At 31.1% G+C, this 57,671-nt stretch carries 54 protein-coding genes and 3 tRNA genes (2 of these 57 cut by a window edge); 34 read left to right on the forward strand and 23 right to left on the reverse strand.

The window, feature by feature from the left end; all coding sequences use genetic code 11:
* Positions 1 to 165, forward strand: partial view of a 3-deoxy-7-phosphoheptulonate synthase gene (locus tag HUW60_RS01420; protein WP_190600666.1) — the final stretch only. It extends 903 nt beyond the left edge of the window; 165 of the gene's 1,068 nt are visible here — the last part of the coding sequence; its start codon lies beyond the left edge, outside the window; it ends in the stop codon at positions 163 to 165.
* Positions 166 to 274: 109 nt separating this feature from the next.
* Entirely contained in the window at positions 275 to 2,860 is a 2,586-nt protein-coding gene (gyrA, locus tag HUW60_RS01425; protein WP_190600667.1) for a DNA gyrase subunit A, read from the forward strand.
* A gap of 176 nt (positions 2,861 to 3,036) precedes the next feature.
* On the opposite strand, the gene HUW60_RS01430 is transcribed toward gyrA, so the two are convergent.
* The 4 genes from HUW60_RS01430 to HUW60_RS05050 all read right to left on the reverse strand — a co-directional run bounded on the left by HUW60_RS01430 (position 3,037) and on the right by HUW60_RS05050 (position 6,544).
* The gene (locus tag HUW60_RS01430; protein WP_190600668.1) at positions 3,037 to 4,608 is read right to left on the reverse strand and encodes a peptide chain release factor 3; all 1,572 of its coding nucleotides are present in this window, start codon (positions 4,606 to 4,608) and stop codon (positions 3,037 to 3,039) included.
* Complete coding sequence (locus HUW60_RS01435) at positions 4,605 to 5,051, reverse strand: deoxycytidylate deaminase (RefSeq protein WP_190600669.1); 447 nt, start codon at positions 5,049 to 5,051, stop codon at positions 4,605 to 4,607. Before HUW60_RS01435 ends, HUW60_RS01430 begins: the two co-directional genes overlap by 4 nt.
* 2 nt (positions 5,052 to 5,053) lie before the next feature.
* Entirely contained in the window at positions 5,054 to 6,139 is a 1,086-nt protein-coding gene (gene mraY / locus HUW60_RS01440) for a phospho-N-acetylmuramoyl-pentapeptide-transferase (RefSeq protein ID WP_190600670.1), read from the reverse strand.
* Positions 6,140 to 6,406: 267 nt separating this feature from the next.
* Complete coding sequence (locus tag HUW60_RS05050) at positions 6,407 to 6,544, reverse strand: hypothetical protein (RefSeq protein WP_370545349.1); 138 nt, start codon at positions 6,542 to 6,544, stop codon at positions 6,407 to 6,409.
* Between the two features lie 360 nt (positions 6,545 to 6,904).
* Here HUW60_RS05050 and HUW60_RS01450 point away from each other — a divergent pair, with 360 nt between their 5' ends.
* Positions 6,905 to 7,138 carry a YfhL family 4Fe-4S dicluster ferredoxin gene (locus HUW60_RS01450; RefSeq protein ID WP_190600672.1) on the forward strand — a complete coding sequence of 78 codons (234 nt, stop codon included), beginning with the start codon at positions 6,905 to 6,907 and terminating at the stop codon, positions 7,136 to 7,138.
* A gap of 292 nt (positions 7,139 to 7,430) precedes the next feature.
* On the opposite strand, the gene HUW60_RS01455 is transcribed toward HUW60_RS01450, so the two are convergent.
* The gene (locus HUW60_RS01455; protein ID WP_190600673.1) at positions 7,431 to 8,540 is read right to left on the reverse strand and encodes a pyridoxal-phosphate-dependent aminotransferase family protein; all 1,110 of its coding nucleotides are present in this window, start codon (positions 8,538 to 8,540) and stop codon (positions 7,431 to 7,433) included.
* Positions 8,541 to 8,591: 51 nt separating this feature from the next.
* Here HUW60_RS01455 and HUW60_RS01460 point away from each other — a divergent pair, with 51 nt between their 5' ends.
* The 5 genes from HUW60_RS01460 to HUW60_RS01480 all read left to right on the forward strand — a co-directional run bounded on the left by HUW60_RS01460 (position 8,592) and on the right by HUW60_RS01480 (position 14,788).
* Complete coding sequence (locus HUW60_RS01460) at positions 8,592 to 10,022, forward strand: FAD-linked oxidase C-terminal domain-containing protein (protein ID WP_190600674.1); 1,431 nt, start codon at positions 8,592 to 8,594, stop codon at positions 10,020 to 10,022.
* Positions 10,022 to 10,555 (forward strand): FAD-binding protein, encoded by a 534-nt coding sequence (locus tag HUW60_RS01465; RefSeq protein ID WP_190600675.1) that lies wholly within the window; start codon positions 10,022 to 10,024, stop codon positions 10,553 to 10,555. Before HUW60_RS01460 ends, HUW60_RS01465 begins: the two co-directional genes overlap by 1 nt.
* Complete coding sequence (glcF, locus tag HUW60_RS01470; protein ID WP_190600676.1) at positions 10,555 to 11,679, forward strand: glycolate oxidase subunit GlcF; 1,125 nt, start codon at positions 10,555 to 10,557, stop codon at positions 11,677 to 11,679. The genes HUW60_RS01465 and glcF overlap by 1 nt, the downstream gene beginning before the upstream one ends.
* A gap of 25 nt (positions 11,680 to 11,704) precedes the next feature.
* Positions 11,705 to 13,024, forward strand: coding sequence for a 23S rRNA (uracil(1939)-C(5))-methyltransferase RlmD (rlmD, locus tag HUW60_RS01475; RefSeq protein WP_190600677.1), 1,320 nt, complete (start codon positions 11,705 to 11,707; stop codon positions 13,022 to 13,024).
* 1,482 nt (positions 13,025 to 14,506) lie between these two features.
* Positions 14,507 to 14,788 carry a hypothetical protein gene (locus HUW60_RS01480; protein WP_190600678.1) on the forward strand — a complete coding sequence of 94 codons (282 nt, stop codon included), beginning with the start codon at positions 14,507 to 14,509 and terminating at the stop codon, positions 14,786 to 14,788.
* 318 nt (positions 14,789 to 15,106) lie between these two features.
* Here HUW60_RS01480 and HUW60_RS01485 read toward each other — a convergent pair whose 3' ends face one another.
* Positions 15,107 to 17,257 carry a UvrD-helicase domain-containing protein gene (locus HUW60_RS01485; protein ID WP_190600679.1) on the reverse strand — a complete coding sequence of 717 codons (2,151 nt, stop codon included), beginning with the start codon at positions 17,255 to 17,257 and terminating at the stop codon, positions 15,107 to 15,109.
* A 119-nt stretch (positions 17,258 to 17,376) separates the two neighbouring features.
* Between HUW60_RS01485 and HUW60_RS01490 the strand changes: the two genes are divergently transcribed.
* Both HUW60_RS01490 and HUW60_RS01495 read left to right on the forward strand, forming a co-directional pair.
* Positions 17,377 to 17,562 carry an Alvin_2107 family globule sulfur oxidation protein gene (locus tag HUW60_RS01490; RefSeq protein WP_011929699.1) on the forward strand — a complete coding sequence of 62 codons (186 nt, stop codon included), beginning with the start codon at positions 17,377 to 17,379 and terminating at the stop codon, positions 17,560 to 17,562.
* Between the two features lie 4 nt (positions 17,563 to 17,566).
* Positions 17,567 to 18,511: a KamA family radical SAM protein gene (locus tag HUW60_RS01495; protein WP_190600680.1), complete on the forward strand. Its 945-nt coding sequence runs from the start codon at positions 17,567 to 17,569 to the stop codon at positions 18,509 to 18,511.
* On the opposite strand, the gene HUW60_RS01500 is transcribed toward HUW60_RS01495, so the two are convergent.
* A complete protein-coding gene (locus HUW60_RS01500; protein WP_190600681.1) occupies positions 18,503 to 19,078 on the reverse strand; it encodes a TlpA family protein disulfide reductase in 576 nt (191 codons plus the stop codon). The two genes, HUW60_RS01495 and HUW60_RS01500, sit on opposite strands and share 9 nt — an antisense overlap.
* A gap of 13 nt (positions 19,079 to 19,091) precedes the next feature.
* Between HUW60_RS01500 and arsC the strand changes: the two genes are divergently transcribed.
* Complete coding sequence (gene arsC, locus HUW60_RS01505) at positions 19,092 to 19,439, forward strand: arsenate reductase (glutaredoxin) (RefSeq protein WP_190600682.1); 348 nt, start codon at positions 19,092 to 19,094, stop codon at positions 19,437 to 19,439.
* Between the two features lie 29 nt (positions 19,440 to 19,468).
* Here the strand turns inward: arsC and HUW60_RS01510 are convergent, their stop codons facing one another.
* The 5 genes from HUW60_RS01510 to HUW60_RS01530 are packed head-to-tail and all read right to left on the reverse strand — an operon-like array spanning position 19,469 to position 22,073.
* Positions 19,469 to 20,128 carry a glutathione S-transferase family protein gene (locus HUW60_RS01510; protein WP_190600683.1) on the reverse strand — a complete coding sequence of 220 codons (660 nt, stop codon included), beginning with the start codon at positions 20,126 to 20,128 and terminating at the stop codon, positions 19,469 to 19,471.
* Positions 20,129 to 20,153: 25 nt separating this feature from the next.
* Entirely contained in the window at positions 20,154 to 20,384 is a 231-nt protein-coding gene (locus tag HUW60_RS01515; protein ID WP_190600684.1) for a hypothetical protein, read from the reverse strand.
* 1 nt (position 20,385) lies between these two features.
* Positions 20,386 to 20,718, reverse strand: a complete 333-nt coding sequence (rsfS, locus tag HUW60_RS01520; protein WP_190600685.1) for a ribosome silencing factor — start codon at positions 20,716 to 20,718, stop codon at positions 20,386 to 20,388.
* Complete coding sequence (nadD, locus tag HUW60_RS01525; protein WP_190600686.1) at positions 20,715 to 21,347, reverse strand: nicotinate (nicotinamide) nucleotide adenylyltransferase; 633 nt, start codon at positions 21,345 to 21,347, stop codon at positions 20,715 to 20,717. Before nadD ends, rsfS begins: the two co-directional genes overlap by 4 nt.
* A 3-nt stretch (positions 21,348 to 21,350) precedes the next feature.
* Positions 21,351 to 22,073, reverse strand: coding sequence for an MBL fold metallo-hydrolase (locus tag HUW60_RS01530; protein WP_190600687.1), 723 nt, complete (start codon positions 22,071 to 22,073; stop codon positions 21,351 to 21,353).
* Between the two features lie 95 nt (positions 22,074 to 22,168).
* Here HUW60_RS01530 and HUW60_RS01535 point away from each other — a divergent pair.
* Both HUW60_RS01535 and HUW60_RS01540 read left to right on the forward strand, forming a co-directional pair.
* Positions 22,169 to 22,244, forward strand: a tRNA-Ala gene (locus HUW60_RS01535).
* Positions 22,245 to 22,260: 16 nt separating this feature from the next.
* Positions 22,261 to 22,335 (forward strand) — tRNA-Glu (locus HUW60_RS01540).
* A 644-nt stretch (positions 22,336 to 22,979) separates the two neighbouring features.
* Here the strand turns inward: HUW60_RS01540 and HUW60_RS01545 are convergent.
* Complete coding sequence (locus HUW60_RS01545; protein WP_190600688.1) at positions 22,980 to 23,309, reverse strand: hypothetical protein; 330 nt, start codon at positions 23,307 to 23,309, stop codon at positions 22,980 to 22,982.
* 581 nt (positions 23,310 to 23,890) lie between these two features.
* Here HUW60_RS01545 and HUW60_RS01550 point away from each other — a divergent pair.
* Both HUW60_RS01550 and rluD read left to right on the forward strand, forming a co-directional pair.
* Positions 23,891 to 23,968: transfer RNA gene (locus tag HUW60_RS01550), tRNA-Glu, on the forward strand.
* A gap of 29 nt (positions 23,969 to 23,997) precedes the next feature.
* On the forward strand, positions 23,998 to 24,942 hold the full coding sequence (rluD, locus tag HUW60_RS01555) for a 23S rRNA pseudouridine(1911/1915/1917) synthase RluD (protein WP_190600689.1): 945 nt from the start codon (positions 23,998 to 24,000) through the stop codon (positions 24,940 to 24,942).
* 58 nt (positions 24,943 to 25,000) lie between these two features.
* Here the strand turns inward: rluD and HUW60_RS01560 are convergent, their stop codons facing one another.
* Both HUW60_RS01560 and mutM read right to left on the reverse strand, forming a co-directional pair.
* Complete coding sequence (locus HUW60_RS01560; protein WP_190600690.1) at positions 25,001 to 25,417, reverse strand: S24 family peptidase; 417 nt, start codon at positions 25,415 to 25,417, stop codon at positions 25,001 to 25,003.
* Positions 25,405 to 26,214 (reverse strand): bifunctional DNA-formamidopyrimidine glycosylase/DNA-(apurinic or apyrimidinic site) lyase, encoded by an 810-nt coding sequence (mutM, locus tag HUW60_RS01565; RefSeq protein WP_190600691.1) that lies wholly within the window; start codon positions 26,212 to 26,214, stop codon positions 25,405 to 25,407. The genes HUW60_RS01560 and mutM overlap by 13 nt, the downstream gene beginning before the upstream one ends.
* A 67-nt stretch (positions 26,215 to 26,281) precedes the next feature.
* Here mutM and HUW60_RS01570 point away from each other — a divergent pair, with 67 nt between their 5' ends.
* The 13 genes from HUW60_RS01570 to gatB all read left to right on the forward strand — a co-directional run bounded on the left by HUW60_RS01570 (position 26,282) and on the right by gatB (position 40,923).
* Complete coding sequence (locus HUW60_RS01570) at positions 26,282 to 26,866, forward strand: urate hydroxylase PuuD (RefSeq protein ID WP_238924507.1); 585 nt, start codon at positions 26,282 to 26,284, stop codon at positions 26,864 to 26,866.
* Positions 26,867 to 27,161: 295 nt separating this feature from the next.
* On the forward strand, positions 27,162 to 28,214 hold the full coding sequence (locus HUW60_RS01575) for a hypothetical protein (RefSeq protein WP_190600693.1): 1,053 nt from the start codon (positions 27,162 to 27,164) through the stop codon (positions 28,212 to 28,214).
* Between the two features lie 177 nt (positions 28,215 to 28,391).
* Complete coding sequence (locus HUW60_RS01580; protein ID WP_190600694.1) at positions 28,392 to 29,063, forward strand: CAF17-like 4Fe-4S cluster assembly/insertion protein YgfZ; 672 nt, start codon at positions 28,392 to 28,394, stop codon at positions 29,061 to 29,063.
* A gap of 19 nt (positions 29,064 to 29,082) precedes the next feature.
* Positions 29,083 to 30,426, forward strand: a complete 1,344-nt coding sequence (gene nhaD, locus HUW60_RS01585; protein WP_370545350.1) for a sodium:proton antiporter NhaD — start codon at positions 29,083 to 29,085, stop codon at positions 30,424 to 30,426.
* Entirely contained in the window at positions 30,398 to 31,117 is a 720-nt protein-coding gene (locus HUW60_RS01590; protein WP_190600696.1) for a type III pantothenate kinase, read from the forward strand. Before nhaD ends, HUW60_RS01590 begins: the two co-directional genes overlap by 29 nt.
* A 31-nt stretch (positions 31,118 to 31,148) precedes the next feature.
* Positions 31,149 to 32,345 carry a tryptophan--tRNA ligase gene (locus tag HUW60_RS01595; protein ID WP_190600697.1) on the forward strand — a complete coding sequence of 399 codons (1,197 nt, stop codon included), beginning with the start codon at positions 31,149 to 31,151 and terminating at the stop codon, positions 32,343 to 32,345.
* 2 nt (positions 32,346 to 32,347) lie between these two features.
* A complete protein-coding gene (locus tag HUW60_RS01600; protein ID WP_190600698.1) occupies positions 32,348 to 33,073 on the forward strand; it encodes a pseudouridine synthase in 726 nt (241 codons plus the stop codon).
* 154 nt (positions 33,074 to 33,227) lie between these two features.
* Entirely contained in the window at positions 33,228 to 36,077 is a 2,850-nt protein-coding gene (gene ileS, locus HUW60_RS01605) for an isoleucine--tRNA ligase (protein WP_190600699.1), read from the forward strand.
* The gene (gene aroB, locus HUW60_RS01610; protein WP_190600700.1) at positions 36,078 to 37,160 is read left to right on the forward strand and encodes a 3-dehydroquinate synthase; all 1,083 of its coding nucleotides are present in this window, start codon (positions 36,078 to 36,080) and stop codon (positions 37,158 to 37,160) included.
* A gap of 9 nt (positions 37,161 to 37,169) precedes the next feature.
* Entirely contained in the window at positions 37,170 to 37,757 is a 588-nt protein-coding gene (locus tag HUW60_RS01615; protein WP_238924509.1) for a hypothetical protein, read from the forward strand.
* Positions 37,758 to 37,759: 2 nt separating this feature from the next.
* Positions 37,760 to 38,047 carry an Asp-tRNA(Asn)/Glu-tRNA(Gln) amidotransferase subunit GatC gene (gene gatC / locus HUW60_RS01620; protein ID WP_190600702.1) on the forward strand — a complete coding sequence of 96 codons (288 nt, stop codon included), beginning with the start codon at positions 37,760 to 37,762 and terminating at the stop codon, positions 38,045 to 38,047.
* 1 nt (position 38,048) lies between these two features.
* Positions 38,049 to 39,491 carry an Asp-tRNA(Asn)/Glu-tRNA(Gln) amidotransferase subunit GatA gene (gene gatA / locus HUW60_RS01625; protein ID WP_190600703.1) on the forward strand — a complete coding sequence of 481 codons (1,443 nt, stop codon included), beginning with the start codon at positions 38,049 to 38,051 and terminating at the stop codon, positions 39,489 to 39,491.
* A gap of 1 nt (position 39,492) precedes the next feature.
* Positions 39,493 to 40,923 carry an Asp-tRNA(Asn)/Glu-tRNA(Gln) amidotransferase subunit GatB gene (gatB, locus tag HUW60_RS01630; RefSeq protein WP_190600704.1) on the forward strand — a complete coding sequence of 477 codons (1,431 nt, stop codon included), beginning with the start codon at positions 39,493 to 39,495 and terminating at the stop codon, positions 40,921 to 40,923.
* A 464-nt stretch (positions 40,924 to 41,387) separates the two neighbouring features.
* On the opposite strand, the gene HUW60_RS01635 is transcribed toward gatB, so the two are convergent.
* The gene (locus HUW60_RS01635; RefSeq protein ID WP_190600705.1) at positions 41,388 to 42,017 is read right to left on the reverse strand and encodes a site-2 protease family protein; all 630 of its coding nucleotides are present in this window, start codon (positions 42,015 to 42,017) and stop codon (positions 41,388 to 41,390) included.
* Between the two features lie 33 nt (positions 42,018 to 42,050).
* Between HUW60_RS01635 and HUW60_RS01640 the strand changes: the two genes are divergently transcribed.
* Together HUW60_RS01640 and asd are read left to right on the forward strand one after the other, a co-directional pair.
* Positions 42,051 to 43,733 (forward strand): proline--tRNA ligase, encoded by a 1,683-nt coding sequence (locus HUW60_RS01640; RefSeq protein WP_190600706.1) that lies wholly within the window; start codon positions 42,051 to 42,053, stop codon positions 43,731 to 43,733.
* A 5-nt stretch (positions 43,734 to 43,738) separates the two neighbouring features.
* Positions 43,739 to 44,551, forward strand: coding sequence for an archaetidylserine decarboxylase (asd, locus tag HUW60_RS01645; protein WP_190600707.1), 813 nt, complete (start codon positions 43,739 to 43,741; stop codon positions 44,549 to 44,551).
* On the opposite strand, the gene HUW60_RS01650 is transcribed toward asd, so the two are convergent.
* From HUW60_RS01650 to ppa, 7 genes are all read right to left on the reverse strand, one after another.
* Positions 44,526 to 45,785: an HlyC/CorC family transporter gene (locus tag HUW60_RS01650; RefSeq protein WP_190600708.1), complete on the reverse strand. Its 1,260-nt coding sequence runs from the start codon at positions 45,783 to 45,785 to the stop codon at positions 44,526 to 44,528. The two genes, asd and HUW60_RS01650, sit on opposite strands and share 26 nt — an antisense overlap.
* Before the next feature lie 37 nt (positions 45,786 to 45,822).
* Positions 45,823 to 47,109 carry a phosphopyruvate hydratase gene (gene eno, locus HUW60_RS01655; RefSeq protein ID WP_190600709.1) on the reverse strand — a complete coding sequence of 429 codons (1,287 nt, stop codon included), beginning with the start codon at positions 47,107 to 47,109 and terminating at the stop codon, positions 45,823 to 45,825.
* A 702-nt stretch (positions 47,110 to 47,811) separates the two neighbouring features.
* On the reverse strand, positions 47,812 to 48,909 hold the full coding sequence (gene dnaJ, locus HUW60_RS01660) for a molecular chaperone DnaJ (RefSeq protein WP_190600710.1): 1,098 nt from the start codon (positions 48,907 to 48,909) through the stop codon (positions 47,812 to 47,814).
* 71 nt (positions 48,910 to 48,980) lie between these two features.
* Positions 48,981 to 50,885: a molecular chaperone DnaK gene (gene dnaK / locus HUW60_RS01665; protein WP_190600711.1), complete on the reverse strand. Its 1,905-nt coding sequence runs from the start codon at positions 50,883 to 50,885 to the stop codon at positions 48,981 to 48,983.
* Positions 50,886 to 50,961: 76 nt separating this feature from the next.
* Positions 50,962 to 51,438, reverse strand: coding sequence for a pantetheine-phosphate adenylyltransferase (gene coaD, locus HUW60_RS01670; RefSeq protein ID WP_190600712.1), 477 nt, complete (start codon positions 51,436 to 51,438; stop codon positions 50,962 to 50,964).
* A gap of 24 nt (positions 51,439 to 51,462) precedes the next feature.
* Positions 51,463 to 52,089, reverse strand: a complete 627-nt coding sequence (rsmD, locus tag HUW60_RS01675) for a 16S rRNA (guanine(966)-N(2))-methyltransferase RsmD (RefSeq protein ID WP_238924511.1) — start codon at positions 52,087 to 52,089, stop codon at positions 51,463 to 51,465.
* Positions 52,022 to 52,552 carry an inorganic diphosphatase gene (gene ppa, locus HUW60_RS01680; protein WP_190600714.1) on the reverse strand — a complete coding sequence of 177 codons (531 nt, stop codon included), beginning with the start codon at positions 52,550 to 52,552 and terminating at the stop codon, positions 52,022 to 52,024. The genes rsmD and ppa overlap by 68 nt, the downstream gene beginning before the upstream one ends.
* Positions 52,553 to 53,125: 573 nt before the next feature.
* On the opposite strand from ppa, the gene HUW60_RS01685 reads away from it, so the two are divergent.
* The 4 genes in view from HUW60_RS01685 to HUW60_RS01700 are tightly spaced (at most 16 nt apart) and all read left to right on the forward strand, a layout consistent with a single transcriptional unit that may run on beyond the window.
* Positions 53,126 to 55,288 (forward strand): sensor histidine kinase, encoded by a 2,163-nt coding sequence (locus tag HUW60_RS01685; RefSeq protein WP_190600715.1) that lies wholly within the window; start codon positions 53,126 to 53,128, stop codon positions 55,286 to 55,288.
* Between the two features lie 16 nt (positions 55,289 to 55,304).
* Positions 55,305 to 55,880, forward strand: coding sequence for a response regulator (locus tag HUW60_RS01690; RefSeq protein WP_190600716.1), 576 nt, complete (start codon positions 55,305 to 55,307; stop codon positions 55,878 to 55,880).
* A gap of 6 nt (positions 55,881 to 55,886) precedes the next feature.
* Entirely contained in the window at positions 55,887 to 57,260 is a 1,374-nt protein-coding gene (trkA, locus tag HUW60_RS01695) for a Trk system potassium transporter TrkA (RefSeq protein WP_190600717.1), read from the forward strand.
* 12 nt (positions 57,261 to 57,272) lie between these two features.
* On the forward strand, positions 57,273 to 57,671 hold the 5' portion of the coding sequence (locus HUW60_RS01700; RefSeq protein ID WP_190600718.1) for a TrkH family potassium uptake protein. 1,050 nt of this gene lie beyond the right edge of the window; only the first 399 of its 1,449 coding nucleotides appear in the window; it begins with the start codon at positions 57,273 to 57,275; its stop codon lies off the right edge, out of view.

Consider the following 57,671-nt stretch of genomic DNA (forward strand, 5'->3'; position numbering starts at 1 on the left):
TTTGGTGTGATGATTGAGTCTAATATTAATGAAGGTGCTCAAGCAGTAGGTGAGTTGAATTCGTTAGAATATGGTATTAGTATTACTGATAGTTGTCTTGGATGGCAAGATACTGAAAAACTTCTTAAAATATTATCGTCATCAGTTCAAGCAAGAAATACGTAGTTTTAAGTTATGATATCTTATTTTTTTTGATAGAAAGTTTTGTGTAATAAAATCAATATTTGTATTCAAATTTGTTAAAATATAGGAAATAAAAGAAGGTCTTTTTGTTATGTCTAAGTATACTGAGAATGCCACTAATTTTGAGTCAAATTTCCCAATAGTTACTATTGAGAGCGAGATGCGTAACTCTTATCTGGAATACGCAATGAGTGTTATTATTGGGCGTGCATTACCTGACGTTCGAGATGGACTTAAACCGGTTCATCGTCGTGTACTTTATGCTATGGATGTATTGGGTAATGACTATAATAAATCTTATAAGAAATCAGCTCGTATTGTTGGTGATGTAATTGGTAAGTATCATCCACATGGTGATACTGCTGTATATGATACTATTGTACGTATGGCGCAATCATTCTCAATGCGTAATATTTTAATTGATGGTCAGGGTAACTTTGGATCAGTTGATGGTGATTCAGCTGCTGCTATGCGTTATACAGAAATTCGTATGGCTAAACTTTCTCATGAGTTATTGCAAGATTTAGAAAAAGATACGGTTGATTTTATTGATAATTATGATGGGTCAGAGTCAGAGCCTTCAGTACTACCAGCACGTGTACCTAACCTTTTGGCTAATGGCTCATCAGGTATTGCAGTAGGGATGGCAACTAATATACCGCCCCATAATCTAAATGAAGTGATTGAAGCTTGTTTAAAAACTATTGACAATAAAGATATTACTATTGATGAGTTATTAGAAATAATGCCAGGTCCAGATTTTCCAACGGCAGGTATTATTAATGGTATAAGCGGTATTCGTGAGGCTTATGAAACTGGTAAAGGAAAAATTCATTTACGTTGTGTGTCTCATATTGAAGGAGAAGAGAAACTAAGTATTGTTGTGACTGAGTTGCCTTACCAGGTTAACAAAGCCAAGTTAATTGGGAAAATTGCAGAACTTGTTAAAGATAAGCGTATTGATGGTATTACTGGACTTCGTGATGAGTCTGATAAAGATGGAATGAGTATGGTTATTGAATTACGTCGTGGTGAAGTACCAGAAGTAATACTTAATAATTTGTATAAATTAACTGAAATGCAAACCGTATTTGGCATTAATATGGTGGCAATTGACAAGGGAATACCCAAGTTGATGACTTTAAAGGATATTTTAGAGGCATTTATTGCACATAGGCGCGATGTTGTGACTCGTCGTTCTATTTTTGATTTGAATAAAGCCAGAGATCGTGTACATTTATTAGAAGGGCTATCGGTTGCATTATACAATATTAATAACATTATTGAATTGATAAAATCTGCACCAAGTTCAATAGATGCAAGAGCAACATTAATAGCCAAGACTTGGCGAAGTTCAGTGATTATAGAATTAGTTGGTAATCGCGATATGGCAATGTTTAAGCCAGAAAACTTACCAAAAGAGCTGGGTTTACAAATGAGCGGTGATTATCAATTATCACAAAAACAAGCGCAAGCTATTTTAGATTTAAAACTTCATCGTTTAACAGGATTCGAAAAAGATAAAATTTTTGATGAATTTAATGAATTGCTAGAGCATATTAAATATTTACTAGATATTTTACAAACCCCTGAAAGACTTATGCAAGTTATTTGTGAAGAGTTAATAGATATTCAAAGCAACTATGGTAATGCTCGTATGACACAAATTTTAGAACATAATATTGATTTAACACTTGAAGATTTAATTGTCCAAGAAGAACGTGTGGTTACTTTGTCCCATGGTGGTTATGTAAAAGCGCAATCTTTAAGTGATTATCAGGCACAATGTCGTGGTGGTAAGGGTAAATCAGCTACTAAAGTAAAAGATGAAGATTTTGTTGATCAACTATTTATTGCTAATTCTCATGATATAGTTTTGTGCTTTTCATCTTTGGGTAAGGTATACTGGCTTAAGGTTTATGAATTGCCAATGGCATCGCGTATGTCGCGTGGTAAGCCGATTATTAATTTATTACCACTAGAAAAAGAAGAAATAATTAATGCTATTTTGCCAGTCTTAAAGTTTGATGAAAATCATTTTGTCTTTATGGCAACCAGTAGTGGCACCTGTAAGAAAACAGCACTTACTAATTTTTCAAAACCACGTAAAAGTGGTATTATTGCTATTGAATTAAGAAATAATGACCAACTTATTGGTGTAGAAATCACCTCAGGTGAGCACGATATCATGCTATTCTCAGCTAATGGAAAATCTATTCGATTTAAAGAATCAGATGTACGTATTGTAGGGCGAACTGCTATCGGTGTACGAGGTATTAAATTAATAGATAGCGATAAAGTAGTGTCTCTTATTGTTACTAATCAAGACAGTCCAGTTCTGACAGCAACTGAAAAAGGTTTTGGTAAACGTACGCATCTTAATGAATATCGTGTTCAATCAAGAGGTGGTTTAGGTGTTATTTCTATTAAAACTTCAGATAGAAATGGTAAGATTATTGGAGCTATTCAAGTGACCAATGAAGATGAAATGATGTTAATTTCTAACAAAGGTATTTTAGTTCGTACTAGAGCATCTGATGTTTCTATTATTGGTCGTAACACTCAAGGTGTGATATTGATTAATATTTCTAAAGGTGAAAAATTAGTTTCTATTGCAAAGGTTATTGAAACAGAAGATGATAAATCTGAATCTAAAAGTAAAAATTACGTAAAATAATAATTTTAACTGTTGTCAAAATGTTCTGTTTTTGACTAAAAGTAACTACACATAATTTTTTACTTTGTTAGTTTCATGCAAATAAACTCATGTGCTAATTCTAGTTGGACTAATGATTATTGTTACTTTCTACATTTTTTGATTAGTTTGCCAATTCCGTTGTTAAATAACAACATTTAATGTTCTCTGGTTGCTGAAAAAACTAAGTTAGAATGGCGTTCTATGGTTAATTGTAAGTTGACGTTAGATGGTGCAAGATAAGTAAGCATGCCTTTTGCGTCAACAGCAATATTATTACCAGCTTTGATCTTAAGTTCCTCTATATCCTTGTTATCACCTGTTATCCAACGTGCTGTTACAATGTTAACAGTTTTAAATTGACAATGAACATCATATTCATATTTTAAACGGTGTACTACCACATCAAATTGTAAAACACCAATTGCACCAAGAATTTGTGATGAGTTTACAATTGGGCGAAATACTTGGGTTGCGCCTTCTTCTGAAAGCTGATTTAAACCCTTTTTAAAGGCTTTAGCTTTGAGTGGATCTTTAAGTTGGGCTATTTTAAAAATCTCTGGTGCAAAGTTGGGAATACCCTGAAAAGTGAGTTTTTCCCCTTGAGTAAATGTATCACCAATGCTAATGCTACCATGGTTATGAATGCCAATCACATCTCCAGCGTAAGCTACTTCTGTCAGAGTTCGTTTGTGCGACATAAATGTAACTGCATTATTAATTTTTATTTGTTTATTGGTTGCTACTTGTAGGACTTTTATACCTTTTTTATATTGTCCACTAACTATACGCATAAAAGCAAGACGGTCATGATGTTTTGGGTTCATATTAGCTTGAATTTTAAAGATAAAGCCGGTTAGATGAGTTTCATTTGGTGTGACTTTACGAATATTTGACTCTCTGTTTTGTGGCTTAGGTGCATATTTGATAAAACTATCAAGTAAATTTTGAATACCAAAGTTTGAAATAGCTGAGCCAAAAAATATTGGTGTTTGTCTACCAGCTAGAAATTTATCTAAATCAAATGGAGTTGTAGTTTCATGAATAAGTTCAATTTCTTCACGAATTTTATTCGTTATATTTTTTCCTAAAATTTCATCAAGTTGAGAATTGTTAATACCGTTGATAGTAATATTTTCACTAATTTCAGAATTCTTTCCTGTTCTATATAGATAAACTTTATCCTCAAGTAGATGGATAACTCCTTTTAAACGCTTACCCATACCAATTGGCCAAGTGATGGGAGCACATTCGATATTAAGCATGGTTTCTATTTCATCTAGCAAATCAATTGGTTCCTTACCTTCTCTATCTAGTTTATTGATAAACGTTAAAATTGGAGTGTTGCGTAAACGACACACTCTCATAAGCTTGATAGTTCGCATTTCCACACCTTTGGCTATATCAATAACCATTAGTGCTGAATCTACTGCTGTAAGAGTGCGATAGGTGTCTTCAGAAAAGTCTTCATGTCCTGGCGTGTCTAATAAATTGATTATATGATTGCCATACTCAAATTGCATTATAGATGAGGTAATGGAAATGCCTCTTTCTTTTTCTATTTCCATCCAATCAGATGTTGCATGAGTTTTGGCTTTTCTTGATTTGATACTGCCGGCTGTTTTAATTACACCTGCGTATAACAACAGTTTTTCTGTGATGGTAGTTTTACCAGCATCAGGGTGAGAAATAATGGCAAAAGTTCGACGTTTGGATATTTCGCTTATCATATTTTAATGATCATTTTAATGCCAGTTTCATTAAACATTTCTTGCGAAAGTCTAACACTTTGATTCCAATGATTTAATTCTTTTGAATTCTTAATCACTACTCTTTTAATACCAACTTGAATAATGCCTTTGGCACATTCTGAACAGATAGGTAATCCGTAAACATATAAAGTTGCTCTATCAAGTGAGGTACCGGAGTATGTGGCATTATAAATGGCATTCATTTCTGCATGAACTACTAATTTGTACTTAATTTCTCTATCATTATAGCGTTCATCAGTATCATGAATTCCTCGTGGAAATCCATTAAATCCCTGAGAAAGTACCTCTTTTTTACGGCCAACGGTAATTGCACCTACTTGTGTAGAAGGATCTTTTGACCAGGTAGAAACTTTTTTTGCTAGTGATAAGTAACGTTCGTCCCATTTGTCCAATATGTCCATATTTAATGTATTTTAATTGATGCTAAACCAATTAGTACTAGGATTAAAGTAACTATCCAAAAACGCACAATAATTTTTGGTTCAGAGATATTTTGTTTTTCAAAGTGGTGGTGAAGTGGTGTCATTAGGAAAATGCGCTTTTTATATCGTTTGTAGTAGCCTACTTGAATAATCACGGATAAGGTTTCGGCCACAAACACCCCTCCCATAATAAATAGTAAAATTTCTTGGCGAATCAGAATGGCAATTACTGCTAAAATTGCACCTAAAGATAATGATCCTATGTCACCCATAAATATTTCAGCAGGATAGGTATTAAACCATAAAAATCCCAAGCTTGAACCAATGAGTGCTGCACAAATAATAAATAATTCGTTGATACCTGGTATATACGGCATATTAAGGTAATTTGAAAAGTTATAATGACCACTAAAATAAGCAAAAATAGCCAATGCACCTAATATGAGCACAACTGACATAATGGCAAGCCCGTCCAAACCATCAGTTAAATTAACTGCATTAGAACTTCCAACAATGACAAAATATGATAATATTAAAAAATCAAAAATACTTAATGGTAATATTATATCATTAAAAAATGGGATAAGCAATTGGGGGTGAGTAGTTTTTTGAGAAATTAATATTATCCAAGTGCTAATCATAATAGCACTTAATGATTGAGTTAAAAACTTTATTGAAGAACTTAACCCATTTGATGATTTATACTTCATTTTAAGATAATCATCCGTAAAGCCAATTGCACCAAATATGATAGAAGTGACAATAATAACCCATAGATAGATATTAGACCAATCACCCCAAATCAAAATACTAACTATAAATGCAAATAAAATTAATACACCACCCATGGTTGGTGTACCTGCTTTGATTAAATGTGATTTAGGGCCATCAGTCCTAATGACTTGACTAATGTGGTGTTGTTGTAATCTTTTAATAAAAATATGACCCAATATAAGACTAATAAACAAGGCACTTAGCATGGCTAGTAAAGCCCTAATAGTTAAGTAGGTTAAGACGTTAAATTTTGTATCAAACTGAGTAATAAAGTTGATTAATTTTAAAAACATAAAATTTAGCGAATATCGTTAATTGATAACAATTTTAACTTAAAAATTAAAATAGCATTTTGTAGAAGAGTATCATCTCTGCTATTGCTATAGATTTTGGCTAAAGAAGATAATAATAATTTGCTTTTTGTCCTTGATTAATTTACAGTACTTCATTATCAATAAGCTGGATAATGGTGCTATAATTTGTAGTAAACAGCAGTGATGTATTGGGTTTAATATTTATTCTATTATTCAAATCAATAGATAAAGTAATTTTGATTAAATCTACTTTTTTTGTTTATTTTCTTTACTTATTTGCTTTATTTTAATCAAATATCCTGCTTTTACTAGATTTGTATTTAGATAATTTTGATTATAAACTATATCCAATTTTATCATTTTTGTATTACCTTGATGAATCATAAAATTATAAATCACCCGATAAAATTTTAAGCCATTATAAAAAGATATTTCAGTTTGGATATTTGAGTATTTTTCGTCCTTGTACTAAACCCACAAAATTAATCATTGCTAGTGGTGATTTTTATAACTCAAGTTTGACAATAATATCTTCTTAATTGTTGTGTAAATTTGGATATAGACTCTTTTCTAATTTAGCTTGCGATGGTAATGAAATAATTAATATTAATATTAATAGATGCATTACATAAACCAATATGGCTGATGAAAACCAATTACGTTACCTAATCTAATTAAAAAAGATACCAATAATACAGTAAAATATAGCTTAAATATATTATTGCAACAGACTAGGAGAAGGCTATGTCTTTACTGATTACAGATGAATGTATTAATTGTGATGTTTGTGAACCAGAATGCCCTAATGATGCTATTTATATGGGTGATGAAATTTATGAAATTGATGGTAATAAATGTACAGAATGCAAGGGTCATTTTGATGAGCCTCAATGTGTTGAAGTTTGTCCAGTTGATTGTTGTTTATCTGATCCTAATCGCGTTGAAACTGAAGAGGAATTATTGACAAAGATAAAATAGTGAAAATTATCTATTCTTAATTGATTTATTATAAAAATTTAATACATAAGTTAATCAAATCTAAACTTATATTTTTTATTTTTTTAGTTAGGCCTCCTATGTTAGGACCAACTTTTTCTGTTAAACCTGTACAATATAACCTTTTGTTCTTTAATATCAGATTTATTTTTATTTTTAAAAAATGAAGTTTTTGAATTTAACTAACGTATTGTTGTTTAATTAGAATTATTTATTAACTAGTTTTACTTTTCCCACATTGAATAAATGTAAATATAATTTACTTTCCTATTTTCTATAAAATTTCTTTAAGTGCTGATAAACATAAAACAATATTTTCTTTTCTTGAGGAAAAGCCCATTAAACCAATACGCCAAATTTTACCAGTATAAGAACCAAGGCCTGCACTAATTTCAAGATTATAATCATTAAGTAGGATGGCGCGAATTTTTTTGTCATCATAACCTTTAGGTATAAGTACAGAATTTAATTGTGGTAATCGGTCTTTTTTGTTTACTAAGAAGTTAATATCCATTGCCTCTAAACCATTTTTTAATAGTTCATGATTTTTTTTATGGCGTACCCAAGAATTCTCAATGCCTTCTTCTAATATCATTACCAATGATTCGTGTAATCCGTATAACATGTTAACAGGTGCAGTATGATGATAAGTGCGTTTACTGCCTCCGTTCCAATAGTTCATGATTAAATTAAGGTCTAGAAACCAGCTATTAACAGTTGTTTTTCGTGTGTGGAGTTTTTGAATAGCACGCTCATTAAAGCTAATAAGTGAAATACCTGGCATGGCAGATAAACATTTTTGCGTGCCTGAATAAATTGCATCAATCTCCCATTCGTCAACATACAAATCAGTACCCCCTAAAGAAGTAACTGCATCCACAATAGTGATACAGCCATACTGGTGTGCAAGTTTACATAAGGTTTTAGCATCAGATTGAGCACCTGTTGAAGTTTCAGCGTGTACAAAAGCAACAATATTGGCATTTGGGTTATTTTTTAAAGCGTGTTCTAGCTTGTCAGTACTGACTGCTTCACCCCAATTATCTTTAACAATAATTGCCTCACCTCCTAAGCGAGTCACATTCTCTTTCATACGCATACCAAACAGGCCATTAATACAAACAATCACTTTATCGTTAGGCTCGACTAAATTAGTGAAGCAAGCTTCCATTCCAGCTGAACCAGGTGCTGATATAGGCATGGTTAATTTATTATCGGTTTTAAAGATAGTTTTTAAGCCTTCTTTGATTTCATCCATCATAGTTATAAAAACAGGATCAAGATGTCCAATAGTAGGCCTTGCCATAGCGGATAAGATTCTTGGATGTACATCAGAAGGACCTGATCCCATGAGAGTTCTTACTGGTGGATTAAATGATTGCATAATTCTTTTTTTCTTTAATAAATTTAAAGAAACTATTATAATTGCTTATATATGACAATTGTTAATCAATTATCTCGTGCCCTTCCTAAAGGTATTGTACTTACGTCTAACGAAAATACACGCCCATTTGAATGCGATGGTCTAAGTATATATAGGCAAAAGCCTTTGGCGGTAGTATTGCCAGATGATGTTATGCAAATTAAGCAAGTATTAAAAATTTGCAAGATTAATAACATACCAGTTGTAACACGGGGCGCAGGGACAGGTTTATCGGGCGGGGCGATGCCACTTGAAAAATCTATTGTGTTAGGGCTGTCTAAATTAAATAAGGTGAAATTAATTGATGTTGAAAATCAATTAGCTGTGGTTGAGCCAGGTGTAAGGAATATTGCTATTAGTGAAGCAGTGACACAGCATGGGTTGTATTATGCTCCAGATCCATCTAGCCAAATTGCTTGTACAATTGGTGGGAATGTGTCAGAAAATTCTGGCGGAGTGCATTGTTTAAAATATGGGTTAACAGTACATAATGTTGAAGCAATTAGAATGTTAACTATCGATGGTGATGAATTAATATTATCTTGTCAAGATGATGGATTGGGACTTTTGGCACTAATGAATGGCTCTGAAGGTTTGTTAGGTGTTATTACTGAAGTTACAGTTAAGCTCACGCCAAATCCTGCATTTGTCAAGATGGTAATGGCAGGGTTTGACTCTGTTCGAGATTGTGCTGATGCAATTACTAATATTATTAAGGCAGGTATTATTCCTGCTGGGTTAGAAATGATGGACAGTTTTGCCATTAAGGCAGCTGAAGGATTTGTTCAAGTGGGTTATCCGCTAGATGCTAAGGCATTATTGCTTTGTGAACTTGATGGTATACAGACGCAAGTTCAATTAGAACTTGATAATGTGTTAAAAATTTTATCAGGCGCATCAACTTTAAAAGTATCTGAAAGTGAAGAAGAACGACTTAATTTTTGGAAAGGACGTAAGTCTGCTTTTTCTGCATTAGGTACACTATCTCCTGATTATTATTGTATGGACGGTACTATTCCGCGTCGTCATTTGGCAGATATGTTGGAAAAAATTCACAAGTTGAGCAATAAATATCAGCTTAGAGTTGCTAATGTTTTTCACGCTGGTGATGGTAATTTACATCCACTTATTTTATATGATGCTAATGTGATAGGAGAGTTAGAAAGGACTGAAGAATTCGGCACTGAAATCTTAAAACTTAGTGTGGATATGGGAGGTACAATTACGGGTGAGCATGGCGTCGGTGTAGAAAAATTAAATGCCATGTGTTATCAATTTAACATGCAAGAATTAGAAATTTTTCACAAAATTAAACAAGTTTTTGATGAGAATTTATTACTTAATCCTGGTAAGGCAGTACCAGAATTACATCGCTGTGCTGAGTTGGGAGCGATGCATGTACATCATGGTGAATTGGCACACCCAGAACTAGAGCGTTTTTAATGGATTCTAGACTTCAACAGTTACAAACTTTAGTTAAGGAATCTAGTAGTTTACATATTAAAAGTACATTGCTAGATTATTCTGGTATTGTGGAATATTATGCTGAAGATTTGGTAATTAGTGTTAAAGCAGGAACATCAATTGCACAGATTAAAAAACAACTTAAAAAAAATAATCAAGTCTTATCTTTTTATACTGATAATGATAATATAAGCATTGGAGCTGCTTATGCTCAAGGAGCTCAAGATTTGTCAGATTGTGTGTTAGGTGTGAAGATTATTGACGGTACTGGGGCGTATTTAAATTTTGGTGGTCAGGTGATAAAAAACGTTGCAGGTTATGATGTGGCACGTTTATTAGTTGGTTCAAAAGGAAAGTTGGCTTTAATTATGCAAATTAGCTTTAAGATAATGCCAGCTACTTATGTTAATCAATTAACCCCACCTGTTAAGTGTAAAAATAATTCAGTATTACATCAACAGATTGAGAAAAAATTAAAACAAGTTTTTGATCCTAGAGGGATTTTTAACTAATGCAAACGATAAAAATCAGTAATATAGAAGCTAATAACATTATTAGAAAATGTGTACATTGTGGATTTTGCTTGGCTACTTGCCCGACTTATCAATTGTTAGGTAATGAATTAGACTCGCCTCGTGGACGTATTTATTTGATTAAATCGGCTTTAGAAAATCATTATTTTTCTAAGCAAAGCATTGTTCATTTAGATCGTTGTTTAACGTGTAGGTCATGTGAAACTACTTGTCCATCAGGAGTGGAATACGTTAAATTAGTAAATATTGGACGTAAGCTTGTAGAACAAAAACGTCCACTTTGGCAGAAAGTATATAGATATTTTATCCGCCAATTTTTAACTACTCCTATTTTATTTAATCCAATTGGATTTATTTTTAGGCATTCTCAAATCAAAGGAAAACCTATTAAACCTTTTATAAAAATTGGTACGGTTTTATTATTAGGAGGTTGTGTGCAACCTATTCTTGCGCCTAATATTAACCATAGTATTAAAAATATTCTAGCAAAATTAGGCTATGAAACTATAGAAACCCCACAAAAACAATGTTGCGGGGCTATTGACCAACATTTAAGCGTTAATCATGATGCTCTGATTCAAATTAAGCAAAATATTGATGCTTGGCTTAAAGTTAAGGCTGAGATAATTATTGCTAGTGCTAGTGGTTGTGGATTAATGGTTAAAGATTACGTATCCATGTTTGAAAGACTAGACCCTTATTATCAAAAAGCACAATATATTGTTAATAAAACAAAAGATATTGCTGAATTTTTATCAGATAAAAATTTAAATCAGCTTAATTTAGAAAAGGTTAATATTATTTATCATGAACCTTGTACATTACAACACGGTCAACAATTAGGAGGGTTGGTTAGTTCTATTTTAAATTCACTTGGTTATCAACAAACTCCTGTTGTTGATTCGCATTTATGTTGCGGTTCTGCAGGTACGTATTCAATTTTTCATCCAAAATTATCACAACAATTAAGAACTAACAAGTTAAAACATTTACAAATAGCCAAACCCCAAATGATAGTTACTGCAAATATTGGTTGTTTAATTCATCTGCAAAAAGAAGTAAAAATCCCTGTTAAACATTGGGTAGAATTATTAGACAATTAGGTTTAATAGATTGATATAAATACCTATGAGAAGAAGAAGAAAATTAGAGCCTAAAACTTATGAGTTAAATATAGAGTCATTTTCTCATGAGGGGAGAGGTATTGCACATTTTGAAAACAAAGTAATTTTTGTAAATGATGCGTTACCGGGTGAATTAGTGATTGCTAATCGTACATTTTCATGTGCAAAATTTGAAGAGGCTGATGCTAAAGAAATATTAAAACCAGCAGACAATAGAATAAAACCAAAGTGTGATGTATTTGGTATTTGTGGTGGTTGTTCATTTCAGAACTTATCTAGCAAAGACCAGATACAAATTAAAAGTAGATGGCTAAAAAAGGTATTTGCCAAGCAGTCTAAAGTTGAACCGAAAAATTGGTTAAAATCTCTTCAATTCCAAAGTTGGGGTTATCGTCGTAAAGCTAGACTAGGTATTCGATATGTGTCTAAAAAAGACAAGGTATTGATTGGGTTTAGAGAAAGAAAATCTTCATTCATCACTAATATGAGTCGTTGTGAGGTGTTGCATCCATCAATAGGGGAACATCTTGAAGTACTTGCTAATTGTGTTGAAAGACTTAGTATTAAATCTAGTATTCCGCAATTTGAAGTGGTAATTTCTGAGAGTGGTATAGCACTTATTTTAAGACATCTTGAATCTTTGAGCATAAAAGATGAAAAAATATTAGCAGACTGTGCTCAAGAATTGAATATTACTTTTTATACCCAAAGTGGTGGTTTAGATAGTATAAAGCCATTAGATGAACCTGTTGTACTAACGTATTCACATTCTAATCATAATATTATTATGGAATTTTTACCTACTGATTTTGTTCAAGTAAACTTTAAACTTAATCAACAAATGGTTAGTCTAGCAGTAGAATTACTTGAACTTAATGAATTTGATAAGGTGATTGATTTATTCTGCGGTTTGGGTAATTTCACCTTGCCAATTGCAAGATATGCTAAATATGTAGTGGGTATTGAAGGTGATTTAGGATTGGTTGAAAGGGCAAAGTATAATGCTGAAAAAAATAGCATTAATAATGTTGATTTTTATAAGTCAGATTTATGTAAAGAAGTGGTAGGTTTTGAATGGTTTAAAGGAAAGAATTATAATAAAGCATTGATTGATCCATCTAGATCTGGTGCAATTGAAATTGTAGAATTGCTACCTAAATTAGGCGTAACAAGATTGGTATATGTATCATGTAATCCTGCAACGTTGGCTCGTGATACGATTAAGTTAATTGAACTTGGGTTTACTCTTGAAACAGCAGGGGTGATAGACATGTTTCCTCAAACTTCTCATGTGGAATCTATTGCTTTATTTGTTAAACGATAAACATTAATATCAACATTCAAATTTTGGATTTTTACTAAAATAATGTCTTGTATAAATATTACTAAATTTTAATTTTAATCGACGGTATGATATAGTTAGTAGTTGTCAATTAGATGTTTAAAATTAGTGAAAACATTGGTAATAATTAAAAATTAGGTATTATACTTATTGCTAGAATACGAATAGGTAAAATTTATTTAAAATAATCATTTAATAAACAAGCTAGTAGAGACTGGATATTAATTTGAATTTAATGGCTTGATAATCCTGATTGTGAATTCTAATAAGAATGAATTTTATTGCTTTTATAAAATATTTTATTAGTGAGAAAGACTACAATTTAGAGTGTGAAATTATTTTAATTTGTTACAACAATAATTTTTGTTAAAATAATTTAGGAAAATATTTAATTGAGTATGGTTTATCAATATGACATATGCCTATTATCAGCGATATTAGAAATAATCTTAAACGTGATAATGTGAATAACTGTAACTGTAACTGTAACTGTAACTGTAACTGTAATTATAATAGTATATTTTGATTGTAATGTTAGGTGAGTAAAATATTAAATACTTATTTAGATAAAAAAATGTTGTTTATTTTTTTAAATGGTATTATTGCTAGTAGGTATACATGTGTGATTATAGGATTTAGTAATAACTTTGTTAATATAAAGATATTCGTGAAGTTAATAAAAATTCGTTGATTGCTGTTGATTACGAAGGTGGATGAGTATAGTGTTTGAGGTAAGGATTTATCTATTTACTAGCTATTGAAAGATTGGGATTATTGTATAATAAAAATCTAAATATAGCTATAAATAAAGTATTTCCCTGTGGTTTTGTATTGGCATATGAATTACTAGATATTGGCATAGATTTTTCTTTTGTATCTGTGTTAGATGTTAATTAGGATACCTGCTAAGTAATTGTTTATAGAGCTTTTCATTTTAATTATGATGTATTATAAAATTAGCAGGTAGGTTTAATTAATGGAATGCATAAAGCGTAGCATGAAGTATGTTAGTGAGTATTTTCTATGGTATGAATTTGTTATAGTAGATTTACACTTAACTTTTGCCAGTAGATAATAGTGGTCTATGAATGATTCATTATGAGATGTAACTCTTTTAAAGAGTAAGTTAATTATGGGCTTGATTAACTTATGCTTATTCATGTTGTTTATATTCAAGTAAATAATAACTCTGTAGGGTTTCAGTTAAATGAATTAAGGAGATTATGTATAATCAGTTTAAGTGTGTAGGTATTATTTTTAGTGATGATTTGTCTATGCAAGGTATATGTTTTATAGAATAAAAACATTATTGGATAGTGGTTGTGATTTTAGTGCTTATATGTAATCATCTAGAATTAGTTATGCAACTTATTGATAAAAATTACAATCAATATAAGGTTTTTATAAATTTAAAACTGATAAAATAAAATATCAGAAACATTTAGTAAAAATTAGAGATTTATTGTGAACAATGATAATATACAAAAATTCGAAATTAGGCTTTTAGCTGTAGTTAGAAAAACCCTCATTGCTGTTGCTAAAGATACTATCACTCGGCCAGGATTAAAACATCCGCTTAGTAAAGTAACACAAGAAATGATAACTGATTGTTTAGATATTGTAACTAGTAGACAAATTGCTATTGAAAAATCCTCAGGTATGCATACTAATATGAAACCGATTTATACCGATAAGCAAGCGGTGCAAAGTTTTTCAATTGATGATTTAAAGAAAACCTTAAATTAAACAGTTTATTTTGGTAAATTTATATAGGTTTTGATTTTATTAAATCACATGAATTATATTCAAATCAATAGAAAGGAATTATGTTATAACTAACTAATAAGTTTCTACTTTATTAAAATTGATTTATCATTATTTTTTGATTTCTTATATGATAGAACGGTATAGGCTAGATAAATATGGTGTTAATTTATCCACATTCTAACTACCTTAAAGAGGTATCTAATTTTATAATAATAATTTAATTTTTTAGTCAGTTGGTTGGCTTTGTTTCTAGATGAGTATCAAAAAAGTTATAGTGTAACAAGGTGAGTTGTTCAATTATATAAATTCTAAATTTGCATATGAACTAATCAACCATTTTATATCGCCTGTTTGTTTAAATTTTATCTGTATTCTGGAACTATCCCCTTGTCCTTCGAAATTTAATACTGTTCCTAATCCGAATTTGGTATGGTTAACTAAAGCACCAATATGTAATTGATTATCAGATTTAGTTATAATACTTTGACTAAAAATATTATCATTATTGTAATTTTTTATTGTTATACTAAATTTAACTTTAATCCTATTTAAATATTCACCTGGGATCTCGTTTAGGAAACGTGAAGGATCAGTGTGCAAAAAATGTCCGTGTAAAAATCGTTTTATGGTGTAAGATAGTGATAATTTTTTCATGGCACGGGTCATGCCAACGTAGCATAATCGTCTTTCTTCATCTATTAAATGTAGTTTATCTTTGCTTTTCCAGGGGAATAAACCTTCTTCCATGCCACTTAAGAATACATAAGGAAATTCTAAGCCTTTAGCTGAATGCATAGTCATAAGTTGTACACTTTGATTAATAAATGCATTAGTATTACTGCTAGAATCTATTGATGCTAAAGAAATAAACCCTATTACTTCATTCATATCATTATTCTGTTTATATTGTTTAGCTGCAGTTATTAACTCTTCTAGATTTTCTTTTTTGTTGCTAGTTTTATTATTAGAATAATGCGCCATTAATCCTGATATATTAAGTAAGTTTATTATTTTCTCAGATAAATCTAAGTTCTTAGTATCATCTTTCATTTTTTCAATTAGGTTGGTAAATCCATTTAATGCATTCGCAGTACGAGTTGATAGTGTAGATGATACTTGTATGGTTGCTTGAAAAAGACTGACATGGTTATTTTGTGCAAATGTACGTATTTTGTTAACTGTTTTTTTCCCAATACCACGAGTTGGGAAATTAACCACACGTTCAAAGGCAAGATTATCATCTGAGTTTTCTATTAAACGCAAATAACCTAAAGCGTATTTAATTTCAGCACGTTCAAAAAATTTTAAACCACCATAAATAATATAAGGAATATTGTATTTTATGAGCGCTTCTTCAAAGACACGAGATTGGGTATTAAGGCGATACAGAATAGCACAATCATTGGGTAATGATCCATTAGTGATTAATTTCTGAATGCTACTGACGACATAGTTTGCTTCATCTATTTCAGTTTGCGCTTCATATACATCAATTAATTCACCATCATTAGCATTAGTCCAAAGAGATTTACCCATACGGCTGGTATTATGAGAAATCAAGGCGTTAGAAGCCGTTAGAATATTATTTGTTGAACGATAATTCTGTTCTAAACGGATAGTTTTAATAGGAGCGAAATCTGTACATAATTTAGTAATATTTTCAATATTTGCACCGCGCCATCCATAAATAGATTGGTCATCATCACCCACACAGAATACTTTATTGTTACCACTAAATAATAATTTAATCCATTTGTATTGGATCGTGTTAGTGTCTTGAAATTCATCAATTAAAATGTGCTTAAAGCGATCTTTATAATGATTAAGTAAGGTTACGTTATTTTTTAATAACTCATAACTACGTATCAGTAGTTCTGCAAAATCAATCAAGTTATTTGATTTACAGTGTACTTCATAAAGTTCAAATACTTTAAGACTTTTTTTAATAAAATAGTTGTAACTAGAGTCAATATCCTGTAGGCGAATACCTTTGTTTTTTTGATTATTAATAAACTGCTGAATCTTTTTAATAGAAAATTTAGATTCGTCAATATTATTTTCTTTCATGAGGTTTTTGATAATGCGTATTTGGTCTTGTGCGTCTAGGATTTGAAAGCTAGAAGTTAATTGGGCTTGTTCATAATGAATACGTAATAATCGGTGTGCCAAGCTATGAAATGTTCCAGTCCACATACTTGTAATAGGGCACCTTAATAGCATACTTAATCTTTCACACATTTCAGTAGCGGCTTTATTGGTAAAAGTAACGGCTAGAATAGCATTAATGTGAACATCTTTTTGTGTGATTAAGTAAGCAATTCTATGTATGAGAACTTTGGTTTTACCACTTCCAGCACCTGCTAGTATTAAAGCGTTTTTTTCATTATTTAGTGTAACTGATTGGCATTGTTTGTCATTTAGACCATTTGTTATTTCAGATAAATTCATTATTTTTTTTCTTGTTTTATGGGGTTAAATGGTTATAATATTATCCTTCTCTTATGTCATTGAGAAATGAGTTGGCATAAGTAAATAAAATTATAAACATTATTTAAGGAGTGTCAATAATGACTTACTATGCAGGCGTTAAAAAAATGGAAGAAATGGGTGTAAATGATAATTATATACAAGGTTGGGTAGCTGGTTTTTTAAATAATCCAGAAATTGAAGAGCAAAGAATCACTAATGAGTGGAAATCAGGTTATGAAGATGGTAAAGAACACACAGACGTTAATTTTATAAATTTTTGCTAAATGTATGGAGAATAACTGGCAATATTATGCTAGATATGCTCTTAAAGGCGCTAATAAAAGTAACGTTTTTTTTAAGACAAAGATGTTTAAAGACCGTAATTTTCCTATTAAAATTCCCTTAGAATTTGCACGATTAATTGATAAAAGAAATAAGGATGATCCTTTACTAAAACAAGTCATCACTCCAAAAACTTTATCAAAAAGTACAAGTTTTAGTTTATCACCACTAGAAGATGAAAAATACTCTCCTGTGGCTGGACTGATACACAAATATCCAAATAGAGTGTTATTAATTGCATCGCAAGTGTGTGCGATTCATTGTCAATATTGTTTTAGGCAAAACTTCAATTATGTTGAGCATGATGCTATTAGCAATTGGGTTGAGATTCAAAATTATATTATTAACGATGTAAAAATTAATGAAGTAATATTAAGTGGTGGTGATCCGTTAAGTTTGAGTGATGATAAACTTGCGACATTAGTTGATAATATTGCACATATTGCACATATCAAAACACTACGTGTTCATACGCGTAGTGCTGTTGTAGAACCTAGTAGAATAACTAGAAAATTAGTAGAAATATTTAATCAATCAAGATTAAATATTGTGATAGTATTACATATAAATCACGCACAAGAATTATCTGTGCAATTTGCACAAAAAATCATAGAATTAACTCGTGTTACTTTGCTCAGTCAGTCAGTCTTATTAAGAGGTGTGAATGATTCAATAGAAGTATTGACTGAACTTTGCTTGAGTTTATTTGATTTAGGGATATTACCCTATTATTTACATATGTTAGATAAAGTTAAAGGTGCACAGGATTTCTTAGTTAAAGATGACTATGCTATTCAATTACATCAACAATTAAAGAGCAACTTAAGTGGGTATTTAGTCCCTAAGTTAGTGCGTGATAGTGGCAGTTATTCTAAAGATTGGCTACTTTGAAATGGCTTTTTCTAAATCTTTCATGTTCATCTCACCTATTTGGTAATCAACTAAATTACCATTTGGCCCGTAAATATAGGTTGTTGGCATACCAATTATTTCGCCAAATTCTTTAAACTGAGTTCTATTTTTATCATCAAAAAGGATAATAGGGTAATTTACCATGAATGTATCAGTAAACTCCATAATAGCTATTTCATCGGCTTGCTCATAGTTAAGCCCTAGAATAAGGATTCTATCTTTGTTCTTTTCATAAAATTTAACAAAAGTTGGAATTTCTTTTAAACAGGGTGGGCACCAAGTTGCCCAAAAGTTAATTACTAAGTATTTTCCTTTGGTGGATTTATTAGTGTATATATTGTCATCAAGATCGGTTAGAGAAAAATTAGGAACTTTGATCTTTTTTTCTTCTTGCCATATATCATTAGTAGACCTTACAATATTATTAATATTGATTGCTTGAGCAATATTTAAAGTTACAAATAGTAAGTATATAAAGCTAAATTTAATAATTTTATTGCTAAATTGAAATAGGTAATTTGTAGGTATAATGGAATTTTTTGTCATATTTTGTTTAGTTATGAGTATAATCATTTATCATAATCCAAATTGTTCTAAATCAAGAACAACATTAGCTATTTTAGAACAAAAAAATGTTGATTTTAAAATAATTAAATATTTAGAAAATCCACCAACTAGAAATGAACTCAAGCAATTATTAATCGATTTAAATCTTGAAGCTAGATTATTAATACGCAAAGATGAACTTGAATATAAAGAAAAAAGTCTAGACGATAAGGATTTAACTGAAGATCAATTAATTAGTGCCATGGTTAAAACACCAAAATTAATTGAAAGACCTATTGTAAGAACAAGCAAAGGGGTTGTGATTGGCCGCCCACCTGAAAATATTTTATCCATTCTTTGAAGCCGAATAAGACTTATTTATAGAAGTCCTTAGTCAATAAATAAGGTTGATATATGACCTTTACGTGCTTCAATATTAGAATAGTAAACATCATCTAAGTTTTTAATCACTGAATTTTTAACTATATCTACTTGTAATAAGTTTTTACTCCATGCCCTTAGGTTTGTAAGCCTGTCAAACGATAAAGTGTTGTTGGTAAATTTATTAATCCATCTTAGACGCATAAATATTGGCGCAAAGGTAGCATCAATGATTGAAAAATCACCGCCATTAAAAAATTGGCTATTATTTTTAACAGTTTCAATTTTGCTAAGTTTATTAAATAAAGATTTTTTTGATGTGTAGAATTTTTCCTTATCACCTGTGATCACATCAAATAGATCATCAAATAGAGTTGATGAAAACTGAATCCATGAACGATTTTTAGCCTTTTGAATAGGGTCAATAGGATGTAGATTGGTTTTGCTAATATCATTAATAAATTCATTAATTACAGAGGATTCAAAGATGATTTTATCATTTGCTTTTAATAATGGCACTTTTCCAGTTGGGGAAATTTGTTTAAACCAGTTAGGTAGGTTTATCGAGTTGATATAATTTAATTCAAAAGTAAGTTTTTGCTTATTTAACAGAATAATAGCACACTGTGCAAATGGACAAAGTTTAAAGCTAATCAGTTCTAGTTTCATAATTATTTGAATGGTTATTGTGTTATTATCTATGATAAGGGTGATTAATTGGCAATGAATAGGCGCAATAATTTTTTTCAGGACTAGTAGAAGATATTAAATTAGAGTCTATTGTAGCTTTAATAAATAACTTGCTTTTTAATTCTTTAATTTGTTTATTGTTTTTTTCTTTGCGTTTTTGTGTTTTAAAAGCAATCAAGTTGAATTTAAGTGAAGCAGGTAATTTTTCTTGATAATGATAAAGTTTTGTCTTCATATTAAGTGTTTTTCAACTCTGACCAAAGTTTTTCTAATTTGTAAAATTCTCTAGTTTTTTCTGTCATAATATGCACTACAATCTCTAATAAGTCTATTAATACCCAATGTCCAGTTTCATTGCCTTCAATACCTAATATTTTTATATTAAGACGCTTGGCTTCAATTTTAATATTATTAGCAATATTACGTATGTGTTGAATAGATTTTCCTGTGGTAATAATAATGGTTTCATTATCGGTATTTTGTTCTAAAATATTTAAATTAATGGTATTTTTACCATTTAGTTCTTTAATGATGTTATTAATAACTTCTAATTGTTGCTTTAAATTCATAAGACACTAATATAATTAATGATAGATTCTGGCAGAAGTCCAGATAAATTCTTTTGACTATTTATTTTACCGTGAATAGCACTTGAAGAAATATTAAGCATTTGATTATTTGCAAAAAAGATAAATCCTGTTTTTTGTTTTGTTAAATCATTGATTGTATCAGTTAATCTAAAGCCATATTTTTTTTGATGCGTTAAGACACCAGGCCTGGACATTATTACTAGGTGACAATATTGATAAAAATTTTGAAATTCTTCCCAACTGCTAAGTGTGTTAAAACTATCCATCCCCATGATTAAACAAATAGAATTATTTTGATATTTTGATTGTATGCATTTGAGTGAGTTAATAGTGTAAGAGTTTCTATTTTGCTTAACTTCTCTATTATCTATTAAGAGTGTATTAAATTCTTTAATAGCTAAATGCAACATATCCATACGTTGATTAATACTAAAATTAAGTTTCTTTTTATGTACGGGTTTAGCACAAGGCATTAAAAATAATTTAGATAATCTAAGTTTAATTTTAAGTTGAGTAGCATTTTTTAGATGTCCGTAATGGATTGGATCAAATGATCCACCAAAAAAACCAATTATTTTAAACAACTTAGAATGCAAACTTTTTTGCAATACTCATAATATATCCTTAATTTCTGCTTGGGTTAGTGGACCTGTAGGATAAGGAATTTTTCCTTGTTGCATGCTATTTACGTAATTAATAAAGTCATCTTCGTTGTCAAGTAATAGGAAAGCATTTCCTTGTTTTTGCTCACCCATTGTTGTGTTAATTTTTGAGCCGTAGTCATGTCCACAATGTAGCATAACATCATTATCAATATATTTGAGTTTTTTCATGGAGTAGAATAATTCTTTAATATTACCACCAGGTAATGAACAATGTCCTGCTCCGTAAACAAACAAAGTATCGCCAGCAATAATATGTCTATCTAATAAATAACAAATACCACCAGCACTATGTCCTGGTGTATTAATAATTTTAGCTGTTGTATTGCCAATAAGAATAGTGTCGTTGTTTTCAACTGTCTCAGGTAAATTATTAATCTGTAAATAAGGAATTTCATTAATACCTACTGTTATTCTAGCGCCCGTTGCTTCTACAATTTCATCAACGGCATTGGTATGGTCAAAATGCCAATGAGTTAGCCAAATATCAGTGAGTGTATAGCCTTTATCGTGTATTCTTTGAATAAACAATGGTGCATTCCATGCTGGATCAACAATGGCACAGGTTTTTGTACTATGATCAAAGATAAAGTGAATAGAATCTTTTAAAATACCAATATGATAGAGAATTTCTAGTGTATAAGTTTTTTCTTTAAAAGTTTGTATATTCATATTATTATTTTAACAAAAAATGTCTTGACTATTCTAACTTAGAGATTATAATTTAAATTTTTTGCTGATAGGTTAGTAATTTAATAATGTTTTGTGGGGCTATAGCTCAGTTGGGAGAGCACGATACTGGCAGTGTCGGGGTCAGCGGTTCGATTCCGCTTAGCTCCACCATAAGCAAAAATATTATGTCGCCTTCGTCTATCGGTTAGGACACAAGGTTTTCATCCTTGTAAGAGGAGTTCGATTCTCCTAGGCGATGCCATATTTTAAGTAAGTTTTGATAGATTGTGGGTTACTACTAAAGTAGTACTTATAAATTCTTGACTGGTATAGAACAATTATAATATCCATACTATTTAGTAGACATTGAAAGTTTAGTTATACTACTTTAAATATGTAGTTACTGAAGTATTACTTGTGATAAATAATCAAATAGATTTTAGAAGTTAGAGACTTTCTCAAATAAAGCTCAAAACTTATTTGTGATTGAATAGAATGAGCTATTTAAAGTTATTTTATAATAGGTATATATAATCTTAAATTATAAAAGACTTCTATTAAATAAGCACTAAATCGGTCAAGACATTATGTATAGATTAATGTTCAGATATTATCTTTTCAGTATTTATGTGATAAATTAAATTAAGAGAGATAATTATTTAGAAAGTAATTAACTGTGTATGATAGAATCATTCTTTTGTATACCTATTATTTGTTATGTGTCTATAGTAAATAGGATCGTTGCTAATAATCGACATCAAACAAGAAAATAACATCTAGTATTTTGATATTAATTATTGGGAGATATAGTTATCAAAATAGTAGACTGTGATATTTTAGAGGCCATAGATAAAAGTTAATAGACAAGGTAATGGATGATATTAATCTAGTATGATGAAATAAAATTTATAGGTTTGTTAAAATTATTATTGTAAATGTGATAGCCATAATACCTAAAGCAACTGTTATTTTAGCTAATACAGTCCAAATTTTTGAACCGGTGTAACGATTAGCAGCGTTCCATGTACCTATCATTTGACATACGTTATATGTTAAAGCCACTAATATCGTAATAATAACCAGTGCTATAGATTCAGACATCTCAACTACTAGCATTACTATTTGTCCAATAAGTCCTACTAATACACCATAGAACCAATATGTTTTAGCTAGACCAAAATCACCATCAATTAACTTCTTAAAAAAAACTTTTTGTATTTCTTGAACATCATCCATATATTATATTCCTATTATTTCATATTAAATAGTTGTTCCAAACTAATAAAGCTTAATTGTAGACTAAATTGAATAATACTTTACAAGGTTTTAATAAAGTATTAGGTAGTATAACTTATTTAATATAACTCAAATCACAGCAATAATTATCACTATATCTAGATTTAATTTAAGAATAATAATATAAAAAATTTTAAGAGTATTACAGAACTTTATTTATTTTTCTTATAGTGTATATGAATTATAACAAGATTAATCGTTATTAGCATAACTAGTAAATATAGATTGTATAATAGAGAATAATTACTAGATTTATACTCGTAATAGTAGGAGTTATAATTTTGTCGTATAGTATGGTTCTTTAGTAGAAAGAATGGTTGATTAAAGTACGGTATTTGTAATCTATTTTACTTTATCAAAAGTAAAGAAAGTGTATATTACCTTTGTTTATTGGTTAGCATCCTAGATTTTTATCTTATATTGAAAGAATAGCATGGTTTTTATAAAAACCATGCTATTCTTTTGTCTGATTTGTAAAATATTTAGTCTATTTCTCTAGATTTATCTATTAAAATACCTCTGTCGCGTTCGTCTAGTCTGGCCCAGGACCCTAGGATTTCATCCTAGTAACAGGAGTTCAAATCTCTTACGTGACGCCATTTTATATCTACGTGAGTGGTGTACCAACATGAGCTTATTAAGCATTATTATTCCAAATCGATTTATTAGTCAGCGAGTTGATGTTGCAATGGCACAAATGTTGCCTAATTATTCACGTACTAAAATTATCTACTGGATAAAGTCTGGTAATGCTTTAATTCATCGCAAAACTTTTAAACCTAAAGAAAAAGTTACAGGCGGTGAGATAGTTAATTTATCAATTAAAACTAAAAAAACGAATGTGTGGTTAGCAGAAGATGTCATCATTGATGTGGTATATGAAGATTCAGAGATTATTGTTGTTAACAAACCAGTAGGTTTAGTAACACATCCTGGCGCAAACAATTGGATAGGAACACTTGCTAATGCATTGTTATATTATGATTCATCTTTAGCCAATCTTGATCGAGCTGGTATTGTTCATCGTTTGGATAAAAATACCTCAGGATTAATGGTGATTGCACGTAGTGAATATGCACAAAAATATTTAACTGAGCAGTTACAAACTCATAGTATTTCACGAGAATATTCAGCCATTGTATATGGTTATATGATTTCTGGAGGTAGTGTTGATGCACCAATAGGGCGTGATCCTAAAGATAGAATTAAACAAGCAGTGGTTAAATATGGTAAAGATGCTCTTACTCATTATCGTATTATTGAACGTTTCACACATCATACCCATGTTAAAGCAATTTTAGAAACAGGGCGTACTCATCAAATTCGAGTACACTTATCATTTATTGGACATCCACTTATTGCTGATCCAATATATGGTGGTAAAGTTCATTTTCCAAAAAAAGCAGATAAACAACTAACAAAGGCACTTAAAAATTTTAATCGTCAAACTCTTCATGCTAGAAAGCTCACACTTATTCATCCAATATCTGGTAAATTAATGTCGTGGAAAGTACCATTACCACAAGATATGCAAGATTTATTACAAGTATTGGCTAAATTTGATGCGTGCTGATTAGAAGAATTGTAAATCAGATATTAACTAAACAAAATATTGAGCATATTATCTTTTGTTACAGTTGTTTTTCTTTATTATTTTTAAACGTGCCACTAGCGCTAAAGCTCATTTCTTTAGTGGATGTATTAAGATGATAATAATGTAGTGGCTTTTGTTTGCGTTGTTTTTGTTGTACTACACATCCTACAATTGTAAATTCACCTTTAAGCTCAATGTCATCATATTGTGTATTTAAGCAGATCAAAAATTTTCTTGAACCACGTTCAATATATTGGCGAAAATATATCTCCATATCATACCGTACAACAGCGTAAGCATGATTATGAATTTTCATACTAGGGTCAATAATAACAATACAGTTCTCACTAAACTCTGGCGTCATGTATTTACCTAAATTTTGCAATGCAAATGGCTCAGAATTGGTTGAACAATTTGTTTTAAATATCTCTTGTGGTGTGTCTAAGTCTGACATTTTTTACAATAAAATGTTGATCGTTGGTTTTGCACAAACCTAGTTATTATACCTTTGCAACGATAACATTTTTTGTTTTTAAATCCATATACGGATAAATTTTGTGTGAAATATCCAGGATTACCATTAACTTGAACAAAATCTTGTAAAGTTGTACCGCCTGCTTCAATAGCCTGAGTTAAGATATTTTTAATACTTTGTGTTAAAATATTATATCTAGTTTTAGATATAATGCCAGCTTTTAGTTTTGGGTTAATACCTGCCATAAATAAACTTTCGCAAGCATATATATTACCCACACCAACCACTATTTTGTTATCCATAATAAAAGCTTTTATGTTTTGTTGTTTGTTTCTTGATTTTTGATATAAATACCCATTATAGAATGATGTTTTTAACGGCTCAACCCCTAATGAGTCTAGTAGTTTATGTGAGCCATCTTTTGAAAATAATACTGCACCAAAACGTCTTGGGTCTTTTAAGCGCATACTTGTTCCATTTTGCAATTGTAATTCAAAATGTTCATGTTTTAATAGTGGTGTGTTTATATCAACCACTTTAATTGAACCGCTCATACCTAAATGGATTATTAAGGTACCTATTTTAAACTTAATTAATAAGTATTTACCACGACGATCAATTGTATTGATCGATTGATTAGTGAGTGTTGTTGATAAGTGTTTAGGAATAACCCAACGTAAATTCTTTCGATGTAGTATCACTTTGTTTACTTTTTGATTGATAATCAAAGATGTAAGCCCACGCTTAATGGTTTCAATTTCAGGAAGTTCTGGCATAAAATGATTTTAAATTAAATAGAATAACCTATTATAATTATCAACTTTAACAACTATGGAGAAAAATATGTTTGATCGTATCAATTTAGTTCAGTGTAAAATCCTTTTAGGATTTATTCTATCAGTTATTGTATTTTTTAGTTTTAATTATAATATAGCTGAGGCTCAGAACCTAACACATTATGGCTTAATAGTATGGTTACACGTTCTAGCAGGTATTGTTTGGATTGGGTTGCTTTATTACTTTAATTTTGTGCAAGTTCCAGCCATGGGTCAAGCATTATCAGATACTGACGGTCCTGGTCCAGCAGCTATTGGTAAGTATATTGCTCCTCGTGCTTTATTATGGTTTCGTATGGCGGCAATAACTACTTGGATTTTAGGTTTAGTATTGTTAGCAACAAAAGATGCTATCCTTAGTGCATTTATGTTAGAACCTACTTTTCAAATTATTGGTATTGGTGCATGGATGGGAACTATCATGGTATTTAATGTTTGGTTTATTATTTGGCCAAATCAACAAAAGATTTTAGGTATGAAATCTGCAAGTGATACAGACATTGTAATAGCAAAAAAAAATGCAGCATTAGCATCAAGTGTTAATGTGATTTTATCTATTCCAATGTTATTAACTATGCTTGCATGGCACTAAAGTAAGGAGTTGTGTATTTTAAAAGTATTTGGCTTACATTAGTGCTCTATTATTATTTTAATAATGCATATATTTGTTTTATATTCACATAATATGTTCTAATTTTACCATTGAAGATGATTTGTATATTTTTGTAGTAAATTTGTATATTTTGTATCTTTTTTGTAGAAAAATATTTATTACTTAAAACACATGTGTATAATTTACAACATCTTTGTGTTACTTGCAAAGTAAGTTAATGCCACAGATTACAAGATTTCTTTTGGCGTATTTTTTAAATTTTTGGAGATAAAATATGAGAAAACAGTTATTAATTACTGCTGTTGCAGCAACAATGTCAGTAGCTGCTACAGCGGATATTTCGATCACGGGTGATGCTTATATAAATGTTGCTAAACAAAAAATTGGAGCAGCTGATACTGCGAATACCAATCACGATAGTCAGCGTATTCGTCTAAAAGTAGTTGGTTCTGCAGGTGATACTAAGGTGACTGCCGTTGTACGTAACGATGGTGCAACTCGTGTAAATGATAATGATATTGATATTAGTAAAAAAAGTCTCCATATGGATAGTTTATATTTAACTACCAAAGTAGGGCCTGTTGATGTCAAAGTGGGGGATTATTGGGGTACAATCGGTTTAGGTGCTCGTTCTCTAGATGCTGCTAGGTCAAACGCATTATCTGCATCAACTAAAGTAGGCGATTGGAAGTTAGGTTTATTTACTGCTGACGGTTCTAGTAATGATGGTTCTGATACAACTAATGTAAGTGCTTCTGGTCTATTAGGTCCAGTTTCTGTTGGATTAGTGCATAACCCTGGTGGGTTTACAAATTTTACTGCTAAAACTACATTTAATGGTATTTTGTTTGCTATTGACAAATGGAATGATAAAAGAAGAAATATTATTCATAACGATACAACTCTTATTCACATTGGCGGTAAAGTTAATCACTTTACGTGGGATTTAGCGCAGATAAAAAATGATCGAGCTTCTGATATGACTGATGCCAATATTGTTACTAATGGTAAGTTTGCGCCATTAGGCTCTATGTTGATAGGTAGATCTGCTCGAGGTGGTACAGCAACTGCTGTTGCTGATGTTAGTCATTTTAGTGAAATATTAGGTGTTGCAGTTAGTACTAAATTAGCAGGTAATACAGTTAAAGCTATTTATACTAAAAATACTATGTTTGGTGATGATAAAGTAACAGGTACAGAGTTAATAGTTAGTCGTCCTTTAGGTGGTACTACTTTAACAGCTAATATTGCTAAACTTTCTGATGTGAATACTATTGTGAATGGCAATGCTACTAATACAGGTCTTAGACTTGATGTTAAGTTCTAGATTATACAGTAGTATAAAAACTAGATTTAATTTTAAAAGTCTAATCTAGTTAGTTCTAAAACCCCTAGTCTTATTTTAAGGCTAGGGGTTTTTATTTATTGTATTTGTTTTAAATTGAAAACCTTTCTGTCTGATAAAATTCAACAGAAAGGTTTTCAATTTAAAACATATAAAAATATGAAGGTTAGAATAACTTTAAAAGTAAGTGGTGTAGATGCACAAAGTTTTTTGCAGGGACAATTGAGCAATGATATTGCTGCCATTAGAGAAAATGAGTGGCAATTAAATGCGTATTGTCAGCATCAGGGAAAAGTGATTGCTCTGTTTTGGGTTACTAAATATAAAAATGATTTTTACTTGAATTTTCCTAAAAGTTTACAAGATAAAGTCTTCAAACATCTGCATATGTTTGTATTAATGTCGGATGTTGAAATAGTACAAACCTCTTTTAATACTTATCCACCTATTAATGTAATGAAACATCCTGAAGTGTATTTAATAACTAGTGAAAAATTTGTACCACAAGAGTTAAATTTAGATATTAATGAGGTTGGGGTTAATTTTTCTAAAGGCTGTTATCCTGGACAAGAAGTAGTTGCGCGTTTACATTATTTAGGTAAATCTAAGCGTCGTATGCGACTATTTAGATGTGAACAAATACTGAAAGTAGGCGATAAATTAATTGCACTTGATTCAAAATCAGTAAAGGCATCAGGCATAGTAGTTCGTTGTATAAAATCATTTGGTAAATTATTGTATTTGGCAACGATTGAGGTTAAATATCAAGATAGCGATATTATATTGAATAATTCTAATGACGCCAAATTCACAAGGATTAAAAATGATTAAATTATGTACATTTTTGTCCATGCTTTTATCTATGAATGTTTTTGCAACTAGCGAGCCGCCGCTAGATCTAACCATTCATTGGGTGGGCTATACGTCACTTATTTTATTTGTATTGGCTTATATTTTAGTAATGGTAGAGGAATTTACTCATTTTAGAAAATCTAAACCTGTGATTCTAGTGGCGGGCGTTATTTGGGGGTTAATTGGTTGGATGTATACTAGCCAAGGATTACCATACTTTGCTGAAGTAGCACTTAGGCATAATATATTAGAATATACAGAACTATTCTTATTCTTATTAGTGGCAATGACTTACATTGAGGCCATGCGAGAAAGGCATGTATTTGAAGCGCTTAAAGTTTGGTTAATTAATAAAGGCTTAACTTTTAGACAACTTTTCTGGTTAACAGGATTTTTAGCTTTTTTTATTTCTCCAATTGCTGATAATTTAACTACAGCACTTATTATGGGCGCTGTGGTATTAGCAGTAGGTGCAGGTAATCCTCGTTTTGTTACTATTTCTTTTATTAATATTGTTGTAGCTGCTAATGCAGGCGGTGTATTTAGTCCGTTTGGCGATATTACTACGCTAATGGTATGGCAAAATGGCATTGTTGGGTTTACTCAATTTTTTAGTTTGTTTGTACCGTCTCTGATTAATTTCGTTGTACCTGCATCTATTATGCATTTTTCTATTAAAAATGAAATGACTACAAGTAATCAAAGTAAAGTCAATATTAAATTAGGTGGTATTATTATTCTTCTTCTTTTTATTGTTACTATTATTACAGCAGTTAGTTTTCATAATTTTTTACATTTACCACCAGCAATGGGAATGATGACAGGTTTGAGTTATCTTATGATTGCTGCTTATTTTATTCGTCAATCTGAGTGCAAGTCACAACAAGAAGGATTTGATGTATTTAGAAAAGTTGCAAATGCAGAATGGGATACCCTGTTGTTTTTCTTTGGAGTAATTGTAAGTGTTGGTGGATTAGGGTTTATAGGTTATTTAACATTAGCTTCTGAAGCGATGTATTTATCTTTAGGAGCAACTTATGCTAACATTTTAATAGGTGTTTTGTCTGCTATTGTAGATAATATTCCAGTTATGTTTGCAGTATTAACCATGAATCCTGATATGTCATTAGGACAGTGGTTATTAGTAACTCTCACAACAGGGGTGGGTGGTAGCTTATTTTCAATTGGCTCTGCTGCAGGTGTGGCATTAATGGGTCAATCAAATGGGCTTTATACATTTGTATCACATCTTAGGTGGACAGGTGTGATTGTACTAGGCTATGGTTTAAGTATTGGTGCACATATATTAATGAATGCCGCTTTATTTGATGTACCAGTTTGAGTCTTATTTATTGGTTGATATTGGTAATACTAGTATTAAGTGGTGTTTAAATGGTAAAATTAATTCAGCTTTTATTACAAAATTTAACATAACTCAATTACCAAAAGTAGATAAAATTTTTGCTAGTTGCGTGGGTGATTGTTATATATTAGACGATCTAAATAATACTCATTTTGTTAAAACTGAACGTGTATTCAATTCTGTAGAATGTGGTTATCAAATTCCATCTACATTAGGCTCTGATCGTTGGTTAGCAATGTTAGCTAGTATAGAACATTATCCTAAACAAAATTTGCTTATTATTGATGCGGGTAGCGCACTCACTTTTGACTTATTATTAGCTAATGGTAAACACCAAGGAGGGCTTATTATGCCTGGTTTGAGTGTATTAAGACGTAGCTTTACTCAGTTTTCTAATAATATCCAACAGTTATCTTTAGGCCTTACTGCAAACAACACTCAAGAAGGTTGGTTAATTGGTACTAGCCAGATGTTGATGAGTGTTATTAACACACAAATTGAACAACATTTGAATAATTATAGTAATTTAGTTGTTGTGTTGACAGGTGGTGATGCTAAGATAATTGCATTAAAGCTTCATTGTCAAGTTAAACTTCATCAAAACTTAGTGTTAGAAGGTTTATCTAGCTATGTGCAAGCATATAAAACGTTGCACTCAGTCTTGGTATAATTTACTTATTTAATTTAAGTAAAGATAAATAATGCAAGACAGACGGGTTTTATCAGGCATGCGACCTACAGGACAGCTTCATTTAGGTCATTATCATGGCGTTTTGAAAAATTGGCTAGTGCTTCAAAATGAATACGATTCTTATTTTTTTGTGGCTGATTGGCATGCATTTACTACGCATTATGCAGACAATATGAATTTAAATGTCAATGTTATAGAAATGGTAGTTGATTGGCTTGCTACTGGTATTAACCCAAACACTTCAACAATTTTTGTACAATCCAAGGTACCTGAACATTCAGAACTACATTTATTGCTTTCTATGTCAACACCTTTGAGTTGGTTGGAACGAGTGCCTTCATATAAGGACCAACAACTTAAATTACATATTAAAGATTTAGCAACTTATGGATTTTTGGGTTATCCATTATTGCAAAGCGCAGATATTTTAATTTATAAAGCTGGACTTGTACCAGTTGGCGAAGACCAAGTGGCTCATATTGAATTCACACGTGAGGTAGCTAGACGCTTTAATCATCTTTATGGTCGTGAAGTTGATTTTGAAAAAAAAGCTGAAATTAGTATTAATAAAATGGGTAAAAAACAGGCTAAAACATACCGGTTACTACGTAAAACATATCAAGAAACAGGTGATGATGAGGCTTTGATAAAAGCTCATGCTTTGTTACAACAACAAAATATTACTCTTGGCGATAGAGAAAGACTTTCAGGTTATATTGAAGGTGTAGGTAGAATTATATTACCTGAGCCTGAATTATTATTAACTAAAGCCTCAAAAATGCCTGGATTAGATGGTCAAAAAATGAGTAAATCTTATTGCAATACAATTTCCTTGCGAGATACCCCTAAACAAATACAAGTTAAAATTAAACGTATGCCAACTGATCCTGCTAGAATTAAAATAATTAATACAGGCAACCCACAAAAGTGTCCAGTGTGGAAACTACATGAAGTGTATTCAAATAAATCAATCTGTGATTGGGTAGTTGAAGGTTGTACTAAAGCCAAATTTGGTTGTATAGAATGTAAGCAGCCTATTATTAATGCTATTGAAGAAGAGTTAACCCCTATGCAAGAACGTATTGCTAAGTATCAGTCAGATCCAGAACTTATTAAACAAATTATTTTTGAAGGTTCTGAGAAAGCTAGAAGTATTGCTAAGGAAACTATGATAGAAGTGCGGGAAGCAATGGGTATTAATTACTAATCATGGTTAACAGGCTACAAAAACTTATTGCAAATGCTGGTTATGGTTCTCGTCGTTGGGTGGAATGTTTAATTGAGCAAGGACGTATTGAGGTTAATAATAAAATTGCCATTATTGGTGATAAGGCTGAAATAACCAGTCGTGTTAAAATTGATGGACGGAAGATTGATTTAAGTCGCTACGTTGAACAAGAAACAAAAGTTATTATTTTGAATAAGCAAGCAGGGGTTATTTGTTCAAACAGAGACGATAAAGGACGTAAGAGTGTTTATAGTTTTTTACCTAAAGAGTCACGCTGGATTATGGTGGGACGTCTTGATTTAAATACATCTGGTTTGTTATTTTTTACTAATAATGGTGATTTAGCTAATAAACTTATGCATCCTAGCTCAGAAATTGACAGAGAGTATGCTGTTAGGGTTTTAGGTCAAGTTAAGAATAAGGATTTAAAAAAACTCACTCAAGGTATTGAATTTGATGGTGGATTTGCTAAATTTAACCAAATAACACTTGGTGGGGGTGGAGGTGCTAATCGATGGTATAAAGTTGTACTTAGAGAAGGTAAGAAACGTGAAGTAAGGCGTTTGTGGGAGGTTTTAGGATTTAAGGTATCACGTCTTATCCGTATTCGTTTTGGAGAAATTTGGTTGCCTGATAATCTTAAGGCTAATCAATATGATTACTTAAAACCTGTACAAATAAAGTTATTGTTTAATGCTGTGGAGTGATATTTTAATTCTTAATATTATTTTAATTCTTAATATTATTTTAATTTTTATAGGTTTGTAAAAAATCTATTTTATTTTAGTAGTGGATTATCTGTTTTTAAAATTTAGTACTATCACGTATAATTGTGCTTCTAATCTTTATTTTTAAGAGTTAATGTCTGATTATAAATCTAGTTTAAATCTTCCATATACCCAGTTTTCTATGAAGGCAAATCTTGCTAATCGAGAAGGTAAGTTTTTAAAAAAATGGCAAAATGATAGGCTTTATGATCAAATTCGCAAACAAAATGACGGTAAACCAAAATTTGTTTTACATGATGGTCCTATTTATGCAAATGGCGATATTCATATTGGTCATGCGGTTAATAAAGTTTTAAAAGATATGGTTGTTAAATCAAAATCTTTATCAGGATTTGATGCGCCATATGTTCCAGGTTGGGACTGTCATGGATTGCCGATTGAGCTTAATGTTGAAAAAGAATATGGTAAAGTAGGTATTAATATTGATGTCAATACTTTTAGATACAAATGTAGAGAATATGCTGATAAACAAGTAACAAGGCAGAGTCAAGATTTTCAACGTTTAGGTATTCTAAGTGATTGGGATAATCCATATTTAACTAAAGATTTTAAATATGAGGCTGATATTGTACGTGCTTTAGGTCAAGTTGTTAAAAATAGACATGTTTATAAAGGTCATAAGCCTTTACATTGGTGCACCGAATGTGGTTCTGCTTTAGCAGAGGCAGAGGTTGAATACAAAAATAAACAATCAGAAGCAATTGATGTTAAATTTAGAATTATTGAGGATTGGGTCTTTAATGTAAAAAAACCAGTTTCAGTTGTAATTTGGACAACAACGCCTTGGACGTTATCTGCTAATGAAGCCGTAGCACTTCATTCAGAGTTGAATTATGTGTTGGTTGATGTCGGCAGTGAATATTTATTACTTTCTCAATCCTTAGTAGTGGATTCAATTAGTCGTTATGATATTGAAGTTACCATCGGTGAACGGATGTTTTCTAGTAGTGAATTAGAAGGATTAAAAGTACAACATCCGTTCTACGATAAGCAAATACCTATTATTTTGAGTGATCATGTAACCGATGATTCTGGTACAGGTGCGGTGCATATTGCACCTGCACATGGTCAAGAAGATTTTATTGTTGGGTTAAAATATAATTTACCTGTTGATTGTCTAGTAGATGCTAAAGGGGTATTTTTTAAAGAAGTTTTACTTTTAGGTGGTCAGTTTATTTTTAAAGCCAATGCCAGTGTGATTAGAATTCTTAAACAGACTAACACATTAGTTAAGCATGAGTCATTAACGCATTCTTATCCACATTGTTGGCGACACAAAATTCCTATTATTTTTAGAGTAACGTCTCAGTGGTTTATTTCTATGCAACAAAATGGTCTTAAAGATGTCGTTAATAGTGAAATCCAAAAAGTACAGTGGATACCCCATTGGAGTAAGAAACGTATTGAACTGATGGTGGGTAATCGTCCCGATTGGTGTATTTCTCGTCAAAGATTTTGGGGTGTTCCAATTACTTTATTTGTACATAAAAAAACAGGAGAGTTACATCCAAATACTCAAATGTTGTTTGTTTATATTGCAAATAGAATCGAACAAGAAGGTGTTGAAGCTTGGTTTAAATCTGACACTAAAGATTTTATTGGTGATGATGTTAATGATTATGACAAAATTACAGATATACTTGATGTTTGGTTTGATTCAGGCATGAGTCATTTTGCAGTATTAAAAGTAAGAAAGGAATTATCTAATGTGGCTGATTTATATTTAGAAGGTTCAGATCAGCATCGAGGTTGGTTTCAATCATCACTAATATCTTCAGTTGCTATTAATAAAAAAGCACCTTATAAAAACGTATTAACCCACGGTTTTGTTGTTGATAAAGACGGTAAGAAGATGTCTAAGTCTCTTGGTAATATTATAAGCCCTCAAAAAATAGTTAATAACGTAGGGGCGGATATTTTACGCTTATGGATTGCTAGCACCGATTATACGGGGGAAATGACTGTATCCGATGAAATTCTATCACGTTCTGCTGATTCATATCGCCGTATTCGTAATACTATGCGTTTTATGCTAGCAAATATGAATGGTTTTACTCAAAAGAATTTAGTAGATATGAAAGCAATGTTAGATTTGGATCGTTGGATTGTTGCTAAAACGCAAAAAATACAAGAAGAAATTATTAAAAATTACGACACTTACCAATTTCATTATATTGTTAAGTCTATTAATAATTTTTGTTCTAATGATTTGGGCGGTTTTTACTTGGATATTATTAAAGATCGTCAGTATACCACGCAAAAAAATTCACCAGCAAGGCATAGTGCTCAAACTGCTCTGTATCATATTACTCAAATGATGGTACGCTGGTTGAGTCCTATTTTAAGTTTTACTTCTGAGGAAATTTGGCAAGAATTAGCACCAAATAATAAGAGTATTTTTTTGCAAGAGTGGTATCTACAAGGAGATACTATTGATAATATTATTTATGGAACTATGATGATTTCAGATATTTCTCAAGAACAAGATGAAGGATTTGAGAAATCTAATGATATTTTTACAAGTATTAATATAGCAAGGGTAATTTCTCCTACTATTCGTCAAGCAATTGAAAAACTTAGAAAAGATAAAGTTTTGGGTTCTTCATTAGAAGCGGAAGTAGATATATATTGTAATCTTAAGGTTAAAGAAAAATTATCGAAGTTTGGTGAAGAACTTAGATTTATGTTTATTACTTCTGATGTTCGTTTACATTCTTTTGAAGAAAAGCCTAATAATGCAATTGAAGTAAATAGCGATGTATTACAACAAGCGGCTATTGTTGTTGTAAAAAGTGAGCATTTGAAGTGTGTGCGTTGTTGGCATCATAGAAAAGATGTAGGAAGTAATATTAAGCATTCAGAACTTTGTTGTCGTTGTGTTGAGAATGTAGATGGAGATGGTGAAGTAAGGAAATTTGCTTAAATGAAAATACTTAATCTTGACTTGGGAAATAAATCCTATCCAATATATATTGGTCAGAACTTATTGTTAAAAGGTGAGTTACTGACAAAATATATTAGTGGTAAGCAAGTTATGATTGTTACTAATACGACAGTAGCGCCTTTGTATCTTAAAAAGGTACAAAATTTAGTTTCATCGTTTGAACTTGCACAAGTAATTTTGCCAGATGGTGAAAAATATAAGACACTTGGTACGATTAATTGTATTTTCAGTGCACTACTTGAAAATAGATTTGATCGTAGTTGTACATTAATTGCTCTTGGTGGTGGTGTAGTAGGTGATATGACTGGATTTGTAGCTGCCAGCTATCAACGTGGTGTTAATTTTATTCAAATTCCAACGACGTTATTATCCCAAGTAGATTCTAGTGTAGGTGGAAAAACAGGTGTTAATCATAGGCTTGGCAAGAATATGATTGGAGCTTTTCATCAGCCAAAATGTGTACTGATTGATATAGATACGCTTGACACCTTGGATAATCAACAATACTCATCAGGTATGGCTGAAGTAATCAAGTATGGTTTATTAATAGAATATTTAAATTTTTTCAACTTCTTGCAAGAAAATATTAAAGATTTAATGGATAGAAAAAAGTCTTTAATAATTGAAATGATTTATCAGTCGTGTCAACATAAAATCAATATTGTTGCTCAAGATGAGTTAGAAACGGGTAAACGTACTTTATTAAATCTTGGACATACTTTTGGTCATGCAATTGAAAATACGCTTGGTTATGGTACTTTTTTGCATGGTGAGGCAATTTCAGTGGGTATATTAATGGCAACAAAGCTGTCTCAGTTTGAAGGATATTTGTCTAGTAAACAAGTCGCTAAGATTCAAGATTTATTAGAAAAAGCCAATTTGCCTATCTCTATTGTTGGTAAAATAGACGCTTCTGCTTTTATGAAAGCAATGCTAGTTGATAAGAAGGTAATTAATGGCAATATTCGTCTGATTTTATTGAAAAGATTAGGTCAAGCATTTATCTGTGATAATTATAATAATCATCTCTTAGATCAAGTGGTTGATGAATTTTGCCAGTAGGATAATATGATGGATAAAAATAAACTAAAGGTTGGAGATGATGAGGTAATGATTACTTCTAGTATTTCAGATTTAGAAAAGATGCTTGAAAGTGTTGAAAAACATGCAGATCAACGCACTGACACTAAGTTTGAAAAGTTTTTTTTGCCAGCACTTGCAGTATTTAGCGCTATTATTATGGGGTTCTTTGTTGTGATTTATTCAATTACTTCGGATATGACACGTTTAGCCAACTCAATGGATCCAGATATGGGTGATAATATGTCATCTATGGTCAAAAGTATTGATAGCCTGTCATATACTGTTGGGAAAATGACTACTTCTGTAGCTTATATGCAAAAAGATTTTCAACAAGTCAATAAAAATATGAATATTATTGCTAGCAAGCTTGATAATTTAGATTCTATTGCAGCAGATTTAACGCAAGTAAGTTTGAAGATGGATGTTTTAGAGCCAATGCTTATCAATATGGAGAAGATGAACAAAAATATGGCAATCATGCAAAATTCTATGCAATGGATGCGGCGTGATTTAAATATTTTACGCTCCTCATTTTCTAAACCGCTTAGAATTTTTAATAGTATTCCGATGTTGTAGTTGTGTTATTATCTGAAAATCAGGTAAGTCAAATTGCTAATCTAGCATGTTTATCATTAAATAAGGCACAACTTAAGGATAACACACAAAACTTAAATGCTATTTCTAGTTTAGTTGAGCAATTGGCTAATGTTGAGACTAATGGTGTTGAACCAATGTCGCATCCATTACATACGTTCCAACGTCTTAGAGAAGATGTTGTTTCTGAGGAAGAGCAGTTAGCATTGTTTCAATCAATTGCACCAGAAATTAGAAATGGCTATTATTTAGTGCCTACTGTTATTAAATAATATGCATACAAAAACTATTGTTGAACTCTGTAAAGGCCTTAAAAATAAAGATTTTTCTTGTGTTGAATTAACACAATATTATTTAAATCGTATTAACCAATCAAGGCTGAATGCTTTTATTACAGTAACTGATGAATTGGCATTAGAACAAGCTCAAGTAGCAGATGATAAAATTGCATTAGGTAATGCAAGTATATTAACAGGTATTCCATATGCCCATAAGGATATTTTTTGCACTAAGGGGGTTAAAACCTCAGCGGGTTCTAAAATGTTAGATACCTTTATAGCACCTTATGATGCAACTGTGAGTCAGAAGCTTAATCAAGTAAATTTAGTAATGTTAGGTAAGACTAATATGGATGAGTTTGCAATGGGTTCTAGTAATGAGAATTCGTTTTATAATGCGGTTAAAAACCCGTGGAATTATTCAAAAATACCAGGTGGTTCATCAGGTGGTTCAGCAGCTAGTGTTGCGGGCGGATTAAGTTGTTTTGCTACAGGAACAGATACAGGTGGTTCTATTCGACAACCTGCAAGCTTATGTGGTATCACAGGATTAAAACCTACTTATGGTCGGATATCAAGATATGGCATAATTGCTTATGCATCAAGTTTTGATCAAGCGGGGGTAATGACTAAAACATCACAAGATGCAGCTATTGTATTAAATGTTATGGCTGGGTTTGACGAAAAAGATTCAACCAGTGCTGAACAAAAAGTTCCAGATTATACGACTAATCTTAATACTTCGCTTCAAGGGTTAACTATCGGATTACCAAAAGAATTCTTTTTATCTGGCTTGGATAATGAAGTGGCTAATAATATTATGGCTGCTGTTAAAGAGTTTGAGTCTATGGGTGCAACTGTTAAAGAAGTATCGTTACCAAATTCAGTCTATGCTATTCCTACTTATTATATTATTGCGTCTTGTGAATGTTCATCAAATTTATCACGTTTAGACGGTGTTAGGTACGGACATCGCTCTAAGGAGTCGAAAAACTTAGAAGATTTATATTTTAATTCTCGCTCAGAAGGGTTTGGTGAAGAGGTTAAACGTCGTATTATGATTGGTACTTATGCTTTGTCAACAAGTTATTATGATGCTTATTATCTGAAAGCACAGAAAGTACGTCATTTAATTAGTAATGATTTTAAAAAAGTATTTGAAAAAGTTGATGTAATTATGGGGCCAGTATCTCCTACAACTGCATTTGATTTAGGCTCAGTGAAAGACCCATTTTCTATGTATCTAGCAGATATTTATACACTTAGTGTCAATTTAGCAGGATTACCAGGTATGAGTATTCCAGTAGGCTTTGCACAAGATTTACCAGTAGGGTTACAATTAATTGGTAATTATTGGTCAGAATCTAAACTACTGAATATAGCGCATCAATTTCAATTACAAACTGACTGGCATTTAAGAATACCACAGGAGTGTTAATATGGAGTGGGAAACAGTTATTGGTTTAGAAATTCATGTGCAATTAAATACTAAATCTAAGATTTTTTCATCTGCTTTAACTAAGTATGGTGAAAAGCCTAATTCACAGGCTTGTGCTGTTGATTTGGGGTTGCCAGGTGTTTTGCCTGTTCTTAATGTTGAAGCTGTTAATAAGGCGATTAGATTTGGTGTGGCGATTAATGCACATATTAATAAGTGTAATATATTTGATAGAAAAAATTATTTCTATCCAGATTTACCTAAAGGATATCAAATTTCACAAATGGACTGGCCTATTGTAGGTAAGGGTAAGATTGAAATAATTCTTGGTAATCAAATCAAAGTAATCGGTATCACACGAGCACATTTAGAGGAAGATGCAGGAAAATCCATACATAATATGTTTAATGATAATACTGCGATTGATTTAAACCGTGCAGGAATACCACTACTTGAAATTGTTTCTGAACCTGATATGCGTAGTGCTAAGGAGGCAGTATCCTATACTAAAAAAATTCATACTCTAGTTCAGTATATTGATATTTGTGATGGCAATATGCAAGAAGGTTCATTTCGTTGTGATGCAAATATTTCTATTCGTCCTAAGGGACAAAAAGAACTTGGCACACGTGCAGAATTAAAAAATATTAATTCATTTAAATTTTTAGAACGTGCAATTAATTTTGAAGTTAAGCGCCAGAAGGATATTCTTGAAGAGGGTGATAAAGTTGTGCAAGAAACTCGTTTGTATGATTCGGTAAAAAATGAAACTCGTTCTATGCGCTTAAAAGAAGAAACAAATGATTATCGTTATTTTCCAGATCCAGATTTACTACCTGTTGAGATTTCTAATGAATTATTAGAAAAAGTTAAACAAACCTTACCAGAATTGCCTGATCAGAAAAAAATAAGGTTTGTTGCAGAATTAGGTTTAAGTGAATACGATGCAGATGTACTTACTTCCCAAAAATCTTTGGCTGATTATTTTGAAGTAATGCTTGAAAATAATATTGTTAATGCTAAGCTTTGTGCTAATTGGATTATGGGTGAATTATCAGCTGCTTTAAATAAGCATCAAATTGACATTCAAAACTCACCTATTACCGCACAATCTCTATCATTATTAATAAGCCGTATTAGTGATGACACCATTTCTGTAAAGACTGCTAAAGATGTGTTTAAATATATGTGGGATAGTAAAAATAGTGCAGATGAGATTATTCGAGTCAAAGGTCTAAAACAGATGACTAATATAGGCGAAATTGAGGTAATTATAGAACAAGTTATTGCTAATAGCGCATTACAAGTATCCCAATTTAAATTGGGTAATAACAAGATTTTAGGATTCTTTGTAGGTAAAATTATTAACCTTACTAATGGTAAGGTTAATCCTAAACAAGTTAATGAATTACTTAGAAAGAAGTTACTTTAAAAAAAGTCATATTTATTTTGGTTATTTTAGATTATTTGTTGTGTGTGGTTAAATTCTTCAAATAAGGTAAATGTAATTGGCTAATTTTATGATTTGAGTATTATTAGTTCATCTAAAATGAAGACATTAATATGTTGATTTTTAATGAATTGGCACAAGAAATGGCAATGATTATTTCTCATTATCCTGGTTAATTTTTTTAGAAGTTTACAACTTATAGTTTGTTAGTTGAGTTATATTTTGAATTGATTAAGAGAAATTTAGTTTGTGTGAAAAGATAAGCAAGATAATGTAATAATTACACAATTTCTTATGTAATTATTAATTCGTAAGTCAGAAGATGCTGATATATAAATTTTATTTGATTTGTTAAGTAATCTTTTTGAAATTCGATAAGGTATGGAGTCTTATACTTATGGAGTACCATATTGGTTATAAATGTGTTGAAGTAAGTTTGTTTTTTATTAAATGAGACCAGTTATATTAAACATAAATTGTTGAATAATTTTCACAACAGGAAAGACAATCCATTGAAATATACCTAAGAATAATAATCCTAATAAAATATATAAACCATAAGGTTCTAACTGATTGTATTGATAAGATAATTTTCTTGGTAGTAATGAGCTTATTACACGAGCTCCGTCGAGTGGCGGTAATGGCAATAGATTAAACACTGCTAATATCAAGTTAATTTGAATGCCCACTTGCCCCATTTCAATTAGAATTTGAGAGTTAATTGTGATTGCTAGTAAAATTATCATTAGCCATATAATTGCCATGATTAAATTTGACACAGGTCCAGCAATTGCTACCCAAAGCATGTCTTTTTTGGGTGATCTAAGTGCATTAAAATTAATAGGTACAGGTTTAGCCCAACCAAAAATAAATCCTGAAGTAACATATAAAAAAGCAGGTATTAAAATAGTACCAATTAGGGATACATGTTTGATAGGATTAAGCGTTAGTCTGCCCATTATTTTAGCGCTATGATCCCCTAGTCTTGAGGCAATCCAACCATGCGCCGTTTCATGTACAGTAATTGCAAATAGTATTGGAATTGCCCAAATTAAAAGTGTTTGAATATCGATCATATGTAAAATTGAATGTTTTTCTCGTCATTATAGATGAAAACAACGAAGCTTTTAATCCCGACTCAAAAAGAAGTGCCTAATGATGCAAAAATTATATCGCATCAATTAATGATTCGTGCAGGACTTATTTCTAAATTAGCATTGGGCTTGTATTCATATTTACCAATAGGGATAAGAGTATTACAAAAAGTTGAGAATGTTATTCGACAAGAAATGAATAAATCAGGTGCTCAAGAGATATTAATGCCAATTGTGCAACCAGCAGAGCTTTGGCAAGAATCTGGTAGGTGGGATAAATATGGTGCTGAATTATTTCGTTTTACCGATCGTCACCAACGTGAATTTTGTTTGGGACCAACACACGAAGAAGTGATTACGCATTTGGCAATGCAATATTTGCGTAGTTATAAGCAATTTCCAATGAATTTTTATCAAATTCAAACTAAATTTAGAGATGAAATTCGTCCTCGTTTTGGAGTAATTCGTATGCGTGAATTTATCATGAAAGATGCGTATTCATTTCATCTTGACGAGGCCTCTTTACAAGAAACTTATGAGGTTATGTATAAAGCTTATTGTAATATTTTTGATCGGTTAGGCCTTGATTATCGTACAGTTTTGGCAGATTCTGGCTCAATTGGGGGGAATATTTCACATGAATTTCATGTATTGGCAGACAGCGGAGAGGATACTATTTGTTTTTCAGATGAGTCAGATTATGCAGCTAATATTGAAAAAGTAACTTTTTCTAAACAAGAAAAAACTTGTCAGTCTACAATGATTGAATCAAAAGTTCTAACTAAGGAAAAAACTAGTATTGAAGATGTTTCTAAGTTTTTGAATGTTAAAGAGGTAAATTGCGTTAAAATTTTGATTATTAAAACTAAAGATGGCTTTAAGGCCTTAGCGTTACGTGGTGATCATGAGTTAAATGAAATTAAGATACATAATTTATTTGGTGATTTTGAATTTTCAACAAATAATGAAATTAAGAATTTAGGCTTAAAGAAAGGCTTTATAGGTATTAATAATTTAGATATTGATTTGATTGTTGATTATTCAGCTAGTGTGTTGTGTGATTTTGTTTGTGGTGCAAACGAGTGTGATTATCATCTAATAGGTGCTAATTGGCAAGGTATTAAATTTATTAATGCTGATTTACGTAATGCTGTAGATGGGGATTATTCTCCAGATGGAAAAGGAAAGTTGATGATTAAGCGTGGTATTGAGGTAGGACATATTTTCCAGCTAGGTACTAAGTATTCTAGTGTTATGAAAGCTAATGTTATTGGTAAATCTGGTAAAGCAGTCACAACCACAATGGGATGTTATGGTATTGGTGTAACTCGTATTATTGCAGCTTTTATTGAACAAAATCATGACGATAAAGGGATTGTTTTCTCTCAAGCGATTGCACCTTTTCAAATTGTTATTGTACCGATTAATTATAATAAATCTACTCGTGTAAAAGCCTTGGCTGATAAGCTTTATCAGCAGTTTATTAAGGCAAGTATTGATGTTTTGTTGGATGATAGAAAAGAGCATGTTGGTATTATGTTTGCTGATTCTGAATTACTTGGTATCCCACACAGAATGGTGATTAGTGATACTCATGCTGACAATGGAAATGTGGAATATAAAGCTAGAAATAAGATAAATAAAATAGAAGTAAAATTTGATGATGCTTTGTCATTTATTCAATCTAAGATGATGTAAAAATTATGATTTGGTGGCAATATGTTATTCCTCAGCATTGGCTATCAAAGTTAATGTTTTATTTTGCACGCATTAAAAATAGTTGGTTCAAAAATAGCTTTATTACTTGGTTTGTTAAGTATTATCAGGTCAATCTATCCGAAGCAGTACGTGAAAATATTAAAGATTATCAGAGTTTTAATGATTTTTTTACCAGAGAATTAAAACCAGATGCTAGAAAGATTGCTGAAAGTTTGATTATTTGCCCTGTTGATGGTAGAGTATCGAAGGTTGGAAATATTAATAACACTCAGATTATCCAGGCTAAAAATCATAGATATAATGTTGAACAATTATTGTGTAATGATATTAGAAGTGTTGAGTTTAAAGTAGGATTTTTTGCTACTATTTATTTATCTCCTAAAGACTATCATCGTATTCATATGCCTTATGATGGCAAATTAATTTCAATGAGCTATATTTTAGGTGATTTGTTTTCAGTGAATCAAGTTACTACTGAAAATATAGATGGATTATTCGCTAGGAATGAACGTGTTGTATGTTATTTTGAGACTAAATTTGGTTTGTGTGCATTTATTTTAGTAGGTGCTATTTTTGTAGGTTCAATGGAAACTGTTTGGCATGGTCAAATTAATCCACCTTTCCAAAAACGGATACAGCATTTTTCTTATTTAAATCAAGCTATTGAACTTAAAAAAGGCGAAGAAATGGGTCGGTTTAATATGGGTTCAACTGTAATTATGTTGATGTCAAACCAAATTAATAAATTTATTTTAAAAGAAACTGAAATAGTTAAAATGGGACAGGCTCTAATTTAGTTATTTTAACTAATTTAATAGTTTGGTTAGAAATTTGTATAATTTCAATTAGTATGTTGTTAATTTTTAAACTAACATCACGTTTTGGAATGCTTTGTAATGTTTCTAAAATTAAGCCATTTAAGGTTTTTGCGTTAGTAACGGATAAGTTTAATCGTAATAAATTATTTAACTCTCGTATATTAATTCTAGGATCAACTAAGTAACTACCATCTTTCTGTTTGGTAATTTCATCAATACTCTCATTTTGGTTTGAAGTGAACTGTCCTACAATTTCTTCTAAAATATCTTCCAATACGATCATGCCACGTACCTCTCCATATTCATCTACAATTAAACCTAGTCGTCTTTTTTGTTGTTGAAAATGTGCCAATTGTTGAGCAAGGCTAGTCCCTTCTGGTACAAAATAAGGCTTGTGAATCAATGCTAACGCATTGTCAATACTGAATTTGCCCTTAGCATATAGATTTACAATATCGCGCATATGCAATACACCAGTAATATTGTCACTTGATGTGTCGTAAGTGATAAGCCTAGTATGTTGTATACGTTGTAATTGTTTTAAAATTTTATCAGGTTTGTTAATATCAATACTAATTAACTCGTGTCTAGGAATCATAATATCTTCGACTTTAACTTTTTCTAGGTCAATAATATTTAGTAACATTTTTTGATAATTAGAAGCAATAACAGGTTTAGCATCGCTAACCACCATTTTTAACTCTTCTGAGCTAACAAGATTATTGTTTGTTTCACTTTGTATACTAAATATTGTCAATATTATTTTGGATAATTGAGCAATTATCCAAACAAAAGGTTTAAATATTTTGATTAACGACTCAATGATAATGGAAACTGGTAAAGCAATTTTTTCAGGGTTTTTAGCGGCAAATGTTTTTGGTGTTGTTTCTGCAAAAACTAAGATAATAAAAGTTAATGTTAAAGAGGTTAATACAATTGAGCCTTCGCCCCATAGTTTAATGGCTAGTATTGTAGTAATACTAGAGGCAAAAATATTAACTAAGTTATTTCCTAATAGGATTGTTCCAATTAGACTGTCTAAGTTATTAAGTAAATGTTCGGTACGTTTTGCGTTTTTATTGTTTCTACTTAAGACTTTAAGTCGATAGCGATTAATTGCCATCATTGATGTTTCAGTACTAGAGAAAAATGCAGAACTTAGTATCAATCCAAAAAGTATAATACTAAGCCAAAAAGTTGAGAGTGATTCCAATCCAATTGTACTAATTTGCTATATTAAAATAACAAGTTTAATTTAAATGATTAAAAGCATTTAGTCCTGGATAAACTGCTTGTGTTCCTAATTCTTCTTCAATACGAAGAAGTCGGTTGTATTTTGCTAACCGATCTGAGCGAGAAAGAGAGCCAGTTTTGATTTGACTACAAGTATAAGCTACTGCTAAGTCAGCAATGGTGGTATCCTCAGTTTCACCAGATCTGTGTGACATAACTGAGGTGTAGCGAGCATTCATTGCTACTTTTATGGTTGCAAATGTTTCAGTTAGTGTGCCAATCTGATTTACTTTAATTAAAATAGAATTGGCAATATTTCTCTCAATACCTTGTTTTAAGATCTTACTATTGGTTACATATAAGTCATCACCAACTAATTGAACTTTATCACCGAGTTTCTTAGTTAATAAGTCCCAGCCATTCCAATCATTTTCATCCATACCGTCTTCAATTGAAATAATTGGATAGTTTTCTACCCATTTTGCTAAATAATTAACAAATTCTTCAGAGTTGAATGATTTATTTTCAGATATTAGATTGTAAGTTTTGTTATTATTATCATAAAATTCTGAACTTGCTGCATCAATACCGATAAAAATATCTTTACCTGATTTATATCCTGCATTATTAATTGCTTTTAAAATAATTTTAATAGCATCTTCATTTGAAGCTAAATTAGGGGCGAAACCACCTTCATCACCTACAGTGGTACTCATGCCTTTAATTTCTAATATTGATTTTAAATGGTGGAACACCTCAATACCATAGCGTAGTGCTTCCTTAAAACTTGGTGCACCTACAGGAATAATCATAAATTCCTGGATATCAATATTATTATTAGCATGTTCTCCACCATTAATAATATTCATCATAGGCACAGGAAGTTTGTAGTTTACTACTTGGTTTAGTGATGCATATAATGGTTTATGTTGTCTATTAGCGTTAGCATGAGCTGCTGCTAATGAAACCGATAAAATGGTATTTGCACCTAATCTTGATTTGGTTTTAGTGCCATCTAAATCAATCATTGCCTGGTCAATCTTGCTTAAATTATCAATATCAAAACCAATTAAGGTATCACAAATCTCTGTATTGACAAATTTAACAGCTTTTAAAACTCCTTTACCTAGGTAACGTGATTTATCTTCATCACGTAATTCTAGTGCTTCTTTTTGACCCGTTGATGCTCCAGATGGAACCATTGCACTACCGATTGTACCGTCATTAAGAATAACATCCGCTTCAACGGTTGGATTGCCTCTAGAATCGATAACTTCTCTTGCTCTAATTTGTTTAATTTCCATAGTTTATGTGTATTAAAATAATTGGTTATATGGTTATATGATTATATGGTTATATGGTTATATGTTTATAAGTGTGTTTAATTTCATTCAAAATAATTGATTTTTAATGCTAGTAACTTAGGCATTGTTTATATTATATAATTTTAAAGTATTCTCCTGTTATTTGACTTTAGTATTTTTATAATTAGGTTAATTTTCCTTTTATTATTTATTTTGGAACTAGACAACTTATTAGTGAATTTTACCAAAATAAAAACTTATATTGATAAGTGCAGTTAAATATTTATTTAAACTCGTTAGCAATAGATTAAGGTTTTTTAGTAAATAAATTTAAGAATACTTTGGATGCCTTTTTAATTAGCTACAGTAAAAACTTACAGATATGAAGGTCATAAATGTATTATACATTTATGAGTGATTATACAGTATTAAGGTAATAAGAACTTAATATGGTAAAAAATTAAAGAATTCAGTTACTGGCTTTACTTGTAATGTTTAACACGATAGCATTAATAATGGTGATGTAATTATTAGAGTGATTTATAAAAATTTTTCCCAGAAAAATTTTTATAAATTTTACACTGTTGTAAGTTACATTGTAAGTTACAACAAAGTTGGTTATGATATAAATAAAATTTTTTGTATGAAAATGAGTCTATAACAAAGCATTTTTTAAAAAATAAAGAGGTTGAACTATCTAATTTATTCAAAAAATGATTTCATTTTACCAAAGAAAGAGTTTGATTCAGGGTGATGTTTTTTACCACATGAGTTTGAAAATTTTTGTAGTAAGTCTTGTTGTTTTTTGCTAAGATTGATAGGTGTTTCAAGCTTAACTTTACAGATAACATCGCCAGAACCACCATGTTGAAGATGGGTGATTCCTTTATTACGTAATCGAAATAGTTTTCCAGTTTGTGTACCTGCTGGGACTTTTATGTTTAATTTATTGTCAAGTGTAGGGACCTCAACTTGTCCTCCTAATACCGCAGTTGCAAAGTCAATAGGTACTTCGCAATATAAATCACTATCTTGGCGTTCAAAAATAGCGTGTTTTTTAACATGAATTTGTACGTATAAATCACCACTAAGACCACTTCTAACACCCGCCTCACCTTCGCCGCTTAAACGAATTCGATTACCTGTATCTACCCCTGCAGGTATTTTGACAGATAGTGTTTTTTGTTTATGTACTACACCTTTTCCATGGCAATTACTACAAGTTGATTCGATTCTTTGACCTGTACCAGAACAAGTACTACAAGGACGTTGAACGGCAAAAAATCCTTGTTGTATTTGTATTTGTCCTGCACCACCACAAGTTAAGCATGTTTTAACATTAGTGCCAGGTTTTGCACCAGTACCTGAGCAAGTATCGCAAGTTTCATTTTTTGGAATACGAATTTTAACAGTAGTACCTTGTGCTGCCTCTTTTAAATCGATTTCTAAATCATAACGTAAATCTGATCCACGATTATTTGACTGTTGAGAACCACCACCAAAAATATCTCCAAAAATATCTCCAAATCCGCTGCTACTGAATGATGCGCCACTAGTGGCGTTTGCATTACCATTAATACCAGCATGTCCAAATTGATCATATGCTTGACGTTTTTGGGTATCAGATAAAATAGCGTATGCTTTTTGAATTTCTTTAAATTTTTTTTCAGCTAACTCTTTGTTATCTTTAACTCGATCAGGATGGTGTTTCATTGCTAAGCGTTTATAAGCTTTTTTAATTTGCTTAACGTCTGTATTTTTTGCAATACCTAGTATTTCGTAAAAATCTCTTTGTGACATATTTGCCTTATTATTAAAATAACCTTCTTCAAGTGTTGTTTATTAGTGAAGATTTTTAGGTGTTAAATTTTTTATTTATCGTCTTTAACCTCTTCAAAATCAGCATCAACTACATCATCAGCATTTTTCTCTTCTTGAGGAGTGTTTTTAACACCTGCTTTAGTCTGTGTTTTTTCAGCTAATAGTTGTGCTTTTTCACTTAATGTTTTAACTTTAAGATCAATAGCTTCTTTATCATTACCTTTAATGACTTTTTCAAGATCTGTAATAGATGTTTCAATCACTGATTTTTCATCAGTAGAGATCTCATCTTTGAGTTCATTTAAAGTTTGTTTGGTTGAATGTATCAAAGCATCCGCCATGTTCTTGCTGGTTACTAGTTTTTGGAACTTTTGATCCTCATCAGCATGAGCTTCAGCATCTTTAACCATTTTTTCGACTTCTTCATCGCTCAATCCAGATGATGCTTTAATCGTAATTGATTGCTTTTTACCGGTATTCTTATCTTTTGCAGATACATTTAAAATACCATCAGAATCAATATCAAGTGTTACTTCAATTTGAGGCTGACCTTTAGGGGCTGAATTAATCCCTTCTAAGTTAAATTGACCTAATGATTTATTGGCACTTGATACTTCACGTTCACCCTGTAATACATGTACGGTTACAGCAGATTGATTATCAGCTGCTGTCGAGAAAATTTGTGATGCATTAGTAGGAATGGTTGTATTCTTTTCAATTAATTTAGTCATAACTCCACCCATTGTCTCAATACCTAAAGATAATGGTGTTACATCTAGCAATAATACATCTTTAACATCACCACCTAATACGCCTGCTTGAATGGCAGCCCCCATAGCTACTGCTTCATCAGGATTAACATCTTTTTTAGGTTCTTTATCAAAGAAGTTTTGTACCATTTTTGTGACTTTAGGCATACGTGTTTGACCACCTACTAAGATAACTTCGTCAATATCACCTGTAGATAAATCTGCATCTTTAAGTGCAGTTTTACATGGCTCAATAGTACGTTTAAGCAAGTCCTCAACCAATGATTCTAATTTAGCACGAGTGATTTTAATATTAAGATGTTTAGGGCCTGAAGCATCTGCAGTTACGTAAGGTAAATTGACCTCAGTTTGTTCGGAAGAAGATAGCTCAATTTTAGCTTTTTCAGCTGCTTCTTTTAGACGTTGCAGTGCCATAGGATCATTGGTTAGATCAACACCTTGTTCTTTTTTAAACTCATCTACTAAATAGCCAATCATGCGTTGATCAAAATCTTCGCCACCTAAGAAAGTATCACCATTAGTAGAAAGTACTTCAAAGTGTTTTTCACCATCAATATCTTCCATTTCAATAATAGAAACGTCAAATGTACCACCACCTAAGTCATATACAACAACGGTTTTATCACCTTTTACTTTGTCAACACCATAAGCTAAAGCTGCTGCAGTTGGTTCATTGATAATGCGTTTAACATTAAGACCTGCAATCTTACCAGCATCTTTGGTTGCTTGACGTTGTGAGTCGTTAAAGTAAGCAGGAACTGTTATAACTGCTTCGGTTACTTCTTCTCCTAAATAATCTTCAGCAGTCTTTTTCATCTTACCAATGACTTTTGCTGAAATTTCAGGAGCAGCCATTTTTTTGTTTTTAACTTTAACCCAAGCATCACCGTTATCAGCTTTAACAATTTTATAAGGTACGAGATCAATGTCTTTTTGTACAGCATCTTCTTCAAAACGACGACCAATTAAACGCTTAATTGCGTATAGTGTATTTTCAGGATTGGTAACTGCTTGACGTTTTGCTGCTTGACCAACTAGAACCTCTTCAGAATCTTTAGGATAAGCAATAATAGATGGAGTGGTACGATCACCCTCAGAATTTTCAATAATTTTAACGCTTCCACTATCCATAATAGCTACACATGAATTAGTTGTACCTAAGTCAATACCGATAATCTTTGACATTTTTTACTCCTTAAGTTTAATATACGTCCTATATATGGATGGGCGTTTTTTTTTTCAAGGATTAAGGTTAAAAAAATTATAAGCGATGTTTAAGTAGTGTTTTTACTGATGCAGGTACAAAAACATTAATATCGCCTTTTAATGCTATAATTTCTTTTATTAAAGAAGAAGAAACATTAGCGTATTGCTCGGTAGGGGTGATAAATAGAGTTTCAATGTTAGGATTGAGATGTTTATTAATACCTGAGAGTTGATATTCGTATTCAAAATCGCTAATAGTACGTAATCCACGTAAGATTACTTGCGCGTTTTGCAAACTTGCAAAGTCAACTAATAATGTGTCAAAACTTAATATTCTAATATTGTTAATATCTTCAAGTGCAGTAGTGATTGTATCAATTCTATCATTAATACTTAAAAAAGCTTTTTTTTTACTATTTTGAGCAACGCCAATGATAATCTTGTCGAATAATTTACTAGCTCGTTTAATTAAATCAACATGGCCATTAGTAATTGGATCAAATGAGCCTGGATAAATTGCGATTTTTTTCATAATAATGTAAATTTAATCAAAGTTTTATAATAAAGTTATTAAGCAATAGTGTACTTTCCCTGCGTGGTTTTGTTTATTAATTTGAATATTTGTTGATAACCATTTGGCCACTATATTTTCTGAAATTTTAAATTCAGATTCTATATAGATTTTCGTATTTAAGGTAATATAATTACCATTTATAAGCGCTTTTAAGGTTTTTGGTAGATAATTTTTATTAAAAGGAGGGTCTAAAAAAATAAAATCAAAGGTTTGTGTGCTTTTATGGGATAAGAAGTTTAGTGCATCTTGATTAAAAATATTTATTTTATTTGTTTTTAATAGTGCTTTATTTTTCTGTAAATTTTGATATGTGTAGTAGTCTTTTTCAAAGCTAATAACTTGTTTAGCTCCACGTGATAATGCTTCAAAACTTAACGCACCACTACCAGTAAATAAATCCAAATAGGTTTTGTTGTATGACTCGAATTGAATCCAATTAAATAAGGTTTCTCGTATCCTTCCTAATGTGGGTCTTAAAACAGGAGAGTAAGGAAAATTAATTTTTTTACCTCGATATTTACCTGATCCAATTTGGAAAAAATTATTGATAGTAATAGTTAAAAGAAGCTTGAAGCTCTTTTTTGGCTTTAATAGAATTACCCCAACCATCAATTTTCACCCATTTCCCTTCTTCAAGATCTTTGTAGTAAGTAAAGAAATGTTCAATTTGTTTTTTAAGAGTAATGCCTACATCATTAATACATTTAATATCATGATAAGATTTGCATAATTTATCAATAGGCACGGCTAATATTTTTGAATCTTTTCCTGCTTCATCAGTCATATATAAAATTCCAATTGGGCGTGCTTTAATGACACTATCATGAATTAATGGATAAGGTGTAATTACTAAAATATCAGTTGGGTCACCATCATCTGATAATGTTTCTGGTACAAAACCATAATTACAAGGGTAGAACATAGGTGTTGAAATGAAACGATCTACAAACATTGCACCTGTCTCTTTATCAATTTCATACTTAATGGGTGATGAATTTGCTGGAATCTCAATAATAACATTTACTTCATCAGGAATATTACCTGCTGAAACTGGTTTTAAACTATTTTGCATTTTTAAGTTTTTCTTTAATAGTAAGATTAAAGTGCTAGTCTGTTAAGAAAATAACTGATCAGTCACCATGAATAAAAATCAATTAATATTTTGCCATTAGCAATAATTTTATTGTCTATTATTATAATGATTTTATATCAATTTTATTAGTAATATGTGGTTATAAATATCAATGTCAATTTTATTTAGTTGTGAATATTCATATAAAAATGTGTTTAACGTGAATTATATTGATAACTTTTGTTACTATTTTGGCTAATTTTTAATGTAATAATATGGTTTTTAGTATTTCTGAAAATATTTTTTGACGTACTTATTAAGTAATAACCTGAATATTATATTTTATTTTGTTAAAAATTAGTTTTTAACACCTTGCATTGTTTCTTGGTTGCTATTAAAAGAGAATTTATTTAGAATGAAATAAGCTTTCACTATAAACGCACTACAGTAGTGATTTGATAAACTTGGATACATAGATAATAAGTCGAATTATTTGAGTTATTTTTAATGAATAACTTTTGTAGTTGTATGCGATAATTATTTAAGAAAATATGATTGTTTGCACTATTTTGTATGGTCCTTAACCAATATTTGAGTTTAAAAAAGACGCCGCCAGCATGGATTTGGGTGCTTATTTTTTTACTGTCTATTTCTGGCACTTTTTATTTAGGACTCAACCCTGATTTTATTGCACACTGGTGGGGATATTTAGTTGGATTTAATATCATTATGAGTTTGGTTGCTGTTTATTATGTTTATGTAGATGTATTGCGTCTTAAACGTGATGTTAAAGGTGATGTTGTAGGCTCCAAGTTTACTTGGTCATTTGTTAAAATTGTGCCAGTTTTGGTTATTGTGCCAGTCTTATCTTTTTATATGTTTTCATTTCAAACGATTCAAAATAATGTGAAAGATTCAGAGAAAGCTTTTAATGTTTTCAGTCAAAATTTTATTCAACAGGTTAATGGTTTGTATAGTGGTGTGCAAAAAATTAGAGATGAACGTTATACTGAGCAAACAAAAAGATTGTTAACTTTAATTACTTCCTTTGGAAGCTTCCAAAAAGATGTTAAAAATTATGCACAAAGTATGCAAATATTTCTTGATGGTTTGATTGATAAAGGTTGGGCCTGTCAAATTACATTATTAAACGCTCAAGAAGAAATGGTTGCCAAAACAGCAAATGTTACTAATTGTATGGCGATTAAAGAGCAGCCGTTGTTAGGTGCGCAACCACGTATGATTAATGAAGATGAAACTGCAAATGTTATTCAAGTGAAAATGTCAACACGTTATCTCTTCAATGTATCAAGTCAAGATATATTTGTGATTGATGTGGTGTATGCGACTGATCCAGGACTTTTGGGATTTTTGTCTCAAGTTAGAGGATTTGCTAGTGCAGCACAAAATATTAAGTTTGAAATTAACACCTCAATTACTCAAAAACGTTTTATGATTGATTTTTCATCTACAATATTGTTGGCAATACTTAGTGCGATTATGGTGGTTTTTCGTATGATTGAACGGTTGATGAAGCCACTTAATAATTTATCCATTGCTGCTCAAGAAATCGCCAAAGGTAATTATGATGTACGTATTGTTAAACAAGAAGAAAGTGAAGATGTACGTAGTTTACTTGAACAATTTAATACTATGTCTAGACAAATAAAAGCTTCTCGTGAAGACTTAGATACGCATAATTTGTATTTAGAGACAATTCTAAAATATTCTTATGGTGTAATTGCGCTTGATCAGAATAGGAAAATACGTCTTATTAATCCAGTAGTTGGTGCCATGTTAGGCATTAAAGATGAGAAGCTATTTATAGGTAAAAAATGTAATATTATTGTTGAGTGTTGTTCAAATTTAAAACCTTTATTTTCAATGACACAAGATAAATTTAAACAAGGTGAAAGCGAGTGGAGCGAAGAGATTGAAATTACTTTAGTTGATCGACATTTGTTATTATCGTGCCAAGGGGCGGCACTTAAAAATAATAATGAAACTTTGGGTTTTGTGATTATAATTAAGGATATTTCGAAATTAAATAGAGCTCAAAAAAAAGCTGCTTGGGGAGAGGTGGCGAAGCGTATGGCACACGAAATTAAGAATCCATTAACTCCAATTTTATTATCTGCTCAACGTCTTAGGAATCGATTTTTAATGTCTTTAGAAGGTAAAGATTTAGATGTTATTAATAAGACTACAAATACTATTATTCATCAAGTTCAGTCTATGGATGTCATGTTGAGTGCATTTGCTGATTATGCTAATACACCACAGGTTGAAAGAATGCCTTGTAATCTCAATGCATTAATTAACCAATCTATTTCACTTTATGATGACATAAGTAAAATGAATATTGATTTAGACTTGAATAATAATATCCCGCTATTGTTCTTAGATAGTAACAGTATTTCTAGGGTATTGATTAATTTAGTGAAAAATGCTAGTGAAGCTATGATTGACGGACGTGATTTAAACGTTAAAATTATAACAGAGTATTTACCAAAACAGGCTATTGTGCGTTTAAGTATCATAGATAATGGTGATGGTTTTGATAAACATGTGCTTGATAGAGTGTTTGAACCTTATGTTACGACTAAAGCTCAAGGTGGTGGTCTTGGGATGACGATCGTGCAGAATATCATTAAACAACACAAAGCAAAAATATTTGCTAGTAATATTAATCCAAACGGTGCTATGATTACCATTGAATTTGATTGTAAGGGATAAACAAAAAGGAAAAGTTATGGATAATGTATTAGTCATTGGTAGTATTCTTATTATTGATGATGAAAATATTAATGCTGAAACAATGATGGATATATTGGAAGATGTTAATTATCACGTGGTTCTTGCAGCTAATGCTAATCAAGCTAAAACTATTATAAAAGACCAGTCTTTTGACTTGGTCATGATGGATGTTTGGATGCCTGGTCAGGATGGTATGTCATTATTAGAAGAATGGACTCAAGCTGATTTTTCTACACCGATTGTGATGATGTCTGGGCATGCAGAACATCAAGATGTGGTTAAAGCAATTAAATTTGGTGCAGTTGATTTTTTGAAAAAACCATTGCATGATTTTTTGCCATTGATACGTAAAATTCTATCTGAGCAAGTACTAGAAAAATCTAGATATAATGTTAATAACATTGAGTTTAATGTACCTCTTAAAGAGGCAAGAAATATTTTTGAAGTACAGTATTTCAATCATCATTTAAAAGAGAATAATCATAACATTGCTAAGGTTGCAGCATTTGCAGGGTTAGAAAGAACCACTTTATATCGCAAGTTAAAAGATTTAGGCATTGATAAAAAATAAAATAATATGAAAATCTTAATTTTAGGTGCAGGGCAAGTTGGAACAACACTTGCTAAATATTTAGCTTTAGATAATGATAATGATATTTCTATTATTGATAAAGATGAGTCTAATTTATTGAATTTACAACGTCATTTGGACATTAAAACTGTGTGTGGCCATGCCTCGTACCCTAATATTCTAGAAGAGGCAGATATTAAAAATATGGATATGGTTATTGCAGTTACTCATTCTGATGAGGGTAATATGCTGGCTTGCCAGATGGCACATACTTTATATCAAGTCGAGAAGAAAGTTGCACGTGTACGTACTGCTGAATATTTGCATAGAAAAGAGTTATTTTCACCTAATGCTATTCCAATTGATTTTGTTATTACACCTGAAGAGTTGGTGACTAATTATATTAAACGTATGGTTGAGGAACCTGGTGCTGAACAAGTATTTGAGTTTGAAAATGGATTGGTTCAATTGGTTGAAACTAGAGCTTATAAAGGAACTCCAATTGTAGGACATCCGATTAAGGATTTACATGAGCATTTACCAAAAACATGGGTACGAATTGTAAGTTTGTATCGTAATAGTAGGGCAATTCCAGCATCAGGTGAGACGGTCATTCGTGATGGTGATCGAGTTTATTTTATGACTAAAAAAGCTAGTATTTCTAAAGTGATTAAACAATTTAGACGTGAAGATAGAACTTATAAAAATATTATTATTGCAGGTGGTGGACGTATTGGTCTTAATTTAGCAAAGTTTTTAGAAAAAGATCATCGTATTCGTGTTATTGAGATGAATAAGCAGCGTGTTAATGAAATTGCTGATGAGCTTGAAAATACATTAGTGCTTTTAGGGAATGCTTCTGATGAAGAATTATTATTAGAAGAAGGTATTGAAAATACAGATTTATTTTTAGCTTTAACAGATTCTGATGAAATTAATGTTATTGTTTCAATTTTAGCCAAGCGTTTAGGCGCTTATAAAACAGTTGCTTTGGTTAAGCGTAATGTGTATGAAGACTTAGCCGAACAAAGTGAAGATGTGGATATGGTCATATCACCTGATCAAATTACTGTTGGCGGTATTTTGGCACATATTCGTAAAGGTGATACTATGACGGCGTATTCATTACGCCAAGGTAAAGCGGAGGCAATTGAGATAATTGTACATGGCGATAAGTATCATTCAGATGTTGTAGGTAAAACAATTGAACAAATTAATTTACCAAATGGCGTGGTTGTAGGATCAGTTGTTAGAAACCATGAAGTAATTATGGGGTCACGGAGACTGATCATTAAAGAAGGCGATCATGTATTACTAGTATTGACTGATGTGAGTAAAATTCATGAAGTTGAAAAGTTATTTGAAGGGTATTTTGATTAATGATTGTTAAAAATGCAGTTTAGTATTGTTTTTAAAACTGTTGGTTTATTGCTAATGTTGTTTAGTTTAACTCAATTACCACCTATTATTGTTGATTATATTTACGCTCAGAATGAAACCTCATATTTTATAACTGCTTTTTCTTTAACACTATTAAGTGGTTTTGTTTTATGGTTGCCTTTTAAAAATTCAACTAAATATTTCAGAATTCGTGAAGGTGTGTTAGTAGTAGTGAGTTTTTGGTTGGTATTATCTTTATTTGCTACCACACCATTTTTATTATCAACGTCTTTAGAAATGTCCTTTAGTGATGCATTTTTTGAATCTATGTCAGGGCTAACAACTACAGGTGCAACAGTGCTTTCTGGATTAGATGGTTTGCCTAAAGCACTTTTGTATTATCGTCAGCAG

The organism is Candidatus Vesicomyosocius sp. SY067_SCS001 (assembly GCF_014706615.1).
GTDB lineage: Bacteria > Pseudomonadota > Gammaproteobacteria > PS1 > Pseudothioglobaceae > Ruthia.

Bases quoted from the DNA above. Each gene is read 5' to 3' on its own strand.
- gyrA (WP_190600667.1), top strand. From the start codon at position 275: ATGTCTAAGTATACTGAGAATGCCACTAATTTTGAGTCAAATTTCCCA.
- HUW60_RS01430 (WP_190600668.1), bottom strand. From the start codon at position 4,608: ATGATAAGCGAAATATCCAAACGTCGAACTTTTGCCATTATTTCTCAC.
- HUW60_RS01435 (WP_190600669.1), bottom strand. From the start codon at position 5,051: ATGGACATATTGGACAAATGGGACGAACGTTACTTATCACTAGCAAAA.
- mraY (WP_190600670.1), bottom strand. From the start codon at position 6,139: ATGTTTTTAAAATTAATCAACTTTATTACTCAGTTTGATACAAAATTT.
- HUW60_RS05050 (WP_370545349.1), bottom strand. From the start codon at position 6,544: ATGATTCATCAAGGTAATACAAAAATGATAAAATTGGATATAGTTTAT.
- HUW60_RS01450 (WP_190600672.1), top strand. From the start codon at position 6,905: ATGTCTTTACTGATTACAGATGAATGTATTAATTGTGATGTTTGTGAA.
- HUW60_RS01455 (WP_190600673.1), bottom strand. From the start codon at position 8,540: ATGCAATCATTTAATCCACCAGTAAGAACTCTCATGGGATCAGGTCCT.
- HUW60_RS01460 (WP_190600674.1), top strand. From the start codon at position 8,592: ATGACAATTGTTAATCAATTATCTCGTGCCCTTCCTAAAGGTATTGTA.
- HUW60_RS01465 (WP_190600675.1), top strand. From the start codon at position 10,022: ATGGATTCTAGACTTCAACAGTTACAAACTTTAGTTAAGGAATCTAGT.
- glcF (WP_190600676.1), top strand. From the start codon at position 10,555: ATGCAAACGATAAAAATCAGTAATATAGAAGCTAATAACATTATTAGA.
- rlmD (WP_190600677.1), top strand. From the start codon at position 11,705: ATGAGAAGAAGAAGAAAATTAGAGCCTAAAACTTATGAGTTAAATATA.
- HUW60_RS01485 (WP_190600679.1), bottom strand. From the start codon at position 17,257: ATGAATTTATCTGAAATAACAAATGGTCTAAATGACAAACAATGCCAA.
- HUW60_RS01490 (WP_011929699.1), top strand. From the start codon at position 17,377: ATGACTTACTATGCAGGCGTTAAAAAAATGGAAGAAATGGGTGTAAAT.
- HUW60_RS01495 (WP_190600680.1), top strand. From the start codon at position 17,567: ATGGAGAATAACTGGCAATATTATGCTAGATATGCTCTTAAAGGCGCT.
- HUW60_RS01500 (WP_190600681.1), bottom strand. From the start codon at position 19,078: ATGACAAAAAATTCCATTATACCTACAAATTACCTATTTCAATTTAGC.
- arsC (WP_190600682.1), top strand. From the start codon at position 19,092: ATGAGTATAATCATTTATCATAATCCAAATTGTTCTAAATCAAGAACA.
- HUW60_RS01510 (WP_190600683.1), bottom strand. From the start codon at position 20,128: ATGAAACTAGAACTGATTAGCTTTAAACTTTGTCCATTTGCACAGTGT.
- HUW60_RS01515 (WP_190600684.1), bottom strand. From the start codon at position 20,384: ATGAAGACAAAACTTTATCATTATCAAGAAAAATTACCTGCTTCACTT.
- rsfS (WP_190600685.1), bottom strand. From the start codon at position 20,718: ATGAATTTAAAGCAACAATTAGAAGTTATTAATAACATCATTAAAGAA.
- HUW60_RS01530 (WP_190600687.1), bottom strand. From the start codon at position 22,073: ATGAATATACAAACTTTTAAAGAAAAAACTTATACACTAGAAATTCTC.
- HUW60_RS01545 (WP_190600688.1), bottom strand. From the start codon at position 23,309: ATGGATGATGTTCAAGAAATACAAAAAGTTTTTTTTAAGAAGTTAATT.
- rluD (WP_190600689.1), top strand. From the start codon at position 23,998: ATGAGCTTATTAAGCATTATTATTCCAAATCGATTTATTAGTCAGCGA.
- HUW60_RS01560 (WP_190600690.1), bottom strand. From the start codon at position 25,417: ATGTCAGACTTAGACACACCACAAGAGATATTTAAAACAAATTGTTCA.
- mutM (WP_190600691.1), bottom strand. From the start codon at position 26,214: ATGCCAGAACTTCCTGAAATTGAAACCATTAAGCGTGGGCTTACATCT.
- HUW60_RS01570 (WP_238924507.1), top strand. From the start codon at position 26,282: ATGTTTGATCGTATCAATTTAGTTCAGTGTAAAATCCTTTTAGGATTT.
- HUW60_RS01575 (WP_190600693.1), top strand. From the start codon at position 27,162: ATGAGAAAACAGTTATTAATTACTGCTGTTGCAGCAACAATGTCAGTA.
- HUW60_RS01580 (WP_190600694.1), top strand. From the start codon at position 28,392: ATGAAGGTTAGAATAACTTTAAAAGTAAGTGGTGTAGATGCACAAAGT.
- nhaD (WP_370545350.1), top strand. From the start codon at position 29,083: ATGCTTTTATCTATGAATGTTTTTGCAACTAGCGAGCCGCCGCTAGAT.
- HUW60_RS01590 (WP_190600696.1), top strand. From the start codon at position 30,398: ATGCCGCTTTATTTGATGTACCAGTTTGAGTCTTATTTATTGGTTGAT.
- HUW60_RS01595 (WP_190600697.1), top strand. From the start codon at position 31,149: ATGCAAGACAGACGGGTTTTATCAGGCATGCGACCTACAGGACAGCTT.
- HUW60_RS01600 (WP_190600698.1), top strand. From the start codon at position 32,348: ATGGTTAACAGGCTACAAAAACTTATTGCAAATGCTGGTTATGGTTCT.
- ileS (WP_190600699.1), top strand. From the start codon at position 33,228: ATGTCTGATTATAAATCTAGTTTAAATCTTCCATATACCCAGTTTTCT.
- aroB (WP_190600700.1), top strand. From the start codon at position 36,078: ATGAAAATACTTAATCTTGACTTGGGAAATAAATCCTATCCAATATAT.
- HUW60_RS01615 (WP_238924509.1), top strand. From the start codon at position 37,170: ATGGATAAAAATAAACTAAAGGTTGGAGATGATGAGGTAATGATTACT.
- gatA (WP_190600703.1), top strand. From the start codon at position 38,049: ATGCATACAAAAACTATTGTTGAACTCTGTAAAGGCCTTAAAAATAAA.
- gatB (WP_190600704.1), top strand. From the start codon at position 39,493: ATGGAGTGGGAAACAGTTATTGGTTTAGAAATTCATGTGCAATTAAAT.
- HUW60_RS01635 (WP_190600705.1), bottom strand. From the start codon at position 42,017: ATGATCGATATTCAAACACTTTTAATTTGGGCAATTCCAATACTATTT.
- HUW60_RS01640 (WP_190600706.1), top strand. From the start codon at position 42,051: ATGAAAACAACGAAGCTTTTAATCCCGACTCAAAAAGAAGTGCCTAAT.
- asd (WP_190600707.1), top strand. From the start codon at position 43,739: ATGATTTGGTGGCAATATGTTATTCCTCAGCATTGGCTATCAAAGTTA.
- eno (WP_190600709.1), bottom strand. From the start codon at position 47,109: ATGGAAATTAAACAAATTAGAGCAAGAGAAGTTATCGATTCTAGAGGC.
- dnaJ (WP_190600710.1), bottom strand. From the start codon at position 48,909: ATGTCACAAAGAGATTTTTACGAAATACTAGGTATTGCAAAAAATACA.
- dnaK (WP_190600711.1), bottom strand. From the start codon at position 50,885: ATGTCAAAGATTATCGGTATTGACTTAGGTACAACTAATTCATGTGTA.
- coaD (WP_190600712.1), bottom strand. From the start codon at position 51,438: ATGAAAAAAATCGCAATTTATCCAGGCTCATTTGATCCAATTACTAAT.
- rsmD (WP_238924511.1), bottom strand. From the start codon at position 52,089: ATGGTTGGGGTAATTCTATTAAAGCCAAAAAAGAGCTTCAAGCTTCTT.
- ppa (WP_190600714.1), bottom strand. From the start codon at position 52,552: ATGCAAAATAGTTTAAAACCAGTTTCAGCAGGTAATATTCCTGATGAA.
- HUW60_RS01685 (WP_190600715.1), top strand. From the start codon at position 53,126: ATGGTCCTTAACCAATATTTGAGTTTAAAAAAGACGCCGCCAGCATGG.
- HUW60_RS01690 (WP_190600716.1), top strand. From the start codon at position 55,305: ATGGATAATGTATTAGTCATTGGTAGTATTCTTATTATTGATGATGAA.
- trkA (WP_190600717.1), top strand. From the start codon at position 55,887: ATGAAAATCTTAATTTTAGGTGCAGGGCAAGTTGGAACAACACTTGCT.